Below are 52093 nucleotides of genomic sequence, written 5' to 3' on the forward strand. Positions count from 1 at the left end.
ATTAATTAACTCCAGTGCCTTTTTATAAGCTGAAGAACAAATAGTGCCCCCTCCCTTTCCTTTTGTAAAAAAAGAGATTTCATCAACAACAGATGCTTCAATGTGATGCGCAATAAATTCTAATTCAACTGATTCATAGTTCGTATTTAAAAATCGGTTTACCCAAAAGAAAAAACTACGTGCGATATTACTCTTGAAATCATCCATACTTCCACTCGTATCCATTATAGCAAGGACAACTGCTTTTGTTGTTGGATGATTAGCGACATTCCATGTTTTATATCTTACATCATCAACATAGATCGGAAAAAAAGATGGATTACCATACCGCGCATTTCGTCTATACGCCTCGAGCATCGTACGCTTCTTATCCATATTCCCTTCTAATCCCTTCTTATGCACCGCATGGAACGTCATATCTTCTGTACTCACTTTGTCTTCTTTTTTTTGTTTTAAATTCGGTAAGGCCAATTCTTCAAAAAATAGTTCTTCCAATTCAGCTATTGAAATTTTTACTTCATAGTAATTTTGTTGAAACAGGTTTTCTGTAGCATGCCCCTGCTTATCTTGTTGCTGCATCGTCTTATCTTTAGCAATAATATCTCCTTTTTTGCTATCTCCCTGACCTTGACCTATATTGTTATTTCGTTTTCTATCATACCTAATTTTGTACTCGTTCAACGACCAAACAGGTATCAACAGGCTTTCTTTTTCTTTCTTAACAATAATATCTGCTTTACTAACTAGCTCAGGAAGTTTCTGTTTCAATGCTTTTTTTATTTTTTCATGATATCGTTGTTGATTTTCATATCCTTTTCGATGAATAGACCAATCTTCTTCTGAAATAATAAAGTGACTAGAATCCATCGTTGAGCCCCTTTCGCACACAATAATTTTCGATCACACTTAGATAAGCTCGTTTATTCATTGAGCAAACTACCGACATAATGTAGTAGTTCATTCGCTGAATCTTTACTATATCCATACTTATTTTTTAAAATAGCAACAACTTCAGCTAATTGCTTTGATTGTTGCCCTTCTCTTGTATACATTACTGAGGTAACTTTAATAACATCTTTTAGATCTGCGAATAGTTTTTTTTGAATCGCTTCATTCAAACGTTCGTGTGATTGATAATTAAAGGATTTTCCTTTTCGCGCATATGTCGAGATTCGAATAAGTATTTCTTCACGAAAAGCTTTTTTTGCATTCTCTGAAACACCAATTTGTTCTTCGATAGACCGCATGAGTCGTTCATTTGGCTGAAGATCCTTTCCCGTTAAAGGATCTTGCACTTTTTTTTGATTACAAAAAGCTTCAATATTATCTAAATAATTGTTGATTATTGTTTCAGCAGCATCTTCATATGAAGAAATAAATGCCTTTTGTACTTCTCTTTTAGCTATTTTGTCATATTCTTTTCTTGCCATTGAAATACATTCCAAGTAAAACTCTTTTTGTTTTTTTGTTAATGATAAATGTGTCTCTATACCTTCTTTTAAGCAACGCAAAACATCCAGTGCATTTACCGTTTTTATTTCTTTTTTTATCATAATAGAAGAAATACGGTTAAATACAAATCTAGGATCAATACCATCCATTCCTTCATTAAGAAATTCCTTTTTTAATAATGATAGATCTGCTTCATTAAATCCGTCTACAACTTTACCATCATATAAATACATTTTATTAACTAGTGTGATTGTTGACTTTTTCGACTCTTTTAGTCTAGTTAAAATAGTAAACATTGCAGCTGTATATAATGTGTGTGGTGTAATGTGGACATCTTTCATATCACTAGTTTCAATCATTTTTTGATAAATACGTTCTTCTGCACGAAGCTTCAGATTATATGGAACTGGTATAACGATCATTCTTGAATGTAATGCTTCATTCTTCTTATTAGAAACAAAAGATCGATATTCAGCTTCATTAGTATGTGCGATAATTAATTCATCTGCAGAGATTAACGCAAAGCGCCCTGCTTTAAAATTCCCTTCTTGTGTTAAAGATAATAAATGCCAGAGGAACTTTTCATCGCTTTTTAGTATTTCTTGAAACTCCAATAAGCCTCGATTAGCTATATTTAACTCACCATCAAAACGATAAGCTCGTGGATCAGATTCAGAACCAAATGTTGCGATAGTGGAAAAATCAATCGAGCCAGTTAAATCTGCGATATCTTGTGATTTTGGATCAGATGGCGCAAATGTACCTATCCCCATTCGATTATTTTCAGAAAAAAAGATACGTTCCACTTGCACATTTTCAATTTGACCATTATATTCCTTTTCCAGTCGCATCTTGTTTAATGGTGAAAGCTGCCCTTCTATTCGAATACCAAAAGAACTTTCAAAGGTTGCTCGAAGTTCTTCTGGAATAAGATGTAGTGGATCTTCATGCATGGGGCAGCCTTTAATTGCATAGACCGCTCCATCATCTGTATAAGTATAGGATTCTAACCCTTTTTTCAATAAAGTGACTATAGTAGATTTACCTCCACTTACCGGTCCGACTAACAATAAGATTCTTTTTTTTACGTCTAATCGTTTAGCTGCAGGATGTAAAAACTCATCTATGATACGTTCAATTGTCTCTTCTATGCCAAACAACTCATTCTCAAAGAAACGATATACCTTTCTTCCATTTACATCATTTATGCCAGATTGTTCAATCATCTGATATATTCGCGCATGTGCTGATTGCGCTAAATGTGGGCGTTGCTTCAATAACTCTAAATACTCAGCGAATGTGCCTTCCCATTTTAGCTTGTGCTGTTTTTCTTTATGTGCCTTTACTTTCGCTAATAGATCCATCAAGCTTCCCCCTTAAGAAAACATATAACTAGCTACAACTAATTTATGTTTTTTGTCGGGTGAAAATGATTGTTGTTAATGGAACACATTAATGTCCTTTTTAAATATAAAAAAAGCGAGCTCACTTGAAACGAGCTCACTTTTTAATGCATATTAGGAAATCCTTGTTGTCTTAACACATCATAAACGACAATTGCAGCGGTATTGGAAAGGTTCAAGGAACGAACTTTATCATTGGCGGCCATTTGTATTCGTAGACATTGATCTTCCTTACCTTCCAGTAAAGGCTTAGGAATTCCATTTGTTTCACGTCCGAAAACAAAAAATAGTTCTTCGTTCGCATCACTAAAATCAAAATCACTATAATACTTTTCCCCGAAATTTTCTATATAGTAAAACTTACCTTCTGGGTTACCTTGATATAGTTCATCAAGTGAATCATGATATAAAACAGTAACATCATGCCAATAATCTAGCCCAGCGCGTCGAAGCATCTTATCATCGGTTGAAAATCCTAATGGACGGATAAGGTGTAACGTTGCATTGGTAGCTAAACAAGTTCTTGCAATATTCCCTGTATTGGCAGGTATTTCGGGTTGGTATAATACGACATGTAATCCCACTCTGTTCACCTCTAAGACAATAATAACCTTACTATTATAGCATATTTTTAAATTTGTTGCTGGACTACATGAATGATTACTCGCCAATTCGAAAAAACTTATACTGACATTCAGGTGTCCATGCATAAGAATCCTCATAACTCCAATATCGGTGACGACTGTTATTCGTATGTGCATTTACTAACGGCATGCCGTTCTGATCTTTCATTACAACGATCGTATTATGATCCCATTTTCCATCCCCTTCAAAATCATAACAAATAACATCACCAGGTAATAATTCTGTTGGGCTTTCTAACTCTTTTCCTTTGAGCCCTTGGGTTGAACCACTTAAATACCAACGTAAAGAGTGTGCTACCGCCCAACTATAAGACCATGTATCATTTTGGTACCACCAACCCTTTGATCGATTGGGATATCCTCGCATGGGAGCACCGCCTGCACGTAATGCTTGAGAGATAAAATTCGTACAATCTACATCAAAATGCTTGTAGGATGGATTATAATCATTCCACCATCTCTCTGCATAATTGACAGCTGCCGTACGATCATAAATAAAACGATCATTTGTTGATGTGTCTATCCAATCATTTCTTTTATCTTCTAGAACTGGATCACCTTGACCTCCATTTATTTCTAAAGATTTATCTTCTATAAACTTCCCTTTATAAAATAATGCTTCATGCTCACACACTTGTTCTTCATGATAAAAAAAAGAACCTTGCTTCACTAAAAAAGTCACACGTAACAAGTAACCTACCTTTAGTTCATGCCGTTCCAATTGTAAACGTCGAATCAATGTACCTAGACCTGTAATGCGTGGTACATCATTTCCTCTCTTTTTATGAAATTGTCTTTTTTGTGTAATCCAATTATTTGGGTCACTTTTTTTTACTTCACATTGATTTTGCCAATACCTTGATAACTCTTTCTCCAATGACATAGCGATTCACTCCTCTATTCATACTTATGCATGAACAGAGGTGTAAATGTACTAACTTTTTTCTAATTGCTTCGCCTCATACGCCAGTCCTTTTTCCATTTCATTTAACACTTCTACGTCTTTTTCTTCTACTTGGGCATATCGTATCGCTTGATACCCGTCTTTGGTTCCAATTTTACCAATTGCCCATGCTGCCGTACCCCGAATAACCGGGCGCGGATCTTCTTTCATTAATCGAATAAGCTCAGGAATAGCTGCTTCATCTCTATAATGTGCTAATGCGATGATCGCATTTCGTTGAATTGGCTTCTTCCCTCTCCATGAACCAGCCATTGATCCAAACCGTTCTTTAAATTCACGGTTTGAAATGGATAATAACGGAATTAATTCTGGCTTTACTAAATCAGGTTCCGGCTCTAATTCTGGATGTAGATGTGTATCAACCTGCTTATTTTTAGGACAAACAACTTGGCACGTATCAAATCCATACAATTGATTCCCCATGATTTCTCGATATTTATCAGGAAGAAAACCTTTTGTTTGTGTAACAAAAGCGATACAATTTTGTGCGTTTAGCCGTCCTGGTTCAACTAAAGCTCCAGTAGGACAAGCATCCAAGCACTTGGTGCAATCACCACATCCATCATCTACCGGTTCATCTGGCGGAAAAGGAATATTAGTGATCATTTCACCTAAATAAACATATGAACCAAATTCAGGTGTAATAATCATTGTATTTTTTCCACTAAACCCTATGCCTGCACGTTCAGCAACAGCTCGGTCAGATAGCTCCCCGGTGTCCACCATTGATCGATATTGGAATCCTGGAAATTTACTAGCAATGAACGTACTAAGTTTATCAAGCTTATCATTTAAAACGTGGTGATAGTCCATTCCCCATGACGCACGACAAAAATTCCCTCTTCTCGCTCCTTTTTTACTTTTAGGAGGATTCTTCATTCGTGAAGGGTAAGCAACTGCGATGGCAATGATTGATTCTGCATCAGTTAAATGCAGTGCTGGTTCCGTACGTTCTTCAATCGTTCCTTTTTCAAATCCAGACTGAAAGCCATCATCTTGTTGTAGTTTTAATCGTGATTTCATCGCTGAAAATTCATTTGCTGCTGCAAAACCAATTTTATCAATTCCAATTGATTTACTATAAGCAATGATTTCATCTTTTAAATTTTGATAAGTCATAAAAATCACCTTATTTCGTCTGTTGTTTAACATGAGCCGTTCGAATACGATTTAATGCAGCTGCAATCTCAAATCGACGCGGTCGTGCTAGATCACCTGGATGCTGATTAGGGAAAGCAGAAAATGCCGCTAAACCTTTATTATTTATCGTTTCTTCTATCTCATCTAATAATTGTTGTACTGTTTTTTCTTTTGTTAATCGATTCTGTTTATCAAGAAATTGAATGATTTCTGCAATCATATTCGTTTGTGACGTATCAACTAATTGTTCTACATTCGCTAAATCAATGTCTGTTTTGCCCATGATCACCGTGCGTAAGCCTTTTGCTTGAACTTTTACTTTATTCCCTTTTTTCGTTTGCAAGGTATTTGGAGAAAATATTCGTTGCGACACGGGACCAAAAGCATCTGACTTCGCTTCTAGTCTTTTGGCTGGGTATGATGTTGCGATTTTCTTTGCTTCACCAGTTACATTGTAAACATGATAATGATCTAACATAATAACATGATCTGCAACATCAAAATAGTCACCCGATCCTCCCATAACAAGTAAAGTCGAGATCGATAATTCATTCTTCATTTGCTCTATTCTATCAATAAATGGAGTGATCGGCTCTTTGTCTTCATGCACTAGTGCCTGCATCCGTTGATCACGTATCATGAAATTTGTTGCACTAGTATCTTCATCAATTAATAATGTACTAGCTCCTGCTTCCATGGCTTCTATTACATTCGCGGCTTGAGAAGTACTACCACTCGCATTGTCTGTAGAAAATTGCTTCGTATTCTGTTTTTGTGGTAGGTCTTTAATAAATGGAGAAATGTTTACCCCTGTTACTTTTCTACCGTCTTCTGCTCGAACCTTTACCGCATCCAGATCTGTCAGCACAAATTCTCTACCGTCACCTTTAATGTGATGATATACGCCTCTTTCTACAGCAGATAAGAGTGTACTTTTCCCATGATAACCACCACCAACAATTAATGTTATCCCTGTTGGTATAGCCATACCCGTAATTGGAGTATTACGATGCGGGATTTCAATCGACACTTTATTCTCTTGTGGACTTTGAAATGGTACAGCATTTTGCAATGGTTGATTACTAATTCCGCTGGCTCTTGGTAAGATGGAATCATCAGCGATAAACGCAACCCAATTATTTTTCTTCATTTCTTTACGAATTACTTGATGTTGATCAGAGAGGTTTACTACTTCGTCTATCGCTTGATCTGAAATAGTAAAGATTGATGCTGACAAAATTGCTGGGATAGCATCAAAGAATAATTTCTGAGCATCTTTACCGTTTATTTTCCTACCAAAAGCAGGAAGTCCAATAGATAGACATATCGTGACATGTGCATCATCAATTTGCACCGCAGTACGATCAATAATTTCTTGTCCAGGTGCATCAATGTGAATTAAACCGCTTTTTCCCGTACCTTTTATAAAAGTGTTATTTTTATGAATTGCGTTTGCAACATATCTTGCAATAAGATCTTCTACATAAATTTTCCTCTGTTGATTCTCTTTCCATTCTGGTTGAATCTCGCGGTATGCATTCGGTATAATAATTCTTATTTTTGACGGAGCTGCAAAAGGATCACCTTGTACATAATCCACGTGTAATTCATAGCGATGAAAAGAATATCGACCCTGAATCGATTTATACGCTTTATAACCTTTACCATCAATAGATTGTAGTTTATTTTGTAATTGTTTCATCGTTTAAACACCTCTAACTAATAGCATACTATTTATATTCTTCCTCTTTCAAGCTATAGAAATGATGACTTCAAAAGTGCTCTTGTTTGCGAGGAAAAAGAGAGTAGATGAGGTCTTGGAGAGGAGCGTAACTTATGAATAATTTTATTTCGAACACTTTTTGGTTGTTTTTCATGTCTTATGTTCGAATTAACTTGTTTTTCGTTCATTACCGCCTTATTTTTCATGCCTTATGTTCGAATTAACTTGTTTTTCGTTCATTACTGCCTTATTTTTCATGCCTTATGTTCGAATTAAGCTGTTTTTCAATTCAAAGTCTAATAAATTCAGTTTAATGTACAATTCTATATTTCTTTTTTATTAAAATGATAAATATTAGTCTGCTAACGCAAAAATAACATATAAAAAAACGCAATACTTCGTTGTTATCAACAAAATACTGCGTTGGTCACATATGTATGGAGCGGGTGAAGGGAATCGAACCCTCGACATCAGCTTGGAAGGCTGAGGTTTTACCACTAAACTACACCCGCATTTAATTGTAAGTACTTCGTTATTCCGTTTACGCAGAACATGTCCCTGCATCTGCTAGCTTATTCGAGATGTTCATGCTTCGGGACAACTCGAGGCATTCTCGACGATGATTCGCTCGTGGCTGAGGTTTTACCACTAAACTACACCCGCAAAACAAATCAATTTCTAATTCGATGTTAAATATTATAACAATTTAAATGACATATCGCAACAGCATTCACCAATTTTTTTATTAAATAGAATTGAAAAAGGTTTACTAGTTATACATATGGGTACATTATATAAAAAAAGGTAGGTGATTTTCATGATTTGGACAATTATAGGTATTTTATTACTAGCTTGGTTAATTGGATTTATATTTGAAATTGCGGGTGGACTTGTACACATACTTCTAATCATTGCGCTTGTTGTATTCATTGCAAAAATGCTTAGGCGATAGCAAGCAACATTGATTAAAGTGTTGTCGGATTTCATATGTATTCGGTTAAAAATAAAATTAACTCTTCATCATAGATTTTAAATCGAATGATTAATAAAACAGCGTAAGTTAGACTAAGAGCTAACTTACGCTGTTTTTCGTTATAACCTATTTTTTTGACACTTTATTAAATATAACCTTTACTACTTCCATCATGATCACAGCTGCTACAGCTAAACCAGTAGCAATCAACCAGTCATTCCAACCAAATGAAGCCGGGATTGCAAAAATGTCACGTGTAAAAGGTAAAATAGTGATACTGTAAAGAGCAAAACATACACCTACGGCACCTAGTACATATTTATTCGTTAACAACCCGACACCAAAGATCGTTTGTGTGTTTGAACGTGCTGCAAAAGTTTGTAATGTACGAGATAAAATTAACGTGGTAAATGCCATCGCTACACCCATTTCGGCTGAGTGCTGCAAGCCAATTATGTGTGAAATAATTACCGCAATACCAATTAGAGTACCGCGTGTTATTACTGCACGCATTGTGCCACCTGAGAAAATACCTTCATTTACATTACGTGGTTTACGTTTCATCACATCAGGCTCTGCTTTTTCCATACCTAAAGCAATGGCAGGTAATGAATCATTCACTAAGTTAATAAACAACAATTGTAGCGCAGTAAATGGATTGGAGAATCCAAAAATAACAGCAAACAGAATTGCGATGATCGCACCTAAGTTACCCGCAAATAAATATCCGATTGCTTTTTTAATATTATCAAAAACAGTTCTTCCAACACCCACAGCATTAACAATTGAAACGAAATTATCGTCTGTTAAGATCATTGCGGATGAATCTTTTGCTACGTCTGTCCCGCTTCCCATAGAAATACCGATATCCGCTTGTTTTAATGCCGGTGCATCATTGACACCATCACCAGTCATCGCTGAGATTTGATCTTTACGTTGCCAAGCACGAACAATACGTATTTTATTTTCAGGAGATACACGAGCATAAACAGAGATTTTTTCTAACTTCTCATCTAATTCCTCATCAGACAAAGCGTCTAATTCTTTTCCTGTTAACGCAATATCATCTTCGTCCATCAAACCAATTTGACGGCCAATTGCTTGCGCTGTCGTTTTGTGGTCTCCAGTAATCATAACTGTTTTTATTCCGGCTGCTTTCGTCTGTTCGATTGATCCAAATACTGCATCACGAGGAGGGTCCATCATGGCAGTTAATCCGACTAATACAAGATCATTTTCATCCTCATGCTCTAATACATCTTTGTCGCTCGAAAATTTCTTATACCCATAAGCTAATACACGTAATGCTTGGTTAGAGTAGTCTTCATTTGCTCGATTTAGTTTATCTAGCCAATCTTGTGTTAAAGCTTTTTCTTCACCTTGTACTAAAATATAGCTAGCCCGATCGAACATAACATCTGGGCCACCTTTAGTTAACATCATTTTTTCGCCACCGATTGTATGTAGCGTTGACATTATCTTACGATCAGAATCGAATGGTAGCTCAGCTTCGCGTTGGTGCATATCTCGTAATGCTTGGTAGTCTTGATTGTTATCATTTGAAAAATTAATTAAAGCAACCTCTGTCGGATCGCCAACTTCTTGATTGTCATTATTAATATATGAATCATTACATAACACCGCGATATCAACTAACAATCGCTCTGATTCATCCCAATTCTCTGGACTTTCAGGTAAATGCTCTTTTTCACCTTCTGGAATAAAATAATCCGTTACAGTCATCTTATTCTGAGTTAATGTACCAGTTTTATCTGTACAAATTACACTTGTAGATCCTAACGTTTCTACGGCTGGAAGCTTACGAATAATCGCATGTTGCTTTGCCATTTTATTCGTACCAACTGATAATACAATTGTCACAATAGATTGTAATGCTTCAGGAATAGCTGCGACTGCCACGGCTACCGCAAACATTAACGCATTGACAAGCTCCGTTACTAGATCGGTCGTACCATCGCCAAGCCATATTCTAGCAGCCTGCACCACAAAAATGACAACCGATAAGATCAAAATACCAATACCTAGTTTTTTACTAAATGTATCTAATTTACGCTGTAATGGTGTTTGCTTCTGCTCTGCAGTAGAAAGCATATTGGCAATCTTACCAATTTCAGTTTTCTCTCCAGTTCCAGTCACAACAAAGGTTCCACGGCCATAAACAACTAACGAACTACTAAACACCATATTCGTTCGATCGCCTAAGCCTACTTCTTCGTTAATAGTATCAACTTGTTTTTCAACAGCTTCTGATTCCCCTGTCAGTTGACCTTCATTAACTTTTAATGAACCACTTTCCAGAATTCGTCCATCTGCAGGAATAAAGTCGCCAGCCTCTAAATAAACAATATCCCCCTGCACAAGTTCACGTGCAGGAATCGTTTGCTTCGTTCCATTCCTCATGACTTTTGCTTCTGGTGCCGACATATCCTTTAGTGCATCTAATGAACTCTCAGCTTTCTTCGTCTGCACGACACTGATAATTGCATTCATGATTAACACAATAACGATAACTATTGTTTCTACATATTCACCTAGTAATAACTGCACCCCAGCAGCAACCAGTAATACAATAACCATCGCATCTTTAAACGTTTCTAAAAACAACTTCCAAGTAGGAACTTTTTCTTTATCCTCAATTTCGTTGTAACCATCACGATCTAACCTATTCTTTGCTTCATCAGATGAAAGCCCTTGTTCTGATGCATTCACCTGCTTTAGTACTTCCTCTTTGCCCGATTGATAAAATTCCATTCGTTTCACCATCTCCTCATAAGACACTCTTTTTAAAAGAGAAAATATTTCAATCTTTAATTGATAAAATAATACAATTTTTGCATGTTAACTAAAAGGAACATAATTACTATTTCATTACCTACTTTTTCATAGTTTAAACCAAAGTAGCCAAAATAAAACGTAAAAAAGACCTTTACCGCTTGCATAAGTACAAGCGATAAAGGTCTTGCTAACAACGTTAGTTGCCAATTATGCCGGAGATAATTCTCGTAATGACGACATAATTGTTGCAGCTACTCCCCTTTTAGTTAATTCTTATTATAGAAATAAGTCCTCATAATGTCAAGCGGTTTTATATGTAACCCGATTTGTCCGATCCTTTTATAGACTTACCCTAACATTTATATCAAATTCATTAAATGCATCTAAGATAACATTTCGATCTAACGTATATGCCAAATCAGTAAACTCCATAGATGCAATCACAGGAATCGAACAATTTATCGTTACTAATTCCTTACTTGTAAAAATAGATTCTCTTCCTTCATGTAGCTTTTTTTTGTATCGATTAAATTTAGGATCTAAGTGATCTATTTGTTCTAAAAGTTGCTCTACTGTTTTGTACTGCTGAATCAATGGTAAAGCCGATTTTGCTCCTACGCCTGGACAACCAGGAATGTTATCACTAGAATCCCCTAGCAATGCTTTTACATCAATCCATTGATTAGAATCAATTCCATATTCTGCTTTAAAAGCTTCTATTGTATAAATTGTTTCTTGTCTTTTTTGTGCAATAATTTGTGATGTGTGTTCATTAAGCAATTGTAGTAAATCCTTGTCATTGCTATAAATAAAACAAGGTAAAGACTGCTCTTTTGACCATTTATCTGATAAAGAGCCAATCACATCATCTGCTTCGTGCGGTGGAACAACTAGTTGTGCTATACCGATTCTATCAAGTATTTTTGTAAGTGTTTCATATTGTTCGATCAGCGGATAAGGTAATTCATTACGTGTTTCCTTATAAAAATCATATTTGATTCGTCTTTCCGTTTCTTCACGTTTCACATCCCAAGCTACTGCAACATGACTAATGCCATGTTCATTAATTAAGTGGATGATCTTCTGTAAAAAAATACGCAAAGCATTAATATATAACCCCTGGCTATTCTTTGGTAACTGATCTTCTGTTTTATTATACGCCGTTGCGAAATAGCCTCGACTTAGTAAATTAAATCCATCAATTAAAAGTAATCTATCTTGTGACATTCGTTATACCCCCTCATTCACTAACTTACATTGTAACATGTTCGCTTCATTTCTTTACATGATTTTTGATGTGTATTAAAGATGTTCTTTATAAAATCTCTCAAACTTGATAGATGAATGACTACTTTCAATATCGCTAACTTTATTTTTTGGTTCTATCTCGCCATATTTGACCACATTTACTTTTCCCTATTATGATATTTGGTTCTATTTATGCTTTTATAACCACTTTTGTTATTATCGCTCATCATTTTTGGTTCTATTTATCCCTTTTTGATCACTTTTCCTGTTATTTCGTTTATTTTTGGTCAAACCGCACCTCTCCCCAAAAAATTCATACGTTAAATAGCAAAAAAACATCACTCAACGATCGTTAAGTGATGCTTCCCCTCATTAAATACCTATTAATTTTTCTGAACAAATAAGTAACAAGACATTGGTGCTAATTTAACTCGATGATTGGTTGGTTTCTCTTCGAATAATTCATACCAGCTTACCGTGTCTTCAAATGGTAGTTTTACTTCTTTTTCTTCGGTAAGATGGCGATTTATGATAAAAAGAAAATGACTGTTCTCCGCCTCAACTCCAAAGACGTCTACAGCAGTTTGGATATATCTTTCAAACATAACAACATCCTGATCGAATGAAGTAACCTGCCAATCTCCTGTCCGTAATGCCTGATATTTGTTTCTGATCGCGGCTATCTTTCGGAACCATGCTAAACGATCGTTATTTTCTTTTCCCCAAGGATATGGTTTACGATTTTCTGGATCTTTTCCTCCTGTGACACCAGCTTCATCTCCATAATAAATCGACGGAACACCAGGTAAGATAAAAAGAAATAAACTGATTGCTTGAATTTGTTTAGCAATCATATCCAATCGCTCTTGATCTTTGAACTCAGTAGGGCAATTGTTATCTAACAGGGTAGCGATTCTTTCCACATCGTGACTAGATAGCAAATTCATTGTTGCATAAAAGTATTGCTTCGGATAATGTTCTGCAATAGTTATATATTGATTAACAAATCGATCGGCATCACTTTTTCCAGTAATAAAATCAACCATCATCGATCGAAGTGGATAATGCATGACAGAATCCAATGCATCACCTAACAAATAATCTCTCCGTTTTCCGTAAGCGATTTTATTTGAGGCGTCTTCCCATACTTCACCTAGCAAAACAGCATTCGGGTTAATCGACCTTAATTGCTGCTTCATTTTTCGAATGAAATTGTCTGTCAGTTCGTCAACTACGTCCAACCGCCAATGATGAATTCCTTTCGACTGCCAAAACTGAATTACACTATCTGGCGCTTCAACTAAAAATTGTTGCACAGCTCTATCATCTATTTGAAGTGTGGGAAGTGTATCAATCCCCCACCAACTTTCATAATGGTTCGGGTAATCATAGAATGTATACCAATTCGTATATGGTGAATCAGTTGATTGATAAGCCCCAACAGAATCATATTCACCCTTCTGATTAAAATAAATACTGTTGCTTCCAGTATGATTAAAGACACCATCAAGCATTATTTCAATACCACGTTCACCCGCCAGCTTAATTAATTGTTGTAAATCCTCTACCGTACCAAGCAACGGATCTATCTTATGATAATCTCCCGTGTCATATCGGTGGTTGCTTTCTGCTTCAAATATTGGATTTAAATAAATAACAGAAGCACCTAATGATTGAATATAATCAAGCTTTTCAATAATCCCCTTTAAGTTCCCACCAAAAAAATCCCATTTAATCACATTTCCATCATGATCACGAATGTAGATTGGTTCATCATCCCAATGTGCATGGATCAGCGCATGTTTTGGCGCCCTTTCCATATCTATCTCAGGCTGTCGATAAAATCTGTCGGGAAAAATTTGATAAATAATCGCGTGTTTCCACCATTTTGGTACTTGTATTTCTTTTTTATAAACCGTAATTTGCCATGCGGGAGGAACACCACAACTCGTAGTCCCTTCCCCGCTTTGGCTCTCCTTTTTTCGTCCGTAAAAGAAGCAGCGATCACCATATCTAATCTCAAAATAATACCAGACTAACTGTGGTTTGCCTGGCATCGTAATATGACTAGTCAATAAATAATTTGTTGGATCGACTTGCTTTTTTTCCATAAGAATGATTTTTTCCCGCTCTTCTTTTTCTAGGTTCATACGTACATAAACATCAAAATTGCTCTCTGTTGTGTCGATTGCTACTTGTAGTGTTACTGCTGAAGTGACAGGAAGTGCTCCAAATGGATGACGATAAATCGATTGAAAACTATTGTGCTTTATTGTCCAATTTGTCATATGCTCTCCCCCTCACTTAAAATCGTTCATTATCAAATCGCTATTCCCTTAAATCCCAAATATCAGATGCGTAAGAGGCAATCGTATCATCACTCGAGAACTGTCCAGAATAGGCAATGTTTATTAAACTTTTTTGAGTCCATTTATTTCTCTCTTGGTATTCATTACTTATTCTTGCTTGCTGTTTGGCATAATCAGCAAAATCTTTTAATACAAAATATTCATCATTATAAGTGACTAAGGCATGGTAAACATCGTGGAACAGCCCCTCATTTTCCAGAAAATCTTCAGCCTTCACTAATTGATCAACAGCATAGCGTATTCGATCATCTGTATGATAGATGTCCCTAGCTACATACTCGTTTGATTGCTGAAAATGTAATACCTCTTTTGCAGATAGGCCAAACGGATAAATATTTCCCTTGCCTACCTTATCGAATATCTCAATATTTGCACCATCCATTGTTCCAAGTGTAAGTGCTCCATTCATCATCATTTTCATATTCCCTGTACCTGAAGCTTCTTTTGTTGCAGTGGACAATTGTTCACTTACATCGGCAGCAGGAATGATTTTTTCTGCTAGTTGATTAGAGAAATTTTCAAGGAAAACGACTTGTAATTTTTCTTTCACAATAGGATCTTGATTTACAATCTTAGCAACGGTATCAATTAATTGAATGATCTGCTTGGCAAAATAATAGCCTGGAGCGGCTTTTCCAGCAAAGATAAATACCCTTGGTGGAAAAGATTTGTTTGGATCGTTTTTTAGTTCACGATATAAATAAATAATGTGCAGGATGTTAAGCAATTGTCGTTTATATCCGTGGATTCGCTTTACTTGCACATCGAATATAGCATTGGGATTAATCACAATTCCTTGCTCTTTTTGCACATAATTGGCAAGTAATTGTTTGTTATGGAGTTTTACTTGTTGTAACTTTTCAAGGAAAATAGAATCTTCTTGGAAATCCAATAGTTTTATTAATTGTTTAGGAGATTGCAACCATTCATCACCAATCGCTTCTGTTATAAGCTTCGTAAGATATGGGTTCGCAAGCATTAGCCACCTTCGATGAGAAATACCATTCGTTTTATTATTAAATCGGTCTGGATACGCTTGGTAAAATAAGCGCATCTCTTTTTTCTTTAATATTTCCGTGTGTAATTTCGCTACACCGTTAATAGAATGACTACCTACAATAGCTACATGGGCCATCTTAATTTGACCGTCAGCAATTAAAGCTAGTTGTGCGATTCGATCAAATTCACCGGGATACTTCTCCCACATCTGTTGGCAAAAACGCTCATTCATCTCGACTAAAATCATATAAATTCGTGGAAGAAATACTTTCACCCAATTTTCTGGCCATGTTTCTAGCGCCTCTTGAAGTGTTGTGTGATTGGTATAAGAGACAGATTGTGTTGTAATTTCCCATGCGTCATCCCAACTTAAACCTTTTTCATCCATTAAAATACGCATCAATTCAGGGATTAAAAATGCAGGATGTGTATCATTAATATGGAAACTAAGGAAGTTAGGTAAGTTTGACCATGCTAACTTCCTTTTTTCAAATTTAGCCAAAATCGATTGTATTCCAGCAGAAACAAGAAAGTATTCTTGTTTTAAGCGAAGTATTTTTCCATCGTCTGTTGAATCATCAGGATAAAGAAAATCTGTTAACGCCTCTAGTTTCCGTTGATAAGTTAGCATTTCCGAGCCAAAATCTTCATATTTTGCTTTTTCTAAAACTTGATCTGATGTTGGCTCAGCAGCCCATAGTCGTAATGTATTCACTTTATCAGTTTGATATCCTAAGATGGGGATATCATATGGAACGGCTCGCACTATTTCTGCATGCTCCAGTTCAAATTGAAGTTTGCCATTTTTAACAGATGATTCTACTTGCCCGCCAAATGACACTTCAACTGCTTCTGAAGGTTTTCGAAATTCCCATACATATCCTTCACTCAACCAATGGTCAGGTAATTCAAATTGTCTTCCATTTTCCAATCGTTGATTAAATAAACCGTAACGATACCTAAGTCCTACTCCATTACCAGATAAGTTTAATGAAGCAAACGAATCTAGAAAGCATGCAGCTAATCTTCCTAGCCCACCATTACCAAGACCAGGATCATGCTCACAAGCCTTTATATCATCTAATGAAAAGCCTAGCTCCTGTAAAACTTCTGTTACGTCTTCTTCTAATGTTAAATAACTCAAATGTGTTTGTAGCAATCCACCGATTAAAAACTCCATTGAAAAATAATATACTTGTTTTGATGTTGCTTGTTTCACAGAATCTTGGTGTTTTTCTTGTATATAATTAGATAAAACTGTACTTAATGCAACATACGCGTCTTGATCTGTAGCTTCTTCTACTTGTTTACCTGTCGTATGATTTAATGCTGTTAAAAATAATTGTTTGAATCTTTCTTTTTCTTGAATCATACTTTTATCCCCCAATACCCCTTATGCTACATGCAACATCCGCTCAGTTAACAGTAGATTGATATATTTCTAAATACTTCTTTGCAGCAAAATCCCATGACACATTACTATTAGCCATGTTTGCTACGAGCTGATGCCATTGTTGTTTATTCTGGTAAATTGAGAGTGCGCGGCGAATCGTATATAACATATCGTGGGCGTTAAAATTTTTAAAAGTAAAGCCATTTCCCTTCTCTGTTTCCTCGTTAAATGACAATACAGTATCTGCTAAGCCACCAGTTTCACGAACAATTGGAGCAGATAAATATCTAAGTGCTAATAATTGTCCGATACCACATGGTTCAAAGCGCGATGGCATCAAAAACAGATCACTACCTGCATAGATTTGTCTTGCCAGCGTTTCTTTGAAATCAATAACTACAAATACCTTTTCCGGATATCTGTACTGTAAATTCCGGAATAGTGACTCATAAGCATAATCTCCAGTACCTAAAACGACTAATTGCACATCATCATGCGCAAGCCACTCGTCAGCTATTCTTGCTACAAGGTCAAAGCCTTTCTGCTCCACAAGTCTTGAAACAATACCAACTAACGGGATAGACGCTTTAACAGGAAGCCCTAGTTGTTCTTGTAATGCACGTTTATTCTTCAGTTTTTCATTAAAAGATTGTTCATAATTTGTTGTAATGGCTTTATCTGTTGCAGGATTGTATAAGGCAGTATCTATACCATTAATCACGCCGGTGAGTTGATTAGATTTTTTTCTTAAAACACCATCTAATTTCTCACCATAATAATCCGTTTTAATTTCTTCAGCATACGTTTCACTCACTGTTGTAATCTTATCTGCGTAATTCAAAGCCGCTTTCATGAAATTAATATTCCCATAAAATTCAACACCATCTTCATGCATTACGTGATGATCTAAGTCCATGAGCTCATGTAAAATCGAAGCCGGGAAAATTCCCTGGTATTTTAAATTATGAATAGTAAAGATCGTTTTTATCTTATGAAACAATGGATCATTTTGATAATGTGTATGCAAATATAACGGGATTAATCCTGTTTGCCAATCATGACAATGAATAACATCAGGAATCCAGTCAATGATTCGCAACATTTCAAAAATGGACCGGTTAAAGAACACAAACCGTTCAGCCTCATCACCAAAACCATACAAATTAGACCTCTTAAAATAATATTCATTATCTATAAAATAAAAGGTAATACCATTACAGCTTAGCGTCTCAATACCTGCATATTGATTGCGCCAGCCAAGCTGAACACGGTATGTACCTAATAAAGACAATTGTTTCTTCCATTCATCAGACATCTCTTGATACTTCGGTAATACAACTCTCACTTCCGCACCTTGCTTACTTAATGCTTGCGGAAGTGAGCCTAATACGTCAGCTAGACCGCCTGATTTAACAAAAGGACTACATTCTGAGCCAACCATTAAAATTTTCACAATAATTTACTCCTTTTTTTCAATTAAAGCTTTTGCCGTTTTGCTACAACAAATGGATTCTCTTTTGTGCCAATCAATACTTGACCACTAGAGATCGTACATTCTTTATCTAAAATGACATGTTTTAATACTGCATCAGGAGCAATTTCACATCGTTGCATAATGATTGAATCTTCTATTGAAGCACCTTCTCCTACTTTCACACTACGAAACAACACGCTATTCTTCACATCCCCAGAAATATGACAGCCGTTGGCAACCATGGAACGTTCTACATGCGCGTTTTCGGAATATGTCGCAGGTGCTTCATTTTTTAATTTCGTGCGAATCGGAGCTTCTGTTTGGAATAAACAATCATAAAAATTATCATCTAATAATCGCATGCTATTACGGTAATAACTTTCAACAGAATGGATAAAAGCATGTGCCCCTTTGTATTGATAGGCATGCACATGTAAAGAGGACAAGTTTGGTTTGATTGCCTCCTTAAATAAGTTTGTATACCCTTTTTCAATCGATAATTCAATAAATTTTAATAATGCCGTTTTTTTCATGATATACATGTTCATATATACATGTGGATTCTCTCTTGCGTAATCTATTTCAACGACTCGATTATTTTCGTCTACGGTTAATTTTTTTGTATAATGATGCTCTGAATCTAGTTGCTTCATATGCTTATAAATAACTGTAACATCTGCTTTCGTTTCAATATGCTCCTCTAAAACAGCTTGAAGGTCTATATTGCAAATATGCTGTGAGCCAGAAACAACAATATAATCTGCATTTACACGATGAATGAAATCAATATGGTTATGAAAATGCTGTAGTTCTCCTTTAGATATATCAGTTGGGTCATTCCAATCAGGAGGTAAAATAAATAGTCCACCATGCTGTCGATCAAGATCCCATGCTTTTCCTTGTTCTAAATGATCAAGTAACGAGCGATATTTCTTCCTAGCAAAAATTGCAATTGAATCGATATTGGCGTTAATCATGTTTGATATCGTAAAATCAATCATTCGATACCTTGCTCCAAATGGAATAGCCGCCATACACCTGAAGTAGGTTAATTCATTCATACTATCAATCTCTTGATCTAAATTAATTATTCCAGCAATACGATTCATACCATCTCTCCTATTTCATCATAGTTACATATTTTTGATCTTTTTTATTATTACTACCAACGTAAACTTCAATCTCTCCATCGTTTAAGAGGTCGCCAATTACACTATTTTCTGCAATCACATTTCCTTCCATGACAATTGCGCGATGAATTCTTGCGCCCTTTCCGATACTGACATTTGGCATAATAATAGAGTCGGTAATGACAGCATCTTCTGCTACATCTACCCCATAAAATAAAACAGAATGATCTACTTTCCCATGAATATGGCAATTTTCCCCTATCATTGCATTTTTCACTTTTGCAGATGAACCAATTAATTGCGCAGGTAAACTTGGGTTATTTGAGTAAACACGCCACTTGTAGTCATGTAAATTCAATTCGGATACATCTTCTAATAAATCCATATTCGCTTGCCATAAACTTTGAATCGTACCAACATCCTTCCAATAGCCATCAAAGGTATATGACATTAATTGCTTCCCATCTGCAAGCATGGTTGGAATAATATCCTTACCAAAGTCATGCGAGGACTGACAATTATTTGCATCAGCAAGTAAATATTTTTTTAATACGTCATAACGGAATATATATACACCCATGGAAGCAAGGTTATTTTTTGGATTGGATGGCTTCTCCTCAAAGTCAACAATTCTTCCAACTTCATCTGTATCCATAATCCCAAAACGATTTGCTTCCTCCATTGGTACTTGAATCACAGAAATCGTTACGTCTGCTTGACTAGATTGATGAAATTCTAGCATTCTTGCATAATCCATTTTATAAATATGGTCACCTGACAATATTAGTACATGCTCTGGTTGATAGTTATCTAAGTATTTTATATTTTGATAGATTGCGTCTGCTGTTCCTTTGTACCAATCACCGCCTTTAGATTGCATATAGGGAGGTAGTAAGGAAACTCCACCATAGTTACGATCTAAATCCCAAGCGGAGCCAATTCCAATATAATCGTTTAGTACATGTGGTTCATATTGTGTAAGTATACCTACCGTATCCATACCAGAATTCGTACAATTACTTAAAGTAAAGTCAATAATTCGGTACTTTCCGCCATAATAAACGGCTGGTTTGGCAATATCGTACGTTAATGATTGCAGTCTTGTACCCTGACCGCCAGCTAATATCATTGCTACACACTCTTTTTTCTTCATACGGCCACTCCCCTTAGTTATTTATGACGATACGTTTTTTAGGATACTAATTGCTAATGGCGGAATCGTCATTTCTATATGCTGATTTTGGCTATGCCAAGGTGTATTAATTGTTGTTATCTTCCTGTTATTCAACTGTCCAGAACCTCCAAAATCACTTAGGTCACTAGAAAATACCTCTTGATAGCGCCCTTCATTAGGAACACCAATTTTATAATCATGATAGACAACCGGTGTGAAGTTACAAATAATTACTAGTGGCTCAGCGCCCTCCTTATCATTACGAATAAAAGAAATCACACTTTGTTCATAATTATTTGCATCAATCCATGTAAAGCCTTCCTGCTTATGATCTAATTCCCATAATGCAGGATATTGTTTATATAGATGATGTAGCTTTTTCATGTAATTACTTATCTGGTGATGGGAATCAAAATTCAACAGATTCCAATCCAGTTGATCCATGTCTTTCCATTCGTCAAATTGACCGAATTCTGACCCCATAAATAATAGTTTTTTTCCAGGATGGGTAAACATATAGCCTAAAAACAGTCTGAGATTAGCAAATTTCTGCCAATAGTCACCTGGCATTTTATTTAGCAAAGATTTCTTTCCATGAACAAGCTCATCATGTGAAATAGGTAACACAAAATTTTCGGAAAAAGCATACATCATGGAAAATGTAATCAGGTGGTGATGGTACTGTCGATAGATTGGATCCATCTCCATATATCTTAAAATGTCGTTCATCCATCCCATGTTCCACTTGTAATTAAATCCTAATCCACCAACATAAGTAGGATAGCTTACGAGCGGCCAAGTGGTAGATTCTTCAGCCATCATTAACACATCTGGCACTTCTTCAAAGATTGCTTCATTCATTTTCTTTAAAAAACCAATCGCTTCAAGATTTTCTCGTCCACCATATATATTTGGCTCCCATTGTCCACTTTCTTTGTCATAATCCAAGTACAGCATGCTCGCTACTGCATCGACACGTAATCCATCCAAATGGAACTCTTTTAACCAGTAAATCGCATTAGAAATTAAAAAACTTTGCACCTCTGGACAACCAAGATCAAAGCTTAATGTTCCCCATGAATAATTCTCCGCTTTTCTTTGGTCTTTATATTCATATAAAGCTTCTCCATCAAATTGTCGTAATCCATGATCATCCTTACAAAAGTGGCCGGGCACCCAATCTAATATCACACCGAGACCATGTTGATGACAGCAATCAACAAAATAACGAAAATCTTCTGGCGTGCCGTACCGAGAAGTTACTGCATAATATCCTGTTAATTGATAGCCCCAAGAACGATCATATGGATGCTCGTTGATTGGCATTAATTCAATATGGGTGTACCCTAGATCTTTTACATAAGGAATAACTTTCTCCGCATACTCTCTATATGTAAAATATTTCTCCCGTTCAATATATTCCCAAGAACCTAAATGCATTTCATAAATAGATAATGGTGATTCATACACATTCGTTTCTTTTCTTTGCTTCATCCAAGTATCATCTTTCCAGTTATACTCCTCGATTGGATGCACAACAGAAGCTGTATTAGGACGTAATTCACTAGAAAAGGCATATGGGTCTGCTTTCAATTGCAACCTACCTTGACTAGTAATTATCTCGTATTTATATATTATTCCTTTCTCAAGCTTCGGGATAAAAAGATACCAAAGGCCATGATCATTTATTCTTTTCATTTTATGATTTTGACTATCCCATTGATTAAAATCTCCGACGATGTTGACTTGAGCTGCATGTGGTGCCCACACGATAAAACGAATGCCATTTTCTCCATCTCGGCTATCTTCGTGCGCACCTAATAGGCGATAGCTATATTTGAAATCACCTCGATGAAAAAGCTCGATTTCCTGTTCCATTGCTAGATCAACTACCACTTACTCACCCCTTCTTTTTTTATTACAAATCATTATATGTGTGGGATAATAAAACATGCGTATTTTCTATAAATAGAACATGATTTACGTCTAACCGATTCGCTTTTTGTTATTCTTTATGTTTAAACGCAACCTAGGATTGAGCGTTTCTTCTTTTTTCGAATCCACCTTCAGACTAGAAGAACAATTTGGACATTTAATTGCTTGTGAAGGAATTGGCATCCGACAATATGGGCAATCCTTTTTTGTCATTGCATCAATAGGATGCTGATCTGGCTTTTTCCAACGATTCATTTGTCTAATTACTAAAAATATAATAAATACGACGATTACAAACCGAATGAACGTTGTAATAAACAGACCATAATTAATGGTAGCTGCACCTGCCTGCTCCGCTTCTTGCAGTGATTGATAACTTCCGCCGCCTAATGTGATAAACATATTAGAAAAATTCATTTTAGCTAAAAAAACACCAACAGGCGGTAATAGGACATCTGAAACAAGCGAATCAACAACATTACTAAAAGCTGCACCTAAAACGAGACCAATCCCTACCTCCGCAGCACTACTCTTCAAAATAAACAAACGAAATTCCTTAAACAAACCGATCGAAACCAACCCCTTTGTAAGCTCCCTTACCTATAACTATGCCTGCAATGTACATGCTATGAACACAAAATGGGACATTGGGGTCTGACCCCAATGTCCCATTTCCTCATTCTTCTGTACCATAAATCGCTACATTTTGTCTTTCTAAAATAAATCGGTTTGCTTGCCATCCTAACGTATTCATGACATAGCCTAGTCCATCTGCATTGTATCTGCCAGCTATTTTTTGATAGCATAATAGCTCATAGACGCCATCATAATCAAAATCCACAGCATACATACCGCTTAGTGGGTTAACAAAACCGGTGATTGGTTCCTTGAGCTTCCCTGCTTCATCATATATTTCATTTAGATAGCTTTGATCCCTTGTTGAAATATCAATAATATATCGCAATCCATTTTCTTCACTTAGAACAGAAACTTTATATTGATCCTGATAGGTTACTTCATATTGATACTGCTGGTTATATAACGCGGAATCAAATAACAACCGTGGTGAGTATGAAGCAAATGAGTAAATGTAATGATTATATACCCCACCACTGCCTCCTGTAGCAACACTAATAAAAATATCGTCCACTTGATCTCCAGTAAAATCTCCTAAAAACAAGGTAGGTTCATATCCACTATCTTCAGGTAAAACAACACTACAAACAGCGCCAGTCCGACCATCTTGAACAAATAAAGTAATTCGATGTAAATATGGACTATTATCTGTTTTTATTGCCGTCAAATAAACATAATCTAATACACCATCACCCGTTACATCTCCAACAGCATAAGTAACTAGACTAGGTACCTGGTTCATACTTGATTGATACATATAGCCCCTCTTTTCCTGTTCGACATACATGCTTCTGTATATCTTATGGGCTTTCGTACCGATATGTGTCAAACACCAGTGAACTACTCCTCGTCAGTTATCGAACCATCTTTTGTAGTGAACGCTTCAGGTATCATCGTAAATCCTTCAATTACTGTATCCTCTTCAATTTCAATTAATAAACTACGCTTACCAAAAAAGTCTACCTGTCTAACATATTTTAAATCTTGCGGACTAATTGCTATATTTGCTACCTTTGTTTTTATTTTTATCGATTTTGATTGGTATTTTGGTAAAATACTACTTGCCTTTAGCTCGTATGATTTATCATCTATTACGTTGTGAAACGCTGCTTCTACCTTCTCTGTATTGACATCCTCGATCCCACTCATCTTTAATACTTGCTCTACATCCTTGTAATCAAGTTTAGGTTCTTCATCTTCTTCATTCTCTTCAATCGTACGATTAATTTCCTCATACACGTTAGAAAGTGTGGTCGTATTAATTTTATTATCTGTTACATGCTTTACAATTTCTTCAAAAACAGCTTTGTCTTCTTCTGCAGTCATAAACTCATCTGCGTTTAACACATCTTCAACGAAATGCATGTCTAGTTCGTTCGATTTTCCAGTTGAATAAAGGACATGATTCACATCAGCCGTGTAATTAGTAAAGCACGGGAACAAAAATCCTTTCAATGGCGCATTCAGATTAATAACTGGATCAACTACAATATTATATTTAAATTCTTTTTCAACGTAATCAAACAACAATTCCTTTCTTGGATCTTGTGTTTTATTCACACTAGATAAAATGAACGGGTGAGAATAAACAGGATCGAAATCACTGTCCTCATTTTCATCATTTTTACGTTTGCTAGATTTCAAATATTCCCCACGAATAAATGTAATGACGATATCCATATCATACGTTTTGTCCTTGAGCATCTTTTCAACAAGTGCTAGCATTTGTTCCTTCCAATCTTCCGCACGTTCACTAAGCAATGCCTTATGTAAAATGAGTTGACTACTATTTTCAGCCTTCGAATCAAAGCGTAATTCAAAAAGCTTCTCATCTAATTGCCCGGTTAATACTTTCTTAAAGTTCGTCATAAACAGCTCTTGTTGTTCTCTTTCCAGCATTTCGAAAGGTTGACTTTGATGATGATAAATTTCATCTGATTCCTTCATGATATACACATTATAAATATCCGAAATCTTTAATGCATCGTTATCTACTTTAAATTGTCTGCGAAAAGCAGCAAGATCTTTTTTGTTCATTTATAACACAGCTCCTAAACGATTTAAATAGTATAAAATAATACGAACAATTCATTTTAACATATCTAGCAGGTATATTTTTTAGAGAAGTAGAATAGTATTTAAACTCTCTTCTTTTATAAAACATTATAAATAGTAAAAAGCCCTTGATCTGTATCAAGGGCTTCTGTATTAATTATTTTGCAACTTGATTAGTTGCTAATTTTTCTGCTACTGCTTTTACTTGCTCAATGCCTTTTGTAATAATCGCTTCCGCTTTATCCGGCATTGCATTGTGGCCTTCGATAATCACTTCATCGATGATTTCCATACCAAAAACGCCACCTAAGATATTGCGCATATAATTTACAGCCATATCTAAGCGATCTGTCTCTGGAGTATTGTACATTCCTCCACGCGCGTTTAGAAGAATTGCTTTTTTATCAGTCAATAATGGATGTAAAGTCCCTGATTGATCAAATTTAAATGCGAATCCTGCTTCATAAATATAATCCATAAATGTTTGCATTTTTGCAGGAATAGTATGATTCCATAATGGAAAAGCAAACACAATTAAGTCTGCTGCAATAACCGCATCTTTGGCCTTTTGCTTCGCTGCTAATATACGTTGTTGCACTTCTGTTAATTCTTGACCGTTTTGCAAATTACCAAATGCATCAAATAAATCTTGACCAAAATAAGGCATGTCCTCTGCAAAAACATCAAATGTTTTCACATTTAGATCTGCTGTAGACTCCATAAATGCCTCATACATCTTGCTTGATATTGCTTCTGAAGCAGGTCGGTTATTTGCTTTTACTACTAATATGTTCATCTTTTTCTCGTCCCCCATTTTACACTTTTTCTACTATATAAGTTAGTAAGTATTTTTACACACATGCCCTATTATGTAGAAAGTGAAAGGGTTAAGCAAGTATTTTGTCCTATCCTTTTATTTACTGTTTTGTGCTAATTATTTATGCCTTCTTGAAGTTGGATTACTTCTGCAGCAAGTGCATCAATTCGATCCATGAGTGATGCGTCAATAATTTCATTTACGTCATTAAATGAATCACTATGTGCAAATATTGATATCGTTGGGACTAAACCTTTTAAATAAGAAAGCACAGGTTTCAAATGATATTCAGATACAAGAAAATGCTTATCAACTGATCCTGTTGTAACAATTCCGGTTACCTTTTGTTTTAAAGCATTGACTGGTAAATGATCAAGTAAATTTTTCAAAGCACCTGTAATAGATGCTTGATAAATCGGTGTACCAAAAATAACAATATCTGCTTCGATTATTTTATTAACCACTTGAAAGGTATCATCATTATATAAAGCCAATGGCTCTCCTCTAGCAAATTCTACATCAACATCGCGTAAGTCAATTAATTCTGTTACTGCATTAGGATCTATTTGTTTCATTGCTTCTAATACATGATGAACCATTACATTGGTTTTCCATCCAGCTAATGCTCCTGAAATTCCTACTATTTTCATATATATTACACCTACTTTATATAAAAAATTATTTAATCTGAGATAGAAATGAAACGTTCTGCATCTTTCTTGTCTTGTTCCATTTGTTTAATTAATGCATCTAAATCTGAGAAATCCTGTTCTTCTCGCATAAAATGTAGAAATGAAACAGAAACCGTGCGATCATAAAGATCCCCAGCGTAGTTCAAAATGTGCGCTTCAATTAAGTATCCTTGTCCATTAACTGTCGGACGATAGCCTGCACTAATTAATACGTTGTAATAGTCTGTAATGACATGATCCTTATGTATCCCAACCGTTCCAAAATAGACTCCTGGCTTTGGCATCACATATTGCTCGACCCCTGCCAAATTAAGTGTTGGAAAACCTAATTGTCTTCCTAATTTTTCACCATGAACTACTTTACCGACAACCGTGTATGGATGATTCAACAATCCTTGTACTTGTTCTACACGACCATTCGTTATTAAATCATATATCATCTCATCTGTGACTGTCTGTTCATTAATTTTCACTCCAGAAACTATCTTTACTTGTGTAGTCATTTGTTTGAACTTCTGAAGTAAATCATTTGAAATAGTACCATTATCAATTAATTCTTGATCAATTACGATGTGACTAATCGTTAACTCAGCTAGTACATCCGCAATAGTATTCTCCATTGTTTTTCCTTCTTCAGGAAATAATTGCCCGTAAGTGTTTACATCATATTGCTTCAATAATTGATGCATTGTTTTCTCTGGTGTTACTAGCTGTGCTGTTAGAAAAAGACTTAAATCTATAACAACTAATTTTTCTTGTGTACCTTTGATTAATTGATTCGCTGTTTCCAATACGTGCTGTTTTCCTTTATGAAAAATATAGAAACAACCAATAACTAATGTATGTGATGATGGTTCTGTCTGAGATTTTTTTGTGATTTCGATAAACTCCATAGTAACCCTCTTTACCGTATAAATTAATATGATTTGCTTCCTATCTTACTATATGCTAAATAAAAAACAAATTAAAAGGCTGTTTGTGACCTTGATAATTACAAAAAAAAGTAAGAAGAGATAGGACTTAACATAAATAGAAGGATAGCAAATGGCACCGTTTATCCAATCGGGCTTTGCTATCCTTCTCTTCATTTAAACATTTACTGTTCTAAACTAGCAACTAGCTTTTCAGCAGTACTTTTACTTGATTGTGGATTTTGACCGGTTACTAAATTACCATCACGGATGGAATGGTCTGCCCATTTTTCACCTTGTACAAAATCTGCACCTTTTTCACGTAATGCTGTTTCTAGCATGAATGGCATGTATGCATCTAGTTGCATTTCTTTTTCTTCAGTATCTGTAAATGCAGATATTTTCTTACCTTTTACGATCGGTGTACCATCTTTATAAGTGGCATTTACTAATCCTGCTGGTCCGTGGCATACAGACCCAATTACTTTATCTGCTTCAGCGAATTGTTGCAGCACATAAAGAAGTGTTTCATTGTTTGGAAAATCAAACATTGTCCCATGCCCACCTGGTAGAAAGATAGCATCAAATCCAGAAGCATCTTCCTTTGACAGCTTTTCTGTATCTTTAAGTAATGCTTCCGCTTCTTTCCATTCAGGGTTATCTTGGACGCTGTTCGGATCCAGTGCTACTTCTCCACCTGAAATGCTCGTCACTTTCACTTCATAACCTTGTTCTTTAAATACCAAATATGGAACGGCAAATTCCTCTAACCAAAGACCCGTTTTCATATTTTCAGTAATTGTTGTATGGTTTGTCACTACCATCAATATTTTCTTAGACATGTTCATTCCTCCTTAAGATATTTGGAAATGTACATGTTCTATTCTAGTAGTTTCTTTTTAATTTTTAAAATGATCTGTTTGTTATGTGTATTTAAGTTAATAAAGGGATTTGGCTTCATATTTCAACTAATCTCTCAAAAGCATTACAAAATACTAACACCCTAGCATTTTACAATAGTCTTCCCTGCTCAATTCAAACTCTCCACCCTCAAGGTAACCCCCATTAGGTGTCCCATCATCATTTAGAATCTCTCCAATGTACTCGATCTCTGTTTCTTCCACAATCCAATAGCCATCTTTCCAAAAACCCTTTGAACTACTATCCCCTCCAGATTCTTTACTAGACTTCTTATTACCATTGCTAGGGTTTTGACTACTGCTGCTATTCTTATTATCACCAGTGTTATTGCTCTTACTAGAGTTGTTACTACTTTGTTGTGACTGCTTTTGTGCTTGTGCCTCTGCCTCCGCTTTAAGTCTAGCTTCAGCCTCTTTCCTTTCCACTTCCTTTAAAACTATAGCTAAATCCTTATTGAATTGCTTTACGACTTCTTTATTTTTAATTTTATCTACTTCTGTCTTTACAAGCTCATAACCTTTACGATCTGCCTTCTCAACAACCTTTTCGTCCTCAATTAAGTCATAAACCTTACCTTCAGCATTTTTAATTTGATCTAATTGACCCTTGGCTTTTACCACCGCGTCTGTAACCGCTTTGTAAAAATTATCATCATTCTTCTTCTTAAGTGCTAATTTCTCTACATTGGACAAATCGGAATCCGTAAGATTTTTAATGATAGCAACCTCTTTGTATCCTTCATTTGAAAGAACTCGGTCTGTATACAGAGCATTTATAGCTGTTTGTAACTCTAATTTATTACCTAGCTCATTTAGTTGTTCTTCAATAGCCTTCTTATCCGCCTTGATAGCTTCAATTTCATTCTTTATTGCATCCTTCTTTACCTGATAATCAGCATAAGAATCTTTTATTGAATGTATAGAATTTCTTATCTCTTCTATATTGTTCGTTGTTGCGTCATCTGTTAAATAGCCACCTTCTGTTTGATATGACGCTAAGGTTAACGAAATCGTATCTAATGTGTTTTGTTCTTCTTCTATTTTTAATTTTGCCTCTTTCAAATTGTTAGATTGTACTACTCCATAAGCTGTACCTCCTAACACTACAATACCTATAAAAATTAAAATTATAATAACCGTTTTCTTTTTTACTCGTCTCATTTTTCTCCTCCAAGTCCTGGGTATATAGTATACTTCTTGTCATTTTTTAGTCTATTTATATAACTAAAATACCATATTTACCATTTAAATTATATATTTTTGTAAATATTATCAATTTAATTTCAAAAACATTTTATAATTAAAGTTTTCCATTATGCTGTATCTATTGTCTTAGATGTGTATTTATACACATTACACACGAAAAAAGACGCCCATATCAATTAGGACGCCTTTCTCTCATTATTTTTGGATAGCTAGTTGTTCCGTTCTTATTTCTTTTGCCGCTTGAACCATTATTCTAAGCGCCTGGATTGTCTCTTCTTCCTTACGAGTTTTCAATCCGCAGTCAGGATTAACCCAGAACTGCTTTGGTGAAATCGTACGTAATGCACGGTTAATATTCTCCTTCAATTCTTCAATTGACGGTACACGTGGACTATGAATATCATAAACACCCAAACCAATATCTTTTGCATACGTGTTATCCTCGAAGGTAGAGACAAGCTCACCATGACTCCTAGATGTTTCAATAGAAATAACATCCGCATCTAAAGCATCAATGCAATCGAAGACATCCTCGAAACTAGAATAGCACATATGTGTATGAATTTGTGTATCAGCTTCAACCGTTGCAGTAGCTAAACGGAAAGCATATGCTGATTCATTTAAATAGCTATCCCATTTTGCAGAATTTAGAGGTAAACCTTCACGTAATGCTGGTTCATCAACTTGAATAATTTTAATTTGATTTGCTTCTAATGCTTCTATTTCTTTTTGTAATGCCAGTGCAATTTGTTTCATTATTTCATATCGTGGCGTTGTATCATGAACAAATGACCAATTTAGAATCGTCACTGGACCAGTTAACATGCCTTTCACCGGTCGATCGGTTAATGATTGGGCATACACACTTTCCTTCACTGTAATTGGTTTATCCCATGACACATCTCCGAAAATGAGTGGTGGTTTAACACATCTTGATCCGTATGACTGAACCCAACCATATTCCGTTACGGTAAATCCATTAAATTTTTCCCCAAAATATTCCACCATATCATTACGCTCAAATTCCCCGTGTACAAGCACATCAAGATCTAATTCCTCTTGCAATGCAATCCAACGTTTAATGTTATTTTTCACAAATGCTTCATACGCTTGATCTGTTATGTCACCCTTACGCCACTTTGTGCGTGTAGCTCTTACATCAGGTGTTTGAGGCAGGCTTCCGATCGTTGTAGTTGGCAACAACGGCAAGGCTAGATGTTCACGCTGTTGTTTAATTCGTGTTGAAAAATCTGGACTTCGCTCCGCATCTGCTTCCGTTAAACGATCGACATTGCTTCTAACTGCATCGTTCGATCGATAAGTAGCTTGTAATTTGTCTAATGCCGAGTTAACCTCATTTATTTCTTCCTGAATTGCTGCACGTCCCTCTCTCAACCCTTTCGTTAAAATCACAACTTCTTGTAGCTTCTCATCTGCAAAGGACAACCCACCTAAAATAATCGGATCTAATTTTTGTTCTAATGTTTTTGTCACAGGTACATGCAATAAAGAAGAGGACGGCTGAATAATTAATTGATTATCACTTACAAAATAGTTAATCGACTCTAGAATAGTAAACTTCTCTTCTAGATTAGCACGCCACACGTTACGCCCATCAATTACCCCTGCGACAAGTGTTTTATCTTTCGGAAAACCGTATGTTTTTAACAGCTCCAATGAATCACCATGAACGAAATCTAACCCAATAGCTTTTACTGGAAGCTTACTAATTCTTTCAAAGTGAAACACTTTTTCAAAGTAAGTCTGAAAAATAACATTCAATCCTGGCACTTCTTCTGCAAAAGTTTGATACACTTTTTCAGTTACTTCTAATACATCTCCCCCTACTTTAGTTGCGAAAATTGGCTCATCTATTTGAATCCATGTTGCACCAGCATCCGCTAGCTCCTGTAAAATTTGTACGTATAAAGGTAAGAATGCATCAACTAACTCATTAAACTGGCTGTCATCAAAACCCTTCGATAATTTCAAATAAGTGATTGGACCTAAAATAACTGGCTTTCCATCAATATCTAGCTTTTCTTTCGCTTCTTTATAGTATTTAAGTGCTCGATTTTCTACAAGTGAAGGCTTCACATCATTTAATTCAGGTACGATATAATGATAGTTTGTATTAAACCACTTTGTCATTTCTGATGCGATGACTTGATCCACACCACGTGCGATTGCAAAGTATGTATCAATATCTACCTTACCTCCATTGTAGTTATATCGCTTCGGTACAACCCCAAATCCAACTGAAGTATCTAATACATGATCATACAGGGAAAAATCGCCAACAGGAATTAAATCAATCCCTTGATTTTTCTGTTTCTGTAAATTGGATAGACGTATATCCTCCGTTGTTTGAATCAATTCTTCTTCTGTTATTTTTCCATTCCAGTATGCTTCAAGTGCTTTCTTCCATTCTCTCTTCTCTCCAATTCTTGGGTAGCCTAAGTTTGAACTTTTAATGTTTGTCATCGCAATTCTCCTCCAATATATTTGTTATGTTGTCACTTCTTCTGCTTTGATTGTTATGCCTGTTTTTTCATGAATATATTTTACAAGCTCCACACATATGTCATATCTCATGAATGGAGTAATTAAATAAATTCCGTTAAAATGCTCCAATGCCACATCAATTAATTCTTTTGATATTGCAATACTCTCGATGGTTGATTCCACTCGATTTGAACCAGTTGCCTTCATTCGTTCTCGCACTTCATCAGTTAATCTAATTCCTGGTACTTCATTATGGAGAAACTCCGCATTTTTAGCTGATGTTAATGGCATCACTCCTATAAAAATAGGAACATCTATATGAGCGGTTGCTTGTTTTAATTCAACAATTGCTTCTGGACTATAAATGGGTTGTGTTAAGATATAGTCCGCTCCGCTTTGTACTTTCCTTTCTAGTCGCTTTACAGCCTTCTCTATGTTCTTTACATTTGGATTAAAAGCAGCAGCTACTTGAAAAGCAGTTTTCTCTCTTAATGTATTACCTGAAAAAGAAATACCGTTATTACTCTTCTTAATTAATTCAATTAGTTTAAATGAATTGACATCAAACACAGAAGTCGCACCAGGAAAGTCACCAATCTTTGTTGGGTCTCCAGTTATCGCTAATATTTCTGTCAAGCCAAGTGTATGCAGACCCATCAAATGAGACTGTAGACCAATTAAATTTCGATCGCGACACGTTAAATGAACGAGTGGTTTTATATCATGCTTTTGTAAGATGGTTGCCACCGCCATATTACTAATTCGAGGGCTTGCTAGTGAGTTATCTGCAAGTGTGATCGCGTCTGCTCCTGCTTTCTTCAATGCCTTTGCCCCTTGAATATATTCAGAAAGGTCTAAATGCCTGGGTGTATCTAATTCAACAATAATTGTTTTTTGACTTTTAGCTTTATCGGCTAATGTTTGTTCTTCTTTTTTTCGTTGTGAAAGAATGTTTATCTTCTCTGGTACAACAGCTTTGTTTGTAAGCGGCTTGAGTCCTTTCCTTCCCCTAGCAAGCGCGCTAATGTGTTCTGGTGTCGTCCCACAGCATCCACCGATAAGACGAGCACCTTGATTTCTTAGATCGACTGCACACGTTTCAAAATAGGATGGTTCATTTTTATAATAGAGAACCCCATCTCGATAGGATGGTAAACTAGCATTCGGATAAGCGGCTAACACAGCATGATCTAATAATGGTACAGATTCTAATGATCGAATCATCTGTGATGGTCCAAATCGACAGTTAACACCAACGACATCAGCACCAAGCTCCTCTAACTCTTTTAAAGCTCTTGAGAGTGGCATACCATTTTCCAATACTCCCGTTTCATGCATGGAAACATTCGTGATAATCGGTAAATCTGTCTCTTCACGCGCAATATTCAACACCGTAACTAATTCATCAAAATTGTAGTACGTTTCTAAAAGTAGCCCATCTACGCCTTCTAAAAGCAGACAATATAGTTGTTCTCTGAAACTACGCCTAATCTCTTCCTCAGATTCTACTATTGTTTTGGTGCCGTGAATTCCACCTATACTTCCCAATATATATGCACGCCCATTACTTGCTTTCTTAGCAATTCGAACTGCTTTTTGATTGATTTTTTTTACCTGTTCTTCTAAACCGTATCGTGCTAATTTAATATAATTCGCACCATATGTGTTTGTTTGAATCACATCTGCTCCCGCATGGATATAAGCTTCATGGATCTGCTGAATTTGAGCAGGATGCGTAAGGTTTAGCTCCTCAAAGCTTGGATCCACACCATGGGAATATAAAATTGTCCCCATCGCTCCATCAGCAATCAAAATCCTTTCTTTTAAAGCTGTTAATAAATCCAAACTCACTTCACCTCCACTATCGTGTATGCTTCACATGATTGTTCTAACTAATAGATTCATATCTTTATGATCTATCTAAAAAAAGACACCTTACACCCTATCAATCTTATGATTGGATAGAATGGAAGATGCCTTTAGTTGTCTAATCGGCAAATCATTTATTTTGTCTGTAGTTTCCGCTCTCTTTTGGACACATGTTCCGTTTGTTTTGGGAACCGCCTTTTCTCCGTTGAATCAATTTGCGTAATACTTCCATCATGGACAGTAAGAACAATGGACCCAAAATCAATCTTTTGCAACGTTTGAGTTAAATAGTCTAGCTTCTCTTGATCAAGCTTACTCATTTCTCATCTCCCCTTTTTAAAATTTTAAGTACAAGTTTTACATGTTTATTAACTTGCAAAGCTTATGCCTCGAGGGATAAATGTGATCAAAAGATGCAACATAAAAAGTCCTCTTCCTATAAAATATAAGAAGAGGACGGATGTATGCATCTATATCTCTTCTTATCTATCAGGCATAAAGCTTGCTGGAATTGGCACAGTACTAAAAAAGTCTGCTGCCGAGGCTTCGTTGGGCCAGTCCCTCCACCTCTCTGGATAAGAAAATTCAGTTTTACTTAAATTGTAAACATTACTTTACACTTTAATTTATGGATTGTCAACTAGAAAACGTAATTATTTTTTAAAAAAATTAAATTATTCTGTTAAATTATTAATTTATTGTATATTTAAATTATTTCTTGCTTAATGATCTTTTCTTGACTATTAGAAAATCTTCTCGCATAGAAGGTTAATCCCAAATCATTGGTCGTTCAATATCCATTGTTCTCATATAATTTAACAATTGGCCCGTATGAACTGATTCATGATAAGCAATACGCAATAACATGCTTCCTAAATTTTTTTTATAGCCCCCAGCTTCCAATAAATCTATTTCTATATTGTCTAAATCCTCCGTTGAAATTGTTTTAATATATGCTAAGAATTCATTACGATACGATTGAGCGAATTCAAGTTCATCATCTACTGATATGAATTCTTTATTCTCAAAAGGATTAAACAAATCAACTAGAGCATGACCACCTTTACCGAGTAGCACTTGATGAAAGAGAAACTCAGCTTGTAATAAATGTCTAATTATTTCAGCACAAGTAAGAGCATTTTCATCAGGTTTCCAATTTAACATTTCTTCAGGTATCGATTTCCATATTCTTATACTTCTACTTCTAATTTCCTCAAACTGCAAGATGAATATATCGTTAGCATGCATTAACATCTCCTCCTAATTTTTTATCATACTCTGCCTAATTCAACTTAATTTTTGATTTCGTTTTCAGTATAGCATGATAATACATAGAGAAATATCTACTTAACATAATAAAATAAGTTTAATAAAAGACTTAGATAATAGTCTTTTAAAAACAAATCAACTAAGTCGAAAACATCTAAAATCACTTATTAACATCATTGAACTTTTTTTCGTGATGGAAGACTAAAAATATATTAACTTTATTACAAATTTCGCTAACTTACTCCTTTCTATTTTGTTCATTTGAATAAACATGAGATTTATCCGGTATAAATGATGTCTGGTTTAAATAAAACTGTTATTGGGAATAACATAACATCTTAATAAAGGTAGGCGGTAACATTGAGTGAAGCAATAATGTATGATTTTATCGGCATAGGAATTGGACCATTTAATCTAAGCTTAGCGGCTTTAACTGAGGATATGAGTGATTTGAACGGAATTTTTTTTGATCAATCGGAAACATTTCAGTGGCATCCAGGTTTATTAATTGAAGGGACAGATTTACAGGTTCCATTTATTGCAGACCTTGTCTCTTTCGCTGATCCAACCAATCGGTTCAGTTACTTGAACTATTTACATATAAATAAACGATTAAATCATTTTTATTTTTTAAATAAAATGTCAGTTCCCAGAAAAGAATATAATGATTATCTACAATGGGTAGCAAGCCAAATTACACAGCTTCATTTTGGCAAAGAAGTCATTGATGTTATTGATGAGAACAATCACTATAAAGTAATTGTTCGTGATATCTCAACACAAATTGATGAAGAATATTTGGCCAAGCATATTGTCATGGCTACTGGAGGAACACCACTTATCCTTGATAATATGGCAAATTATCCACAAGAGGATATTTTACATGCTAGTAACTATTTATATAAAAAAGAGAAAATAATCGATGCAGATCATATTACCATTGTTGGTTCTGGTCAAAGTGCAGCTGAGATTTTTCATGATTTACTAGATGAACGAAAAAATAAGGAGTTTCACCTTTCGTGGATCACACGTTCAGAAGGAATCTTTCAGCTTGAATCTGCAAAATTAGGACAAGAATTTTTTTCGCTAGATTACGTAGATTACTTTCATCATTTGCCAATAGAGAAGAGAAAAGATGCCTTAAACACACTTGGTCCGTTACGAAATGGTGTTGACTATGATACGTTAATTGGCATATATAAGCTATTATATCATTACTCTATTGGAGGTGAAGATCCACAGATTTTCATTCAACCTTTAACAGAAGTGAAAAGTTTAGAAGAAACAACAGACGGTTATTTTTTAGAGTGCCATCAATGGCAAGCTGAAAAAAGTTTTCAACTTAAAACAGAAAAAGTAATTTTTGCTACTGGATACAAGCCAAATATACCAGATTGGTTTGAGAAACGATTTCACGGTAAGATTGAATGGGAAGATAAGCATCTATTTAAAGTTTCAAGGAATTATGCCCTTTCATTCAAAGACCAGCGTAAGCACCGTTTTTACGTTGCTACTAATTTGGAACACTCTCATGGAACAGCCGCTACGAATTTAGGACTAGCAGTGCAACGAAATATGGAAATAATTAATGATTTGACAAATGAACAACGATTTGACCTATCAGGCTCATTTATCTTTCAGAACTTCATTCCGTCTAACTAAAAAGTTATCTCATCTAACCAATTTCGGTAAGATGAGATAACTTCTTTTACTTAACTAGTCTATAAATCCTCGACTGCATCTTTAATTGATTTATTTCCAGTTACTATCTGAAATCCTTTTCGAATTGTTTTTTCATTTTGTAATGCTTCCAAAATAACTTCCGCAACGTCTTCTCTCGGAATCTCACCGCGTTCTACTTTTTCTCCTAATTCTACCTTACCTAACCCCTTGTCATTGGTTAACCGACCAGGGTGGATAATGGTATATGCAAGATCTGTTCGCTTCAACCATTCATCCGCGTAATGCTTCGCAACAACATACGGAGAAAAAGAAGGTGGGGATGATTGAATTGCTTCGCGTGTTGTATCAAATGAACTTACCATCACAAATCGGTTTACACCGGCACGTTTTGTCGCTTCTATCGTTTTCACGGCACCATCCAAATCGATCAAAATTGTTTTATCCTTACCTGTATTCGGTCCGGATCCCGCAGTAAATACGACTGCATCAACATCTTTTGCAGCTTCTTCAATTTTTTCGATACCATCTTCTAAGTCAACAAGCACTGACTCAGCTCCTAGCTCTTTAAAATAACTCGCTTGCTCCTGTTTACGAATCATTGCTTTTGCTTGCAAGCCATCCGTATCTTGTATTTTTGCAACGAGATGTTTCCCTATTTGTCCATTAGCTCCCACAACTAAAATTTTCATTCTATTCATCCTTTCTTTATTCTAATCATCTAATAATATTACAAAATTTCAAATGACGCTTACTCTATCGTATACCTCATATGATTCTAAATAAAACATATGAAAAGACTAACATAAATTATTTAAGTAAGCGTATTCTTTATTGTAAAGCCTTATTTTCTTGGATTAATAGATTAATTAGAAACATGCTCAATTATTCGCAAGCATATTACTTTAACAATAACTGAATAGAGGTTACACTGTATTTGATTGATTGACTAATTAATCAATAACTAATTTTAGACTATTGGGGGTATTCACATGGCAAGGTTAGATAACAAAGTAGTCATTATCACTGGAGGGGCTGGCGGTATTGGCAGTGGTATGGCTAAAGCTATGGTAAAAGAAGGCGCAGTCGTTACAATTGTAGATGTAAACGAAGAGACAGGTAAGGCAATGGAAAAAGAGTTACAAGTTCATTCTCCTAAATCTATGTTTCTACAAGCTGATTTAATGGATCGAGATAACTTAAAAAATATTATTACTACAGTAGTAGATAAATTTGGAAAGCTAGATGTGCTTGTTAATAATGCACACGCTTCCAAACAAGCAAATTTTGAGGACACAACACAAGATGAATTGGATTTATCTTTTAATACTGGATTCTATCCAACTTTCTACTTAATGCAAGCAGCTTTTCCATACTTAAAGGAATCTAAAGGTAACGTGATTAACTTTGCATCTGGTGCAGGATTAGCAGGTCATGCTACACAGGCTTCTTATGCCGCTGCAAAAGAAGCGATTCGCGGTATTTCACGTGTAGCTGCTAACGAATGGGGCAAATTTGGCATAAACGTAAACATGATTAGTCCTATCGCTTATTCACCTGGGGTTGAAGCTTGGTCTAAGGCGCAACCAGAATACTATGAAAAGGTGAAAAACCAAATTCCATTAGGTCGTTTTGGTGATGTTGAAAAAGATATTGGTAGCGTAGCCGTATTCCTTGCATCTGAAGACTCTCAATATATGACTGGTCAAACGCTAATGAGTGATGGCGGATCAATTATGCTTCGATAGGTTTTACGTATTCTAATTGTGGTAATGTCATGTATAGTACATGAATTTTATAAATAATGGAGGGGTTTATTATGGGAAGACTAACAAACAAAGTTGCAATTATTACTGGTGCTGCACGCGGAATGGGAGCTTCACACGCACAATTATTTGTAGAAGAAGGTGCAAAAGTTGTGATTGCTGACATCCTTGAAAAAGAAGGAGAGCAATTAGCAAATGAACTTGGAGATAATGCGGCATTTGTTAAACTTGATGTCACAAACAAAGAGAACTGGGAAGAAGCTGTTGCTTTTGCTGAAAAAACTTTTGGTCCAGTAAATGTATTAGTAAATAACGCAGGTATCACAATGACTAAGTCCATCGAAGACATCACTGAACAAGAGTATAGAAAAATCGTGGACATTAACCAAGTTTCCGTGTTATTAGGCATGAAGGCTGCTCTTCCATCTATGAAAAAAGCAGAAGGTGGCTCTATTGTTAACATTTCATCTATTAACGGACTTGTTGGTGGTGCAGTAGGATATACTGATACAAAATTTGCTGTAAGAGGAATGTCAAAAGCGGCTGCATTAAGTTTGGCTCAATACAATATTCGAGTAAACTCTGTGCACCCAGGTGTAATTGAAACACCAATGATTGTTCAAGAAGATGCAAAGGATGCTGTAGAGGAATTTGCTAAGTACATTCCAAATAAACGTGTAGCTAAGCCAAAAGAAGTTTCTAACCTTGTTCTTTACTTAGCTTCTGATGATTCTAGCTATAGCACTGGAGCAGAATTTGTTGTTGATGGCGGACTTACAGCTCAATAAGGTGAATTAAAAAAACGGCTGTTACATTCCTTTTTGGTTGTACAATATATGACGTTGGTGAGTAAAAAAAACTCACGAACGTCATTTTTAAATTCATGTTTTAAGAGATGATGTGATTATCATTTGAACATTTATAAAAGAAGGGGAATAATGCTCGTTCCGCTGCGGAAATAGGCTTGGTTTCCGCGGGCACGGCCTCAGCTAACTTGGTAAAGAAGATCACTTTACCAAGTGGATCTTCAGCTCGCGCTGTTCCCGCAGGAGTCGCGCCTATTTCCTACGCTCTGCGCCTCTCAATCCTAGATGTTTGCTATGAGAATGCCGTTATCGCATAAATGTCTTTTAAAAATAGAAAACAAGTGAGTTTCCCTGTAGAATAAAAGTCGACGAAAACCAATCCTAGGAGGGAACTCACTTGTCTATTACAAACTTTACAAGAAAACTGTTAGATATTCAAGATAAAAATATTCATATCGACAGTGAAGGCATCACGATTGAGGAATATAAAGGTCGTACCTATAAGTTTATTCATGCTACATTAACATATGAAGCGACACATTGTCCGCATTGTCATATAAAAAAAGAAGGTACTTCTATCTATAAAAACGGTACCCAAACATCACGAATTACCATACCTACAATCGGTGTTCACCCGGTTTACTTACTATTGAAAAAACAACGATTCATGTGTAAGCCTTGTGCTCGTAGCTTTACAGCGAAAACATCAATTGTAAAACGGCATTGTTTCATTTCATCAAACACAAAAGCACAGATTTTAGTTAAAACAGCAGAAGCACAATCAATTAAAAGTATCTCTAGGGACTGTGGTGTATCTGATGCTACGGTGCAACGTATCTTGAATGATGGAGCGAAAGCTTTTAAGCCGTATCACAAAACCTTACCAAGTCATCTTTCGTTTGATGAATTTAAATATGCCAAAAGCCAGATGGCTTTTGAATATATTAACGCTGAAACGGGTGCTATCTTAGATATTCTAGATAGACGTGATAGCCGAACCATAAAAAATCATTTTATCACCCACTATAGTTTAAAGAATAGAAAACAGGTTAAAACCATTACGATTGATATGAACGCTGGCTACGTCACTGTCATCAAAGAGCTATTTCCTCATGCGGAAATTATCATTGATCGATTCCATCTCGTTCAACTTATTTCTAGATCAATGAATAAAACACGTGTGACTATGATGAATCGGTTTAAAACGTCTAATGGAGAAGATCTGAAAAAATATCGGCGATTGAAAGCCTATTGGAAACTGTTACTTAAAAAAGAAAATGAACTATCTTATACGAGTTATAAGTATTATCGTTTGTTTGGCCAACGTATAGAAGCATCTATTGTACAAGAGATATTAGCTTACGATTCCCGTCTACGACGGAATTACCAGCTTTATCAAAGCTTATTACGTGCCATGAACCAGAAAAATTATGTTGCATTAGAGAATATTTTGAGCCAACCCTGTCACCAAGACATTTCCACGTATCTCAGAACAAGTATTCAAACGCTCAGAAAACATTTGCCTTATATGAAAAACAGTTTTTACTATACCTATAACAACGGTCGTATGGAAGGAATAAACAATAAAATCAAAGTATTAAACCGTGTGGCATATGGGTATCGTAATTTCACAAATTACAAAAACCGAATACTGGTACACTTTCAATTAAAACCAGTAGAACGAACAACGAATAAACGAATGAAAAATAAAACACGTCCTAAAGCAGCTTAACTGCTTCAGGACGTGAACGAATAACAATTCAGTTGACTAATCAAACTTACCAACGTTATTTGACGTAGAACCTCCTTTTTTACTGAATGTAGCAACCGTTTTTCTTTTATTAAATTGACTTGATAACAATTTGATTCATGATTGTCTCAATATTATCAGGATTAATCGAACCAGTTTGTTCTTCCATTGCATTCAATATACCCATCGTAAGACCAAACTGCATCCGTTCTTCTGTTGCCAAATTACGTCGCGTACCAGCCGCAAATCCGGCAACTACTGAATCTCCAGAGCCAACTGGGTTCACTGCATCAATCGTTGGAATGGTTGCAGAGTATAGATCTTCATCCTTTTTGATAACCGCACCTTCTGCTCCAAGTGTTGTAACAACCCAAGGTATAGCTTTAAATAGATCCGAACGAAGCAGATCAATGATTTGTTGTCGATTCACTACCTCTTCATTTGCTATTTCTGCTAATTCCTCTTGATTTGGTTTGATCAAATAAGGTTTCGCTCCATCAGCCAATAATTGTTGGAGTAGCTTACCGTTTGTATCTAATATTACTGGTGTATCATATTTTTCTGCTTTTTTAAGCAGTTCTAAGTAAAAATCATAGCTAAGCCCTTTTGGTAAGCTACCAGAAATAGTAACAACATCCGCTTGTTGAACATATTCATCAAATACGGAAAGAAACTTGCTTGCTTCTCCCTTTTGAATCGCAGGTCCTTTTTCAAGAATTTCTGTCTGTTTTCCATCATGCAAAATCGCGATACAGTTTCGTGTTTCTTGATCGATCGTAATGAATTTATCCTGAATTTCAATGTTGGTTATCTCTTTTCTAATAAAATCACCTAATGCGCCACCTAGAAATCCTGTTGCCATTACTTGTTCATCAAGCTGACGTAGTACTCTGCTCACATTAAGACCCTTACCACCAGCTGTTTTTGTAACTTGTTCCACTCGATTTACTGTATCTAAATGTAATTCAGCTAAAGGATAACTAATATCTACAGATGGATTTAATGTAATCGTTAGAATCATGTTGGTTACCTCCCTTAAATTTTGCGTCTTACTCAAAAAAACACAAGTGGAGTGGGTGCTGTCCCACTCCACTAATACTATTTATTATGCTTTCCCATCACTTTTACAAATCAATATTTTTTCAATAACTGCTTTTTTCATGTAATCTTTCGCTAATTGCATATATTTTCTTGGATCGGTTTCATTTGGGTTATTTTCTAAGAATTCTCGCAACCCATCAGAGAAAGGAATTTTTAGTTCAGTAGAAATATTTACTTTTGCACATCCTAGTTCAATTGACTTTTGCACGTCTTTTTTAGAAATACCTGATGCACCGTGTAATACAATTGGAACTTCTGTTAAACTGCTGATTTTTTCTAATCGTTCGAAGTCTAAGTTTGGCTCTGTTTCATACAAACCATGACCTGTTCCAATAGCTACCGCTAGAGAATCAACACCTGTTTTTTCAACAAACTCTACTACTGTATCTGGGTCTGTATAAGCTGCGTCCTCTGCTTCCACAATCAAATCATCTTCTTGTCCAACAAGTTTACCCAATTCTCCTTCAACCGTTGCACCATGCTTGTGTGCCTCATCAACCACTTGCTTCGTTATTTCAATATTTTTTTCAAAAGAGTGATGTGAGCCATCAATCATAACAGATTTTGTACCTAGTTTAAGTGATTCTTCAATGGAGTCAAATGTTTCATGATGGTCTAAATGTAACGCTATTGGTACATCATTTTCTTTTGCAGCAACCTCCACAATTGCTTGAATGTATGCTCTACCAGAATAGTTCATAGTACCAGGAGTAGCAGCTAAAATTACCGGAGAACGCATTTCAACAGCAGCTTCTACAACTGTTTTAATTGTTTCTAGGTTGTGAATATTAAACGCAGGTACCGCATATCCTTCTTTTCTAGCTTTAATTAACATTTCTTTTGTGTTTTGTACGTATCCCACCTGATTACCTCCTAATAATAGCCATTATTAGTGACATATTATTTTTTATTGAATTTTATTTTTCCCTCGACTGCTGTTGCTTGTATTGCAGTTGAATCATCTAACACAACAAAATCTGCAAGCTTTCCTTTTGAAATACTACCTAATTTATCACCTAAACCTTGACTACAAGCTGGTGACAATGATGCTTTATGCCAAATCTCATACAATGGCTTATTACTCCATTGTTGAAGATTCTTTACACCATTTATTAATTGCAATGTGCTGCCAGCTAAGGAACCGAATTCAGTTTTCGCTATGCCATCTTGCATAAACACTTTGAATTCTCCTAGTTGGTATTCACCGTCTGGCATTAAACCGGCACGCATACAATCAGTAATTAACATTAATTTATCTTTTTTTATTTCACTAGCTAATGTAGCTATTTGTGGATGCACATGATGCCCATCACAAATCAATTCAGCAAATACAGTTGGATCTGTAAGTGCAGCTCCAACAACTCCTGGTTCACGATGGTGCAATCCAGACATACCATTAAATAAATGAACATAGTTATTTGCTCCATTAGATACAGCTTCTTTACAACAATCATAGCTTGCATCTGTATGCGCAATACTTACTCGTACTCCACTATCTGTCACTTGTTTAATAAATGGCATTGTATTTTCTCGCTCTGGAGCAAGGGCAATTTTAGCAATCGAACCATTTGCTAACTTTTGCCACGCTTGAAACTGCTCCAGATTAGGGTCATTAAAGTGAACTGGGTTTTGAGCACCTTTATGCTTTTCTGTAAAATAAGGTCCCTCTAGGAATATACCTTCTGACTGCGCTCCTGGTAAGCCTTGTTCAACTGCAGCTGTAATTGCTGTAATTGCTTGTTCAATAGCTGCTGCAGAAGAAGTTAACGTTGTTGGTAAGAAGCGGGTCACACCTTGCTCTAATATCGATTCAGATATCGCTTGAACCGCTTCAACTGTTCCGTCCATAATATCGTAGCTATTTACCCCATGGATATGTGTGTCGAACAAGCCTGGAGCGATCGTATAGCCGCTCCAATCTTGCACATCACTACCATTAGGAATAGCTTCAACAAAATCTCCAAATTTACCGTTTTCGACTTTTAAGTAGCCTCCAACCTTTTCGCCATCTTCTAATAAAAATCGGTCCGCTATAATATAATAATTCATTTTACACTCATCCTAGTTATTGAATTTTAAAACGAATGTTGCATTATTTTTCCAACGGGTGGATCGTCACACCTTGTACGACGCGGTTTACTTTACCATCTGGACTTGGGTTATCTGGCGTAATACCTAAATCAATTGATTTTTTCAATGCAAATGCTTGAGCAAAGATTACATAAAGTAATGATAAATAGAAATCACTTGGTTGATCGTCATTGGCAACAACGTTAACTGTCCATGCTGCAAGCTCTTCTACTTCTTTATCATTGCTTGTCGTTAATGCAACTACTTTTACTCCATCTGCGTGTAGTTCTCTCAAAATATCTACATCATATTTTCTAGTGTAAGGATCTTGAGAAATAAATAGCATCACAATTGATTTTTCATTCAAGATCGACTTTGGACCATGTCTAAATCCTAGTGAAGATTCATGGATTGCTGCTACTTTTCCAGCAGAAAGCTCTAATAATTTAAGTGCTGCTTCATGTGCAAGCTGACCTAGTAAGCCAGAGCCTAAGAAAACAATTCTTTCGAAATCTACTTCTAAAATTTGATCAATTGTCGTAGCACAAGTATCCAAGCAATGTTTTGCATTGGTTGTTAGTGAATCCATTTCTTTTTTACTGATCCCTTGATTAGAGAATAAGTAATAAGCTGTTAATAACATACTGGAGAAACTACTTGTCATTGCAAAGCCTTTATCATGTGCCTTAGCTGGTGTGAGTAGTACAAGACTGTTTTCATCTGTTTTTGCATTTTTCGCTAATTTACCTTCATTATTACAAGTAATAATAACTTGGTAGAAATCTTTAATAATTTGCTCACCTAAGCTAACAGCCGCAACACTTTCAGGGCTATTACCTGATCTAGCAAACGACACAAGAATCGTTGGTTTGTTTTCGGAAAAATAATTTGTAGGATTAGAAACAATATCTGTTGTTGGAATAGAATCAAATTGTACATTTGATTTATTTTGCTTACGTAATTCAGGAGTAAGCGTATCACCTACAAATGCAGATGTTCCTGCACCAGTGAAAATCACCTGTACATGTTCATGCTTTGCGTAAATCTTTTCGATAAACGACTTATACGCTTCTTTATTTTCTGTAAATTTATCAAACATTTCTTGCCACACTTCTGGTTGATGATGAATTTCTGCTGCCGTGTGCGTTGCTTTCATTTGTTCGATTGTTTCTTCTGTAAGATTAAACATGAATAATCCTCCTTTTTAGATTGGATACAATTATCTATAGATCTTTTTATGAATCAAGCTGATTAACCTTGTGAATAAAAGTCTTAAATGAATCATGGTTCTTAAATACACCGATATCCTCTAAGATTCTAGCAAATTTCACACCTAGCTCCTGCTCGATCACAGCTTTTACTTCTGCCTCTTCTACTAAATGGTTATATTTTTCTTTTAGTTGGTCTGCCCATACTTGATGTTCTGTATTAACTGAATCTACTTGCCCAATAATATAATCTTTGACCTGATCTAGCTCCTCAACTAATCTTGGCGGTAAAACGGCAAGACCCATTACTTCAATAAGACCAATATTCTCTTTCTTTATATGATGCACATCTTCATGCGGATGAAAAATACCAAAAGGATATTCGTTCGTTGTTCGATTGTTTCTTAAAACTAAATCTAATTCGAAGTGATCTCCTTTGTTTCTAGCAATTGGTGTGATCGTGTTGTGAGGCTCTTCTCCACTATGTGACACGATATTTTGTGATTCATCAGAATAATTCACCCATGTTTTACGGATATGTTCAGCAGCTTCCACCAATTGATTAATTGTCTGTCCATGTAATCTAATGACAGAGGCCGGCCATTTCAAAACGGCGGCTTGAACTTCCGGGAAATGATTCAATTCAAATGTAAAGGCATTATCTGCTACCATCATCGGAAATTCGTAATTACCACCTTGGTAATGATCATGACTTAAGATCGATCCACCAACGATAGGTAAATCAGCATTAGAACCAACAAAATAATGTGGAAACTTCTTTGTAAACGTCAAGATTCTTTCAAAAACGTCTTGATTTATTTTCATCGGACGATGTTGATCAGATAAGATAATACAATGCTCGTTGTAGTAAACGTATGGGGAGTATTGTAAACTCCAATCTTCACCAAGCATATCAATCTTTATTAATCTGTGATTCGATCGAGCTGGATAAGCTGTTCTTCCTACATATCCTTCATTCTCTTTGCAAAGCACACATTTCGGATAACTTGGCGCATCATTTTTCATCAATCGTTCTCTTTTAATTTGCTCCGGATCCTTTTCTGGCTTTGATAAGTTAATTGTTATTTCTAACTCACCATAATCAGAGTCAGCTTTAAAAGAGATATTTTTCTTAATTCGCTCGGTTTGAATATAATTACTATTCTTGCTTAGTTGATAGAAATAGTCTGTTGCTTTTTCCGGTGATTCTTTATATTTTTGATAAAATGTTTGATTCACAACGGATGGTCTCGGTATGAAACTATCCATTATTTGAGCAGCTAACATTTCTTTCTCATCTAAATTATTTCCGATCACTTGATGTTCTACCGCAAAATCAATAATTTCAGCTAGAATACCGGGGATATTGTCGGTCGAAACTGTACTATCTTCTTCCACACTTTCTATCCCTAATAAGCTATTAATTTTATTTCTAACATAATTGACATCCGTTTTTTCTATTAACGATGCGTCTAAGCCTTTATTTATTAAGCTTGTGATAAGACCGTGAATCATTGTTTTATCCCTTCTTTACCATAACCATCTGGATGAGTTGAATGCCATCTCCAAGCATCCTCAAAAATTTTCTTTGCATTTGTTTTTGTAGGGTTCCAGCCTAGCACTTGTTTTGCTTTATCAGAGCTTGCAATAAGTGTACTCGGGTCACCCGCTCTACGCTCACCGTTTTGAGCAATAATTTCTTTACCAGTAACCTCGCGAGCTGTATCGATCATTTCTTTCACAGAAAAACCTTGGCTACTACCAATATTGAATACATTGCTTTCACCTTTATTTCTTAAATACCGTAAAGCTAAGCGATGTGCTGCAATTAGATCCTCCACATGCACATAATCTCTAATACATGTTCCGTCTGGCGTATTATAATCATCACCATAAATCGTTACGTGTGGACGTGTATTTAAAGCAGCTTCAAGAATAATTGGAATAAGATGTGTTTCTGGACGATGATCTTCACCAATTTCAGCAGTCTCTCTAGCACCAGCGACATTAAAATAACGCAACGAAACATAATTGATGCCGTGTGCTTGGCTTGCCCAGTGACACATTTTCTCCATTGTTAACTTTGTTTCTCCATATGGATTTAATGGCTTTGTTCTTTCGGTTTCTAGTATTGGAACATTTTCTGGTTCTCCATACACTGCAGCAGTGGAAGAGAATACAATTTTCTTCACATTTTCCTCTGCCATCACTTGCAATAACACTTGCGTTCCATAAACATTATTATCAAAATATTTAAGCGGATTTTGGACAGACTCACCTACAAGTGAATTGGCTGCAAAGTGAATAACAGCTTCTATTGATTCCTTTTTAAAAACCGTTCTTAGAAAATCAATTTCTCTTATATCCCCTTGATAAAATGCAGCCTTAGGATGTAACGCTTCTTTGTGGCCAGTTTCTAAATTGTCTACAATTACAACCGATTCTCCTGCATCAATTAATTGGTGCACAGCATGTGAGCCAATATAACCAGCACCACCTAAAACTAAGATACTCATTTTTAGCACCACCTTTACAAAACTGTCTTGCCTTTTATTTGATCAAGCTGTTATCCTAGGTTATCCCCTTTACTCAATTGGAAAGGTCTTAACCCTGCGCCTATCATACCTTGATCACTACCAAGATGGCTAATGTATATTTCGTTCAATATGTGCTTTTGTTCCTCAATAAGATGGTTTTCTAACTTCTGTTTGATGATGCTTAGTAACACTGGATTCTTTGTAGCAATACTTCCACCTAAAACTATTTTGTGTGGGTCCAATAAACTGTTAATCATATAAATGCCATGTGCGAATGAGGTAACCATATCATCGATCAAATCTCTTGCTGTAGCATTTCCATCTTCATATTTGGCAAAAATATCTTTTGGCAAAATAGATTCATCTTGAAATGCTTTTCTAGCTTTTGTTTGCAACGCTGGTCCCGCGGCAAATTTCTCTAATCGTTCAATTGGTTGATCATGACCAGGAGCGTGAGTTGGAATTAAACCCAACTCACCAGCAAATCCTGCTCCTCTAATGAATTTTCCTCCTTTGATAAAAGAAGAAGAAATCCCTGTACTTATCGTAATATAAGCAAACAATTCATCATCTTTCACTTTTGCTTCTGCCCACTCTGCATAAGCAGCCATGTAGACATCATTGTCTATTACAATATTATCAATCCCTAAAGCTTCTCTCAATCGTTCTACTAACGGAAAGTTCGTCCAAGGGAGATTGTTCTGAAATACTGCAATGCCATTTTCAATATCTACTTTCCCTGGAACACCAACGCCTATTCCGTATATTTCTTGCTTTGGAATGCTACAATGATTCAATAATTGATGAACACAGTTGATCACCTGTTCAAACATTTTCTCTCTGTCAGAAGGGTTACTTTCAACCATTTCACTCTGAATTAAATCACCTTTTTCATTCACGATTCCAGCTGCAATCTTCGTTCCACCAATATCAATTCCAATCGCATACTTCAATGAACAACCCTCGCCTTCCCTTAATACATAACTTTTATTTTTAAATGCACTTAACGTTTATTAAACAAATTTTCTGTTGTAATTCCAAAGTAAGAATAACAAACCGGATAAGCCAGCTAGCTGCAAGAACAATTCAAATTTACCAACTGTTTTTTGTCCATAAATAACTAAGAACAGACAAAAGATAAAGAAGATAACTTTTACAATCGCCATTATTTTATCCTTCATTTGTGTATTCCTCCCAAATAATTTGACTAGGCTTTAATGTTAATTCGTGCTGCTTGCCTGTGCCGTCATAAATAGTTGTTGTTTGCTCTTCCATCGAGTTATTAATTACAGCGTACTTCTTAATTTCAGGATAAGCATGAACTTCACAATGTACATTCGTTGCAAACCATTTATTTAATTGATCCTCTTTGTTAGCCGCATAATACATTGCACGCATTAACAAGCGTGTATTTTCATGACTGTAAGGAAGTCCTGCAATATATACCCCTCTACCTTCACCAAATGAAGAAGCTGAAAGATGTATTTCTCCACCTGTGTAATCAATAATTTCTGTATCACCAGATAAAGCATAAACGTTTTTCATGTCTTCACCATAGTCGAACGTTTTAACATCTTCTGTAATAAAGTGTGAATCAACAGCTTCAGTGAAATACTTATTAGTAGATAAACTAAATCCTAACTCTTTATCTACACCTAGTACGTTTGCAAGTTGGAAGAAACGTCCTTGGTGATGGTGTGCAGTAGGCTCACCAATTCCAATAAATCCTCCGCCTGCGCTTACCCATGCTCTAATCGTTGCAGTTAGTTTTTCTTCTTTCCAGCGCTCGCCACCAGAGAATGATGTGCCAGCATCACCTGCGTTAATGATCACATCAACATCATCAGCAATACCATGCTCAATGACGTCATCAAAGCTAATGAATGATACATCAACTGCTGAACCACTTAATGATTCTAGGATTCCTTGATACGTGTAAGCTTGCTTATACCACTTACCATGAGCTACCATGTGTGTTTGCCATGTTCTTAACTTACCCCATGAGTTCAAGATCGCTACTTTTAAGCCTGAGTATGGAGTTACGCCTTTAATGTTATCGTATATTTCACGGAATTCGTCTGTTAAGTCTTTTACATAATCAACGAACTCAGGGAATTTATATGCTAGGCTTAAATATCCACCATAACCAATACGGTCTAATGGTTTACGCATAAGTGCTCTTCTTGCAGTTAACCAATTTTCGTTTGCTTCTATTACAGGATTGTTTCCTTCATAGAAAGTATCTGGGAAGAAGTATGGTAGAAATCTTCCTTCTGTATATTTCACGCCTTCGATATCTGAAATAAGTCGTAATGTTGTACCATCACCGACACTACCTACAACAGCATCCATTCCAGTGTCTTTAAAATACTTGCCATAAGGTTCTGTACCAATCCAGTTATCACCTAGGAACATCATTGCTTCTTTACCACTATCGTGTGTTAATTGAACAAGTTCTTTTACTTCTCTCGCTACAAATGCTTGAATGAAGTCAATGTAATCTAAATATGCTTGTGTTGGCACTCTGAATGTGGAATTATAGTAACCTTGATCAATGATATCTTCTGGTCTTAGAGCATATCCTTTTTCTTGTTCAAACGCTTCAAGTGCTGCAACAGAAACACTTGCGCCATATCCGAACCAATCAACAAACTTCTCTTCTGCTAAGTTATTGAACACTAATGTAAAGTGATAGAAGAATGTAGTAAAACGAACGATATCTGTATCTGGATTCTCTTTTAACCAAGTTTTTAAATATTCTTTAACAAATTGATTTGAATTTGGTTGTCTTACATCAAACGGAATTTCATGAGGTTTATCGCCCCAGTCATTTGTAATATGGTTATACATTTGTGTAGGATCCCAAATCATATACGCTAAGAATGAAACTGTGTATTCATGCCAAGGCGCAATATTTTTAATAACAACTGTGTTCGTTTCTTTATTTACTTCCCAATTTACAGGATCAACAACTTCACCAGTAGTACGATCAATGACTTCCCACCATTTTTTCATATCGTGATAGTAATCTGGCTCTACTTGATCTTTAAAATAACCATCTAAAAATGAAATTTCTAGCTCTGAGCTTGTTGCAGTATTATATTGTGACATCAAATATAACTGTTGCACTTCTTCTTTATGTTTTTCAGCGAATTCATTGTGACTTCTCGCAACAAAATAAGTTGTATAGATTTTCGCATCTAACTGTTTAATTTCGTCATCTAGTTTCGTTCCGTCACTATCTCTTAGGGCATCTGCTCCCCATAATTCTATTAATTCTTTCGTCTCTTCTAAAAAGTTCTGTTGACTTGGTAACGTCACTCTTCCTTTTTGTTTTGCCATTATCAAACACCTATCCTTTCAGACCTCCGACAGTCATTCCTTGAGTTAATCGTTTTTGTACCATGATATATAAAATAATAGTTGGTAACATCGCAATTACCATTCCGGCATACATCGGGCCATAGTTTACTGCCGC

The 52093-nt window shown here is 35.8% G+C and carries 41 protein-coding genes, 1 tRNA gene and 1 riboswitch (1 of these 43 running past the window's edge); of the genes, 5 read left to right on the forward strand and 37 right to left on the reverse strand.

Annotation, left to right across the window (positions count from 1 at the left end; all coding sequences use genetic code 11):
* From HP569_RS09350 to HP569_RS09380, 7 genes are all read right to left on the reverse strand, one after another.
* A protein-coding gene (locus HP569_RS09350; protein WP_182200910.1) for a YeaH/YhbH family protein crosses the window boundary here: on the reverse strand, window positions 1-867 show its 5' portion. It extends 285 nt beyond the left edge of the window; only the first 867 of its 1152 coding nucleotides appear in the window; the start codon lies at window positions 865-867; its stop codon lies beyond the left edge, outside the window.
* Between the two features lie 53 nt (window positions 868-920).
* Window positions 921-2816 carry a PrkA family serine protein kinase gene (locus HP569_RS09355; RefSeq protein ID WP_182200911.1) on the reverse strand — a complete coding sequence of 632 codons (1896 nt, stop codon included), beginning with the start codon at window positions 2814-2816 and terminating at the stop codon, window positions 921-923.
* A 143-nt stretch (window positions 2817-2959) separates the two neighbouring features.
* Entirely contained in the window at window positions 2960-3439 is a 480-nt protein-coding gene (trmL, locus tag HP569_RS09360; protein ID WP_182200912.1) for a tRNA (uridine(34)/cytosine(34)/5-carboxymethylaminomethyluridine(34)-2'-O)-methyltransferase TrmL, read from the reverse strand.
* Between the two features lie 76 nt (window positions 3440-3515).
* Entirely contained in the window at window positions 3516-4382 is an 867-nt protein-coding gene (locus HP569_RS09365; RefSeq protein WP_182200913.1) for an amidase domain-containing protein, read from the reverse strand.
* A gap of 51 nt (window positions 4383-4433) precedes the next feature.
* A complete protein-coding gene (gene queG / locus HP569_RS09370; protein ID WP_182200914.1) occupies window positions 4434-5582 on the reverse strand; it encodes a tRNA epoxyqueuosine(34) reductase QueG in 1149 nt (382 codons plus the stop codon).
* Window positions 5583-5592: 10 nt separating this feature from the next.
* Window positions 5593-7305: an ABC-ATPase domain-containing protein gene (locus tag HP569_RS09375; protein WP_182200915.1), complete on the reverse strand. Its 1713-nt coding sequence runs from the start codon at window positions 7303-7305 to the stop codon at window positions 5593-5595.
* Between the two features lie 459 nt (window positions 7306-7764).
* Window positions 7765-7838 (reverse strand) — tRNA-Gly (locus tag HP569_RS09380).
* Between the two features lie 305 nt (window positions 7839-8143).
* Between HP569_RS09380 and HP569_RS09385 the strand changes: the two genes are divergently transcribed.
* On the forward strand, window positions 8144-8278 hold the full coding sequence (locus HP569_RS09385; RefSeq protein ID WP_182200916.1) for a lmo0937 family membrane protein: 135 nt from the start codon (window positions 8144-8146) through the stop codon (window positions 8276-8278).
* Window positions 8279-8425: 147 nt separating this feature from the next.
* Here HP569_RS09385 and HP569_RS09390 read toward each other — a convergent pair whose 3' ends face one another.
* The 20 genes from HP569_RS09390 to HP569_RS09485 all read right to left on the reverse strand — a co-directional run bounded on the left by HP569_RS09390 (window position 8426) and on the right by HP569_RS09485 (window position 35676).
* Complete coding sequence (locus tag HP569_RS09390; protein ID WP_182200917.1) at window positions 8426-11071, reverse strand: cation-translocating P-type ATPase; 2646 nt, start codon at window positions 11069-11071, stop codon at window positions 8426-8428.
* Window positions 11072-11434: 363 nt separating this feature from the next.
* Entirely contained in the window at window positions 11435-12322 is an 888-nt protein-coding gene (locus HP569_RS09395; protein ID WP_182200918.1) for a 5'-3' exonuclease, read from the reverse strand.
* A gap of 404 nt (window positions 12323-12726) precedes the next feature.
* Window positions 12727-14631 (reverse strand): glycoside hydrolase family 13 protein, encoded by a 1905-nt coding sequence (locus HP569_RS09400; protein ID WP_182200919.1) that lies wholly within the window; start codon window positions 14629-14631, stop codon window positions 12727-12729.
* Between the two features lie 40 nt (window positions 14632-14671).
* Window positions 14672-17083, reverse strand: coding sequence for a glycogen/starch/alpha-glucan phosphorylase (locus tag HP569_RS09405; protein WP_182200920.1), 2412 nt, complete (start codon window positions 17081-17083; stop codon window positions 14672-14674).
* 43 nt (window positions 17084-17126) lie between these two features.
* Window positions 17127-18557 (reverse strand): glycogen synthase GlgA, encoded by a 1431-nt coding sequence (gene glgA, locus HP569_RS09410; protein WP_281366451.1) that lies wholly within the window; start codon window positions 18555-18557, stop codon window positions 17127-17129.
* Window positions 18558-18580: 23 nt separating this feature from the next.
* Window positions 18581-19687: a glucose-1-phosphate adenylyltransferase subunit GlgD gene (gene glgD / locus HP569_RS09415; protein ID WP_182200921.1), complete on the reverse strand. Its 1107-nt coding sequence runs from the start codon at window positions 19685-19687 to the stop codon at window positions 18581-18583.
* A 10-nt stretch (window positions 19688-19697) separates the two neighbouring features.
* Window positions 19698-20861: a glucose-1-phosphate adenylyltransferase gene (locus tag HP569_RS09420; protein WP_182200922.1), complete on the reverse strand. Its 1164-nt coding sequence runs from the start codon at window positions 20859-20861 to the stop codon at window positions 19698-19700.
* 21 nt (window positions 20862-20882) lie between these two features.
* Window positions 20883-22778 carry a 1,4-alpha-glucan branching protein GlgB gene (glgB, locus tag HP569_RS09425; protein ID WP_343051115.1) on the reverse strand — a complete coding sequence of 632 codons (1896 nt, stop codon included), beginning with the start codon at window positions 22776-22778 and terminating at the stop codon, window positions 20883-20885.
* 90 nt (window positions 22779-22868) lie between these two features.
* Entirely contained in the window at window positions 22869-23381 is a 513-nt protein-coding gene (gene mscL, locus HP569_RS09430; protein ID WP_246367065.1) for a large conductance mechanosensitive channel protein MscL, read from the reverse strand.
* A 112-nt stretch (window positions 23382-23493) separates the two neighbouring features.
* A complete protein-coding gene (locus HP569_RS09435; RefSeq protein ID WP_182200923.1) occupies window positions 23494-24210 on the reverse strand; it encodes a VCBS repeat-containing protein in 717 nt (238 codons plus the stop codon).
* 83 nt (window positions 24211-24293) lie between these two features.
* A complete protein-coding gene (locus tag HP569_RS09440) occupies window positions 24294-25490 on the reverse strand; it encodes a DUF4317 domain-containing protein (RefSeq protein WP_182200924.1) in 1197 nt (398 codons plus the stop codon).
* Window positions 25491-25665: 175 nt separating this feature from the next.
* Entirely contained in the window at window positions 25666-26304 is a 639-nt protein-coding gene (locus tag HP569_RS09445; protein ID WP_182200925.1) for an FMN-dependent NADH-azoreductase, read from the reverse strand.
* 134 nt (window positions 26305-26438) lie between these two features.
* Window positions 26439-26975: an NADPH-dependent FMN reductase gene (locus HP569_RS09450; RefSeq protein ID WP_182200926.1), complete on the reverse strand. Its 537-nt coding sequence runs from the start codon at window positions 26973-26975 to the stop codon at window positions 26439-26441.
* Between the two features lie 32 nt (window positions 26976-27007).
* The gene (locus HP569_RS09455; protein WP_182200927.1) at window positions 27008-27910 is read right to left on the reverse strand and encodes a riboflavin kinase; all 903 of its coding nucleotides are present in this window, start codon (window positions 27908-27910) and stop codon (window positions 27008-27010) included.
* A 203-nt stretch (window positions 27911-28113) separates the two neighbouring features.
* Window positions 28114-28770, reverse strand: coding sequence for a type 1 glutamine amidotransferase domain-containing protein (locus HP569_RS09460; protein WP_182200928.1), 657 nt, complete (start codon window positions 28768-28770; stop codon window positions 28114-28116).
* Window positions 28771-28923: 153 nt separating this feature from the next.
* Complete coding sequence (locus HP569_RS09465; protein WP_182200929.1) at window positions 28924-30009, reverse strand: hypothetical protein; 1086 nt, start codon at window positions 30007-30009, stop codon at window positions 28924-28926.
* A gap of 240 nt (window positions 30010-30249) precedes the next feature.
* On the reverse strand, window positions 30250-32538 hold the full coding sequence (gene metE, locus HP569_RS09470) for a 5-methyltetrahydropteroyltriglutamate--homocysteine S-methyltransferase (RefSeq protein WP_182200930.1): 2289 nt from the start codon (window positions 32536-32538) through the stop codon (window positions 30250-30252).
* A gap of 24 nt (window positions 32539-32562) precedes the next feature.
* Window positions 32563-34404: a bifunctional homocysteine S-methyltransferase/methylenetetrahydrofolate reductase gene (locus tag HP569_RS09475; RefSeq protein WP_182200931.1), complete on the reverse strand. Its 1842-nt coding sequence runs from the start codon at window positions 34402-34404 to the stop codon at window positions 32563-32565.
* Window positions 34405-34562: 158 nt separating this feature from the next.
* Window positions 34563-34748 (reverse strand): YezD family protein, encoded by a 186-nt coding sequence (locus tag HP569_RS09480; protein ID WP_182200932.1) that lies wholly within the window; start codon window positions 34746-34748, stop codon window positions 34563-34565.
* Window positions 34749-34907: 159 nt separating this feature from the next.
* Window positions 34908-35010: riboswitch (SAM riboswitch) on the reverse strand.
* Between the two features lie 186 nt (window positions 35011-35196).
* Entirely contained in the window at window positions 35197-35676 is a 480-nt protein-coding gene (locus tag HP569_RS09485; protein ID WP_182200933.1) for a DinB family protein, read from the reverse strand.
* Window positions 35677-36057: 381 nt separating this feature from the next.
* Between HP569_RS09485 and HP569_RS09490 the strand changes: the two genes are divergently transcribed.
* Complete coding sequence (locus HP569_RS09490) at window positions 36058-37359, forward strand: lysine N(6)-hydroxylase/L-ornithine N(5)-oxygenase family protein (RefSeq protein ID WP_246367068.1); 1302 nt, start codon at window positions 36058-36060, stop codon at window positions 37357-37359.
* Window positions 37360-37418: 59 nt separating this feature from the next.
* Here HP569_RS09490 and HP569_RS09495 read toward each other — a convergent pair whose 3' ends face one another.
* Complete coding sequence (locus HP569_RS09495; RefSeq protein ID WP_182200934.1) at window positions 37419-38069, reverse strand: SDR family oxidoreductase; 651 nt, start codon at window positions 38067-38069, stop codon at window positions 37419-37421.
* Window positions 38070-38369: 300 nt separating this feature from the next.
* Here HP569_RS09495 and HP569_RS09500 point away from each other — a divergent pair, with 300 nt between their 5' ends.
* The 3 genes from HP569_RS09500 (at window position 38370) to HP569_RS09510 (ending at window position 41681) form a co-directional block, all read left to right on the forward strand.
* Window positions 38370-39125 carry an SDR family NAD(P)-dependent oxidoreductase gene (locus HP569_RS09500; RefSeq protein ID WP_182200935.1) on the forward strand — a complete coding sequence of 252 codons (756 nt, stop codon included), beginning with the start codon at window positions 38370-38372 and terminating at the stop codon, window positions 39123-39125.
* 71 nt (window positions 39126-39196) lie between these two features.
* On the forward strand, window positions 39197-39931 hold the full coding sequence (locus HP569_RS09505; protein WP_182200936.1) for a glucose 1-dehydrogenase: 735 nt from the start codon (window positions 39197-39199) through the stop codon (window positions 39929-39931).
* Between the two features lie 415 nt (window positions 39932-40346).
* Window positions 40347-41681: an ISL3 family transposase gene (locus HP569_RS09510; RefSeq protein WP_182200937.1), complete on the forward strand. Its 1335-nt coding sequence runs from the start codon at window positions 40347-40349 to the stop codon at window positions 41679-41681.
* Between the two features lie 109 nt (window positions 41682-41790).
* Here the strand turns inward: HP569_RS09510 and HP569_RS09515 are convergent, their stop codons facing one another.
* The 9 genes from HP569_RS09515 to gnpA form a co-directional block, all read right to left on the reverse strand.
* A complete protein-coding gene (locus HP569_RS09515; protein WP_182200938.1) occupies window positions 41791-42720 on the reverse strand; it encodes a hexose kinase in 930 nt (309 codons plus the stop codon).
* Window positions 42721-42804: 84 nt separating this feature from the next.
* The gene (gatY, locus tag HP569_RS09520) at window positions 42805-43662 is read right to left on the reverse strand and encodes a tagatose-bisphosphate aldolase subunit GatY (RefSeq protein ID WP_182200939.1); all 858 of its coding nucleotides are present in this window, start codon (window positions 43660-43662) and stop codon (window positions 42805-42807) included.
* A 38-nt stretch (window positions 43663-43700) separates the two neighbouring features.
* The gene (gene nagA / locus HP569_RS09525; protein ID WP_182200940.1) at window positions 43701-44849 is read right to left on the reverse strand and encodes an N-acetylglucosamine-6-phosphate deacetylase; all 1149 of its coding nucleotides are present in this window, start codon (window positions 44847-44849) and stop codon (window positions 43701-43703) included.
* A 43-nt stretch (window positions 44850-44892) separates the two neighbouring features.
* Window positions 44893-46059, reverse strand: a complete 1167-nt coding sequence (locus HP569_RS09530; RefSeq protein ID WP_182200941.1) for an SIS domain-containing protein — start codon at window positions 46057-46059, stop codon at window positions 44893-44895.
* A 46-nt stretch (window positions 46060-46105) separates the two neighbouring features.
* A complete protein-coding gene (gene galT, locus HP569_RS09535) occupies window positions 46106-47593 on the reverse strand; it encodes a UDP-glucose--hexose-1-phosphate uridylyltransferase (RefSeq protein ID WP_182200942.1) in 1488 nt (495 codons plus the stop codon).
* A complete protein-coding gene (galE, locus tag HP569_RS09540; protein ID WP_182200943.1) occupies window positions 47590-48594 on the reverse strand; it encodes a UDP-glucose 4-epimerase GalE in 1005 nt (334 codons plus the stop codon). Before galE ends, galT begins: the two co-directional genes overlap by 4 nt.
* 50 nt (window positions 48595-48644) lie before the next feature.
* Entirely contained in the window at window positions 48645-49568 is a 924-nt protein-coding gene (locus HP569_RS09545; protein ID WP_182200944.1) for an ROK family protein, read from the reverse strand.
* Window positions 49569-49628: 60 nt separating this feature from the next.
* A complete protein-coding gene (locus HP569_RS09550; RefSeq protein WP_182200945.1) occupies window positions 49629-49796 on the reverse strand; it encodes a DUF6903 family protein in 168 nt (55 codons plus the stop codon).
* Window positions 49786-51957 (reverse strand): 1,3-beta-galactosyl-N-acetylhexosamine phosphorylase, encoded by a 2172-nt coding sequence (gnpA, locus tag HP569_RS09555; RefSeq protein ID WP_182200946.1) that lies wholly within the window; start codon window positions 51955-51957, stop codon window positions 49786-49788. The genes HP569_RS09550 and gnpA overlap by 11 nt, the downstream gene beginning before the upstream one ends.
* Window positions 51958-52093: the final 136 nt, after the last annotated feature.

The organism is Paraliobacillus salinarum (assembly GCF_014083865.1).
GTDB lineage: Bacteria > Bacillota > Bacilli > Bacillales > Amphibacillaceae > Paraliobacillus > Paraliobacillus salinarum.

What these genes read in the sequence shown, in the direction of transcription:
- HP569_RS09375 (WP_182200915.1), bottom strand. Translation starts at nt 7,305, where the DNA reads ATGAAACAATTACAAAATAAACTACAATCTATTGATGGTAAAGGTTAT.
- HP569_RS09480 (WP_182200932.1), bottom strand. Translation starts at nt 34,748, where the DNA reads ATGAGTAAGCTTGATCAAGAGAAGCTAGACTATTTAACTCAAACGTTG.
- HP569_RS09505 (WP_182200936.1), top strand. Translation starts at nt 39,197, where the DNA reads ATGGGAAGACTAACAAACAAAGTTGCAATTATTACTGGTGCTGCACGC.
- HP569_RS09465 (WP_182200929.1), bottom strand. Translation starts at nt 30,009, where the DNA reads ATGAGACGAGTAAAAAAGAAAACGGTTATTATAATTTTAATTTTTATA.
- HP569_RS09395 (WP_182200918.1), bottom strand. Translation starts at nt 12,322, where the DNA reads ATGTCACAAGATAGATTACTTTTAATTGATGGATTTAATTTACTAAGT.
- HP569_RS09440 (WP_182200924.1), bottom strand. Translation starts at nt 25,490, where the DNA reads ATGAACAAAAAAGATCTTGCTGCTTTTCGCAGACAATTTAAAGTAGAT.
- nagA (WP_182200940.1), bottom strand. Translation starts at nt 44,849, where the DNA reads ATGAATTATTATATTATAGCGGACCGATTTTTATTAGAAGATGGCGAA.
- HP569_RS09550 (WP_182200945.1), bottom strand. Translation starts at nt 49,796, where the DNA reads ATGAAGGATAAAATAATGGCGATTGTAAAAGTTATCTTCTTTATCTTT.
- HP569_RS09455 (WP_182200927.1), bottom strand. Translation starts at nt 27,910, where the DNA reads ATGGAGTTTATCGAAATCACAAAAAAATCTCAGACAGAACCATCATCA.
- metE (WP_182200930.1), bottom strand. Translation starts at nt 32,538, where the DNA reads ATGACAAACATTAAAAGTTCAAACTTAGGCTACCCAAGAATTGGAGAG.
- galE (WP_182200943.1), bottom strand. Translation starts at nt 48,594, where the DNA reads ATGAGTATCTTAGTTTTAGGTGGTGCTGGTTATATTGGCTCACATGCT.
- HP569_RS09355 (WP_182200911.1), bottom strand. Translation starts at nt 2,816, where the DNA reads ATGGATCTATTAGCGAAAGTAAAGGCACATAAAGAAAAACAGCACAAG.
- HP569_RS09390 (WP_182200917.1), bottom strand. Translation starts at nt 11,071, where the DNA reads ATGGAATTTTATCAATCGGGCAAAGAGGAAGTACTAAAGCAGGTGAAT.
- HP569_RS09460 (WP_182200928.1), bottom strand. Translation starts at nt 28,770, where the DNA reads ATGTCTAAGAAAATATTGATGGTAGTGACAAACCATACAACAATTACT.
- HP569_RS09420 (WP_182200922.1), bottom strand. Translation starts at nt 20,861, where the DNA reads ATGAAGAAAAAAGAGTGTGTAGCAATGATATTAGCTGGCGGTCAGGGT.
- HP569_RS09495 (WP_182200934.1), bottom strand. Translation starts at nt 38,069, where the DNA reads ATGAAAATTTTAGTTGTGGGAGCTAATGGACAAATAGGGAAACATCTC.
- HP569_RS09405 (WP_182200920.1), bottom strand. Translation starts at nt 17,083, where the DNA reads ATGATTCAAGAAAAAGAAAGATTCAAACAATTATTTTTAACAGCATTA.
- galT (WP_182200942.1), bottom strand. Translation starts at nt 47,593, where the DNA reads ATGATTCACGGTCTTATCACAAGCTTAATAAATAAAGGCTTAGACGCA.
- HP569_RS09500 (WP_182200935.1), top strand. Translation starts at nt 38,370, where the DNA reads ATGGCAAGGTTAGATAACAAAGTAGTCATTATCACTGGAGGGGCTGGC.
- HP569_RS09400 (WP_182200919.1), bottom strand. Translation starts at nt 14,631, where the DNA reads ATGACAAATTGGACAATAAAGCACAATAGTTTTCAATCGATTTATCGT.
- HP569_RS09485 (WP_182200933.1), bottom strand. Translation starts at nt 35,676, where the DNA reads ATGCATGCTAACGATATATTCATCTTGCAGTTTGAGGAAATTAGAAGT.
- HP569_RS09515 (WP_182200938.1), bottom strand. Translation starts at nt 42,720, where the DNA reads ATGATTCTAACGATTACATTAAATCCATCTGTAGATATTAGTTATCCT.
- HP569_RS09530 (WP_182200941.1), bottom strand. Translation starts at nt 46,059, where the DNA reads ATGTTTAATCTTACAGAAGAAACAATCGAACAAATGAAAGCAACGCAC.
- queG (WP_182200914.1), bottom strand. Translation starts at nt 5,582, where the DNA reads ATGACTTATCAAAATTTAAAAGATGAAATCATTGCTTATAGTAAATCA.
- HP569_RS09450 (WP_182200926.1), bottom strand. Translation starts at nt 26,975, where the DNA reads ATGAAAATAGTAGGAATTTCAGGAGCATTAGCTGGATGGAAAACCAAT.
- glgD (WP_182200921.1), bottom strand. Translation starts at nt 19,687, where the DNA reads ATGAATCGTATTGCTGGAATAATTAATTTAGATCAAGAGATTGATAGT.
- HP569_RS09445 (WP_182200925.1), bottom strand. Translation starts at nt 26,304, where the DNA reads ATGAACATATTAGTAGTAAAAGCAAATAACCGACCTGCTTCAGAAGCA.
- HP569_RS09435 (WP_182200923.1), bottom strand. Translation starts at nt 24,210, where the DNA reads ATGTATCAATCAAGTATGAACCAGGTACCTAGTCTAGTTACTTATGCT.
- gnpA (WP_182200946.1), bottom strand. Translation starts at nt 51,957, where the DNA reads ATGGCAAAACAAAAAGGAAGAGTGACGTTACCAAGTCAACAGAACTTT.
- HP569_RS09365 (WP_182200913.1), bottom strand. Translation starts at nt 4,382, where the DNA reads ATGTCATTGGAGAAAGAGTTATCAAGGTATTGGCAAAATCAATGTGAA.
- HP569_RS09385 (WP_182200916.1), top strand. Translation starts at nt 8,144, where the DNA reads ATGATTTGGACAATTATAGGTATTTTATTACTAGCTTGGTTAATTGGA.